Below are 57,288 nucleotides of genomic sequence, written 5' to 3'. Positions count from 1 at the left end.
CTTTGTTTCGCTTGCAACCGATCTGACATTCACTATGTGTCGCGACATGCATGGTTCGAACAGTCGTCTGGCGGGATTTCTGCCTTATCGCATGGCGATCACCTCCAACGCCGTGTCTGGCCTGATCGCCGACGACTACGGTGCGCAGTTCGGCCTCAAAATTCCCGAATGGCGGATCATGGCGGTGCTTGGCGATGCCGGACCGCTGACCCAGCGTGATCTGGTGCGCGCCACGCTGATGGACAAAGTGGCGGTAAACCGCGCGTGCAAGGCGCTCGATGACCGCGGCTTTGTCCGCCGCAGCCCCAACGCCTCTGACGGGCGGTCGCACCATCTGGAACTCACCGAAGGCGGTCGGGCGGTCTATGAACAGATCTGGCCGCAGGCCTATGCCGCCTATGAACGGATATTTACGGTGCTGACCGCCAAGGAGGCCAGCGCCTTGCGCGATCTGCTCGACAAGCTGCTGCTATCGGTCCGCCAAATCGAGGATAGCCCCGCGCGCCGCAAGCCGGGTTGACGCGATCTTACAGCTTGCGGTGCAGGAAGTTGTCGCTGATCGAGCAGGCCGCCGGGCCGATGATGACCACAAACAGCGTCGGCAGAATGAACAAGATCAGTGGCACGGTCATGATCGCCGGCAGGCGGGCGGCCTTTTCCTCGGCGCGCATCATGCGTTCGTTGCGGAATTCGGCCGACAGCACGCGCAGTGCCGATGCCAGCGGCGTGCCGTACTTTTCGGTCTGGATCATCGTCGTGGTGACGCCCTTCATCGCTTCGAGATTGACGCGATAGGCCAGGTTTTCAAAGGCATGGCGCCGTTCTGTCAGGAACGACAGCTCGATCGCGGTCAGCGCGAATTCATCACCCAGTTCGGGATAGGCGCGGCCCAGTTCGCGCGCGACGCGGCCAAATGCGGCATCGACGGTCAACCCGGCCTCGGCGCAGATCACCAGCAAGTCTAGCGCGTCGGGCAGGCCCTTGCGGATCTGGGCGGTACGCTTGCCGACCAGGTTGGAGATCCAGATGTCGGGCAACTTGTAGCCGAACACCAGCATCGCGGCAAAGGCGCCGAACCGCTTGTAATCGGGCCAGGTCGGAAAATAGTTCGCGCCATAGATCAGCAGCGCGGCCATCCCGCCCAGCGCGATCGGGCCGACCATGCGGCCCAGAATGATCGCGACGCCCCATTCCTTTTTGCGGATACCGGCCTGGGCCAGCTTGCGCTGGGCCACGGCCAACTGGCTGTCCTGCAATACGCTCAGCCGCGTCAGAAAACTGCGGATGCGATCGGTGGTTTCGTTGCGCCGGACGATGCTGGCGCGTTTGCGGCTGGCCGCGACGACGATCCCGGCCTTCAACTGTTCGCGGCGTTCGTTGAGCGCCTTGACCCGCTTGGCCATCGGGTCGCGCACGGTGATCGCGGCATAGATGGCCAGGACCATCGCCAGCGCGGCAAAACCGGTCAGCAATGTGCCGGCCCAGATGACATCGACCCCCAGCACGGTGGGATGGGCGGCGGCCGGAACGGCGGTATATGCGCTCATGATTCGCTCTCAGATCTCGAAGTTGATCATGCGGGACATGATGAAGGCCCCGAGCGACAGCCAGCAGAACGCGCCTATGCCGACCGCGATCAGGCGTTCATCGACGAAAAAGCGCCCCATGTATTTGGGATTGATCGAATAGATCAGCGCAAACACGATGAACGGCAGCGAGCCGATGATATAGGCCGAGGCTTTTGATTCCGAACTCATCGCCTTGATCTTCAGCTTCATCTGCGCGCGCTTTCGCAGCACGTCGGCCAACCCGGCCAGCGTTTCGGCCAGGTTGCCCCCGGTTTCGCGCTGGATCGCCAGGGTGATGCAGAAAAAGCTGAATTCGGCCAGATTGAGCCGTTCGGCGGTGTCCTGCAGCGAATCTTCCATCGTCCGGCCCAGCCGGATGCGATCATTCACCAGCTTGAATTCCTCGGCCACCGGGCCGGGCAACTCGTTGGCGACCACGCCCAGTGTCTCGCTGATCGGCAGACCCGAACGCAGACCGCGCACCAGCAGTTCAAGCGCGTCGGGAAAGCGGGTGATGAAACCGTTGATGCGCTTTGAGATGAACCAGTTGACCACCATGTGCGGCAGGCCCGCGCCCACCAGCACACCGGCCCCGAGAGCCAACCCGAGCGACCCGCTTTTCAGCCAGACCAGCAGGGTGATGCCGACCATCAGGCCCAGGCTGGCGGTGGTATATTGCTGAACGGTCCAGCCCTTGCCGGTGCGCACCAGCCGCAGCCGCAGCGCTTCCTTGCGCGATTGCGATCCGGCGGTCTTGTAGGCGGTGGGTTTGCGGTTGGCGATCGCCTTGCGATACTGCGCTTCGACTTTATCGACCGCATTGTCCGAATGCCGCAACTTGACTGCCTGCAACCGGCGCTGGCTTTCGCGATTGGGGTTGGGGCCGGTAAACAGGACCAGCGCCACCCCGACCAGCAAAGTCAGGCCAAAGACCAAAATCATGACGGGCATGGGCTGCATCGCGAAAACCTGTGGTTGCAGGCGAACCGTCCGACCGGGCGAGGCCGTTGCGGGCCCCGCGCCGGGTCAGGCTGGCGCGCCGGTCTTGGACTTGGGAGAAAGCAGCTTCTTGATCGAAAGATTGAACAGCGAGTTCGACCCCTTTTCGCCTGCCGCGTCATCGGTCTTTGGCGCGGCCTTGCCGGCTTTGCCTTTGGCGGCCTTGGCCGAACTTGCAGTCTCGCGCTCGCCGTCGCTGGCGATGATCGCATCGGCAATCGCACGCAGCGGCTGCACGGTCTTCGATGTGCGATTGGCGCCGACGAATGTCTGACCCAGCTTGGCGGCGTTGGCCGCGGCCTTGTGGTCGTTGTGGATGATGAAATTCAGTTTGCGCTCGATCGACGTCTCGAAATCGGCGCGGCTGATTTCCCCCACGCCCGACGGCACCTTGTTGGCGACCACCATCACAGTCGCGTGCGGGGCGTTCGATTTGAGCCATGACAGGATACGGATGCCGTCGCGCGCGCCCGCCAGCGTCAATTCGGTGACCACCACGACGACTTGCATGTTGGCGAGCAGTTGCGGAAAATTGATCAGCATGTTGCGCGGCAGGTCGACCACCGTCGCTTCGAACGCGTGGCGGAATTCCTCGACCAGTTGGATAAAGGCGGTGCCGTCGGTCAGCAGCGGCGCGCTGATCGGGGCTTCGGCCGACAGGATCGACAAGTTGTCGTTGGCGCGGATCATCGCGCGTTCGATGAACAGCCCGTCGATGCGGCTGGGATTGTCGATGGCATCGGTCAACCCGCGCCCCGGTTCGAGGTCGAGCGTCAGCGCGCCAGTGCCGAAATGGACATCCAGATCGAGCAGCGCGGTCGGCATCTTGTGATCGGCACTGAGCATCCAGGCCAGCGAGGTTGCCAGCATCGAGGCGCCGACCCCGCCGCGCGTGCCGACCACGGCCGTGGCAACATGCTTCTTGACCGCCGAGGCATCACCCCCGCGCGGCGCGGCAAAGATCGCCTGGGCCTGCACCAGCGTATCGCGCAGATGCGCAATCGACAGCGGTTTGAGCAGATAGTCCTGAATGCCCGACGCGACCAGATCGCGGTACAGCCGTACATCGTTGACCTGGCCCACCGCGATCACCACCGTGCCCGGTTCGCACACTTCGGCAAGTCCGTTGATGTCGTTGAGCGGGTCGCCGCTTTCCGACAGGTCGACCATCAGGATCGCCGGGCTGGCGGTGATCGCCAGCGACTGGATCGCGTTGCGCAGGCCGCCCTTCATCACCTTTTCGGGTGGCCAGCCCATATCGATGACCACCGAACGCAAGGTGTCGAGCGTGACGTCGTCGCACACAAAGGCGGCGAAAATGTCGCGGTTGCCGGATTTCCAAGGCGCATTCATCGCGTGCTGTCCTTTATGGCTTACTGGCCGTTTTGGGTCGAAGTCTGCTTTAGCGCCTGCGCGCCGGTTACCGGTTTGGCGCGATAGGCGTCGATCGCCTTGGCGTTGGTCAGCACTACGGTGTTGCCCGTGCCATCCTGGCCGTGGACCAGATCTTCCTTGTTGGCGACCATGGCGGCCAGGTTCGAACTGATTGCGCAACCGTAATTGCGCGAGGTGCCGTTGGTGAAGTTGGCATCCGAACGTCCCGACCAGTCCGGGCAACCCGGCACATTGGCGAACGCGCGTGAGATCACCACGCGGGCCTGGCCGGGGCGGATGACGCCTTCGGTGACGGGGGCCACGGGATCGAGGATCAGGCCGAACTTGGCCGCCAGAGCCTCAACCGCAGCGTGGGTCGCAGCCGTTTGTGCCGGGTCGTCCAGCGCGACGTGATCGCCGTATTTAAGCCCCACCGCGGTGAACCATTCGCCCAGTCGGTGCTGTTGCACCGGATCGACCCCGCCTTCGGGCTGGGTGATCATGTCGAAGGTGTAATTGGTGTGTTCGACCACCGGCTGGTGGATGTTGTCGAGCGTGCGGTTGGTCGGCATTCCGCCGCAACCGGCCAGCGCCAGCCCCAGCCCGAGCGCCAGCGCGCGGGTGGCCAGCCTGATCGTGCGGCCCTGAACGGGATCAGTCTTGGAGATCATGACGGTTTTCCCTTTCACTGGATGCTGAAGCCGGGCTGGGCGTCGGCGCTGGCCTGCTTGTCGGTCTTGCGCGGGCGATCGGCCGGGTCGGGCGAAGCGGTGCCAAGGCTTGGTGCGGCAGGTGCTGCCGAACCGATGCCGGGGCTGGCAGGCGCCGCCGAACTCGTGCCCGGAGCGGCCGGAACCGATGATTGCGTCGCGGGCTTTTCGGTCGGCTTGGGCGACACTTTGCTCTTGGGGTTGTCGGTTTCCAGATTGCCGAGCAGTTGCTGCACGGCGTCCGCGCTCTTGAACCCGTCGGTCGGCAGCTTGATCTGGTTGGCGTCAACCGGATGGACCAGGTACGGTGTGACCACGATCACCAGCTCCGTCTCGCCCTTTTGATAGGCGGTTGACCGGAACAGCGATCCCAGCACTGGAATATCCCCGGCGCCCGGCATCTTGGTGATGGTGTTGGTGCTGTTGTTGCTGAGCAACCCGGCGATCATGAAGCTTTGGCCCGAACCCAGTTCAACAGTGGTTTCGGCGCGCCGCACGGTCAGTGCGGGGATCGAAAAGCCGCTGACCGTCACCGCGCCCTGGCTCGACAGTTCCGACACTTCGGGCCGCACGCGCAGCGAAATGCGTCCGTTGGCCAGCACGGTGGGCGTATAGGACAGGCTGACGCCGTAGTTCTTGAATTCGACCGAAACCGTGCCCAGCCCCGAACTCATCGGGATGGGAAACTGCCCGCCCGCCAGGAAATCGGCGGTTTCGCCTGACAGCGCGGTCAGATTTGGTTCGGCCAGCGTGGTCACCAGGCCGATCGTTTCGCCCAGGTTGAGCGCTTCGAGAATGTTGATCCCGAACAGCTTGCCCGTCGCGGCGAGCGTGGTGCCGACCGAGGTGGCGGGCACAGAGGTGCCCTGCACGGTGGTCGTGGCCCCGGTGACCGGGTTGATATAGCTGCTGGTCACCGAACTGGTGTTGACCCCCAGCGGCTGGCCCGGTGCGTAATACGTCGAGGTGGTACCCTGGCCGATGCCGTACTGGAACCCGCTCTGGGTGCTGATGCTCGACAGGTTCGAACTGATATTGCGCGTCAGCGAGCGGCTGACTTCGGCGATCTTGACGCTGAGGTTGACCTGCAGCGGGGTCGCCATCTTCAGCCGGCTGATCACGGTGGTCTTGTCCGACACGAACGCCTTGACCAGGCGTTCAGCCTCGGCCGCATCCTCGGGCGCGGCCACGGTGCCGGTCAGCAGCACGGTGTTGTTCATCGTCGCAGTGGCAATACGCGCGTCGGGCATGGCCAGGTGCAGCATCTGGTCGATGCTGTCGAGATTGGTGCCGACCCGCACATTGGCCGACCACACGACTTCGCCGCGCGCATTGCTGGCATAGACGGTGGTTTCGCCGCCGGTCTTGCCGAACACATAGAGCTGGTTGGCCGATTTGACCTGCACATCGGCAATCGCGTCGTTGGCAACGAAGACATCTGACATGCCCGCGGGCAGGGTGACCAGCTCGCCGCGCCCGATACCGAGTGCCAGCGAGCGCGCCGGGGCGCTGACGCCCGGCGTGCCGAGCAGCGCGGGCATCACCAGGCCGACGTGGCGGTGCGGCATCGCCGAATGCTGTGGTCCGGCCTTGTGGCTGGGCTTGGCGGCGTCGAGCGGGGCGGACAGCCCCGGCAGGGCGACGATCGCCACGGCCGCCAGCGTTGATGTTACCATGCGCAGTGTCATCGTCTTGCCTTTCGCGCCTGCTGGTGCGTGCGACGGTTTGCGAGCGTCCATCTCAGAACACTCCCATCGGGCCGACCGGGATATTGGTCGGCATTGCCGGGACCGGTGCGACCGGCACTTCGACGGTTTCCTTGCCGCGGGTCACGCGCACCATCGGTCCGCGGTGCACGGTGCCGGTCGACGGCACGCCGGGCGCGGCAGGGCGGGCCGGACCCGCGCCAACCGGGGTGCTGGTGCCGTTGATCGCACTGGCCGACGGGATCGTCTTGCGCTGGAACCGCGAGACATCGCCACCGGTGACAAAGCTGTTGGCCTTGTCGCCCGCCTTGGGATCGATCGGACGGGTCATCGCGGTTTGCAGCAGCTTGTCTTCCTGCTGCTTGGTGGCGCCATGCGGCACTTTGACCTGACCCGAGGCGACCACTTGTTCAAGTTCGGCCGAATTGTCGGCGATCGAACGCAGCGACAGGCTGATCGTGCCGAGCGCTTCGGACACCGCGAGTTCTTCGGCAATCTTGGGCGTGGCCTCGACCGTCACCAGGCTGAACCCCTTGACGCGGGTGTGGCCATCGACGGTTTCCTGATCGGTCGACTGGTCGGTGGCGAGCACGCGCAGGTTCTTCAGGATGGTTTCGGTTGCGCGCAGCGGTTCGGAATCGCCTTCGCCCTTGACCGTCTGGGTCAGCAGCAGGTCGACATGGTCGCCCGGAAAGACGAACCCGGCAACGCCTTCGCGCTGGCTGACCGGAATGGTCACCGCGCGCATGCCGGGGCCGAGCGCCGCGGCCAGAAAACCGCGATCGCCCGGCGCCACCAGCGAACCGGTGGTAACTGGCTGGCCTGCGGTGATCGGGTTCTTGACCACGGTGCCCAGCAGTTTGGACATGTCGGTCTTGTCCTGCAGGAAATAGGCGTCCTGCACCAGATCCTTGGGCCAGGGCTGGAACGCGACCGCATCGGCGGTGATGATCGTGCCGACCGGCAATGCGCGCTGCGACACGAGCACTTTGGGCCCGTCGAGAATCTTGGTGGCGGCGATGGCCTGCGGCGCAGACCCTCCGGCCAGCAAGGCGCGTGCGGCAAGGCTCGTGACAATCGCCACGAGCAAGGCCCCGACCAGCAACAACAGCTTCTTCCTGTCCATGGCTCTCTATGTCCCGCCCTAATCCGAACCTGCTATCAATCGACCAAATTGGTTAAGATTGACCTCACACGGCACGCCAGTGGCGTTTTTTCCGGGTGAGGTGGAATATGTCATTTGCCGGGCACCGCAGCCGGTCCGTGGACCGTAACGGTGACGGGCGCGGTGTGGTTGAAGGCGCGGTTGGGGCCGGCCCAGGCTTTGGCATCGTGCCAGTGCGCCGCATCGGCGCTGGCAATCGTCCACAGCCCGGCCAGCGCGATCGCCACGCCATAGGGAATCTTCAGCCGTTCCTTGCGGCGGCGGGTGATATGCCACACGCCCAGGACCACGGTCAGCACGCCGCCGGCCAGCGCCATCACGATCAGCAGGCGCAAGAACAGCACTGCTGGCATCCACAAAGCCAGCGCGGTCAACAGCTTGACATCGCCACCGCCCATGGCGCGCAGCGCAAACAGCCCGGCCAGCACGGCAAACGCCCCCACCGCCAGTGCCAGTTGCAGTGCCACACCGGGCCATAGCGACAGCCCGCTTGCCCACCAGAACAGCGGCGCACCCAACGCGATTGCGGCGTTGAGCCAGTTGTCGATCTGGCGACGGCGGATATCGGTGAACGCAGCAATCAGCAGCGCGATTGCCAATGCCCCCACCAGTCCGTAAACGATGAATGGTCCCTGCATGTCCGGTCTTATGCAGGACAATCACTTACCAAACGGTAACCAACATTGACCGCAGTTTTCTAGCGATGAGGGCTGGTTTTGGCAGACATTTCCGACGCGGATGCCATGGCACCAGGCGTGGCAGACACCGCCCTTGCGCCGCGGCGCGGCATTCCCGCGCATGCCATGGAATCGTGGTGGCATGCGCCAGACCGGTTTGCCATCCGGCGCATCGACTGGGACGGGCGCCGGGATGGCGGTCGGGCGCCGCGCGGATCGTTGCTGTTTCTGCCCGGACGGGCCGATTTTTATGAAAAATACCTTGAAACGCTTGATGGTTGGCATGCCGCGGGCTGGCGCGTAACCGCGCTCGATTGGCGTTGGCAGGCCGGGTCCGGGCGCTATTACGCTGATACCAGGATCGGCGGGGTCGATAATTTTTCAACGTGGATCAATGATTTGGCCAGTTTCTGGGCGGACTGGACGGTAAGTGCGCCCGGCCCCCACGTGCTGATCGGCCATTCGATGGGCGGGCATCTGGCCTTGCGCGCCGTCGCGCAGGCCCGCGTGCACCCGACCGCGCTGGTGCTCAGTGCGCCGATGCTTGGCTTTGTCACCCCGATCCCGCCTGCGCTGCAAAGCGCGTTCGGTTGGTTGATGTGCCAGATTGGTGATCCCGATCGCCCGGCCTGGGCCGATGGCGAACGCCCTGGTGACAGCGCGCAGACGCGCGGCGCGGCGTTGACACACGACGTCGCGCGCTATGCCGATGAACTGTGGTGGCGCCAGGCCCGGCCCGAACTCGATCTGGGCCCGGCGAGCTGGCATTGGGTGCGCAAGGCCAGTGAATCGATGCGGGCGATGACCGGCGACCGTTTGCTCGAATCGGTCGATGTACCTGTGCTGACGCTCGCCGCGCGGCAGGATCTGCTGGTGTCGTGGCAGGCAATTGCCCGAGTCGCGGCGCGGTTGCGCTACGGTGAACTGATCGAGTTCGGGCCCGAGGCCGCGCACGAACTGCTGCGCGAGGCGGATCGGGTGCGCGACCGCGTGCTCGGCCATATCGATGCCTTTCTTGCCCGCACGGCACTAGCCGCCACAGTGTGACAGCCGTTTGCGTAACAGCCGTTTGAGACCCCAGCCATGACTGAACTTGCCAGTGCCACCCCGGACGATCTGACCGCGTCTTTCGACATTGCCATCATCGGCGCGGGCATGGCCGGAGCCAGCCTTGCCGCCGAATGCGCCGGGCACGCGCGCGTGCTGGTGGTCGAAGCGGAGGATACGCCGGGGTATCACACCACCGGGCGTTCCGCCGCGTTCTGGGAAGAAAGCTATGGCGGGCCAGGCGTGCTGCCGTTGACCCTGGCGTCGGGGGTCTTTCTGGGCACGCATGGCTTGCTCAGCCCGCGCGCCGGACTGACCATCGGGCGCGCGGCGGATCGCGCGCGGATCGAGGCGTTCGTCGATCGTTATGCCGCGCTGGGCGTGGATATCCGCCTGAAGGGGCGCGCCGACATGACCGCGCTGGTCCCGGGACTGCGCGAAGAATGGTGCCATGGCGCCTATGAGCCCAATGGGGCCGATATCGATGTGGCCGGGTTGCATCAGCTCTATCTGGGGCAGGCGCGGCGCAGCGCGAGCGTGCTCAAGGTGCGCGCGCGCATTGCGCAGGCCTCGCGCCAGGGGGATGAATGGCTGCTGGAATGGGCTGGCGGCACGGCTCGCGCGGCGCTGGTGGTCAATGCTGCCGGGGCTTGGGCCGACCAGGTGGCCGCGCTGTTCGGCGCCGCCCAGCTCGGCATTGCCCCGCTGCGCCGCACGATCGTCCAGGTGCGCACCGATCCGGTGCCGCCTGCCGACATGCCGTTGACGTTCGGGATCGACGAGGATTTCTATTTCAAGCCGCAAAGCGGGCGCCTGCTGGTATCACCCCATGACGAAACCCCCGATGTGGCGCACGATGTTGCACCCGAAGAGCTGGACGTGGCGATCGCCATCGATCGCATGGAACACGCGCTCGACTGGCGTATCGCCGCGCTCGAACGGCGCTGGGCCGGGTTGCGCAGCTTTTCCCCCGATCGGCTGCCGGTCTATGGCTTCGATCCGCAGGTGGACGGCCTGTTCTGGTTTGCCGGGCAGGGCGGTTTCGGCATCCAGACCGCGCCTGCGGCGGCGCGGCTGGCCGCGCAACTGGTGCTGGGCCGCCCGCGCGATGCGATGACCGAGGCGCTGGATGCCGCCCGCTATGCGCCGGGGCGGTTTATGCGGCCCTAGAGCGTCCTGTGACAAATCTGTAACACCGTGACGGAGCCGATTTTGGCCCAGTGCGAGGAGGGATGGCGCAGGAATATCGGGAATATTTCAAGCCATCTCGACGTAGCAATGGGCCAAAATCGGCCGGCCCCTTCGGGGTTGCTCTGGAAAGCCCCGTGGCAGCGTTGCGTCGCTTGCACGGGGCAACCAGCCCGCGCTGCGCGCCGCGCCTCCCCACGAGGCTTTCCAGAGCAATCACGGTGTTACAGATTTGTCGCAGGACGCTCTAGCCGCGTCGCTCGCCAGCTTGTCCACGCGTTCGTTTTCGATGTGGCCGTCGTGGCCTTTTACCCAGATCCATTCGATCTTGTGCGGGCGGGCGGCATCGACCAGCGCGCGCCACAAGTCCTCGTTCTTGACCGGTTTGTTGTCGGCGGTTTTCCAGCCCTTCTTGATCCAGCCGAACATCCATTTGGTCATGCCGTCGATAACATAGCGGCTGTCGGTGTGCAGCCGCACCGCGCAAGGTTCGCGCAGGGCCTGCAACGCGCGCAGCACGGCGGTCATTTCCATGCGGTTGTTGGTGGTCTGCGCTTCGGAACCAGACAGTTCCTTTTCAGTCGCACCGGCGCGCAACAGCACCCCCCAGCCGCCTTTGCCGGGATTGCCCTTGCACGCGCCATCGGTAAACACATCGACTGATTTCACGCAAAGATCCCCGGATTGTCGTGATAGAATTGCAGACGCCGCGCCATCGGCAGCGGGTCCTTGCGCGTCACCAGCGCATCGGCCGGGGTGTTGATCCAGTCATAGGCTCGGCTGAGCGCAAAGCGCAAGGCGGCGCCCTGTGCCAGCAGGGGCAGCGCGGCGCGTTCGGTGTCGGCCAGGCGGCGCACCGCCTCGTACCCGTCGATCAGCGCGCGCGACAGATCGGCGCGGAAGGTGCCCTGTGCGACGTCCCAGCACCACGCCAGATGGGTGATCGCCAGATCATAGGCGATCACGTCGTTGCAGGCGAAATAGAAATCGATCAGCCCGGTGATCGCATCGCCCAGCACCAGCACGTTGTCGGGAAACAGATCGGCGTGGATCACCCCGGTGGGCAGGCCGGTCGGCCAGTCGCGCGCGATCCGCGGCAGATCGCGGGCCACCGTGTCTGCCAGCCAGGGGTCGATCGTGGCCAGCCCTTCGCGGCCACACGCCGTGGCCAGTCGCTGCCATTCGGCCAGCGCCATGCCATTGGCGCGGCTGGCGGAAAAGTCGGCCGCCGCCAGATGCAGCCGCGCCAGTTGTTCGCCCACCGCGCGCGCCTGGCCCACTGTCGGCGCGCTGACCGAAACGCCGGGCAGAAACTCGATTAGCGCGACCGCCTTGTCGCCGATCCGGCGATAGAGCGCGCCCTGGCGATCATGAATGGTGCGCGGCACCGGGCAGCCGCGCGCAGCCAGATGGTCGAGCAGCGACAGGAAATAGGGCAGATCGTCGAGATCGATGCGAAACTCGTACATCGTCAGGATATAGCGCGCGCCTGCGCCATCGTGGCCGGTGGTGTCGATCAGCCAGTTGCTGTTCGACACGCCTTCGGCAATGCCTTTGGCCGACACCAGCGTGCCGACATCATAGGCCGCGATCAAATCGGCCATGTCCTCTGCGCCGAGGTGGGTATAGACAGCCATGGTCCTGCGTCTCAATCGGCCAGTTGGCGCGGCAGTTTGAACACCATGTGTTCTTCGGCAGTGGTCACCGTTTCGGTTTCGATCGTGCGCCATTCACGCAGCCGATCGATCACCTCGCGCACCAGGAATTCGGGGGCGGAGGCGCCGGCGGTGACGCCGATCGTGGTAATCTGGTCAAGCCATTCGGGCGCGATCTCGCTCGCACGCTGGATCAGCCGCGCGCGCGCACCGCTGCGTTCGGCCACTTCGACCAGCCGCACCGAATTGGAACTGTTGGGCGCGCCGATCACCAGCACCAGATCGCATTCGCCCGCGATCGCCTTGACCGATTCCTGCCGGTTCGAGGTGGCATAGCAGATGTCTTCGGCGCGCGGACCGGCAATGCCGGGAAACCGTTCGCGCAAGGCGGCGACAATCGCGGCGGTGTCGTCGACCGACAGCGTGGTCTGGGTCAGGAATGCCAGCGGGCGTTCCGGGTCTTGCGGGATTGCGGCGACATCCTCGATGGTTTCGACCAGCGTGATCGATCCTTCGGGCACCTGGCCCATCGTGCCGACCACTTCGGGATGGCCGCAATGGCCGATGAACAGGATATGGCGCCCGGCGTTGAAGTGGCGTTCGGCCTGGCGATGCACTTTGCTGACCAGCGGACACGTCGCATCGAGCCAGTCGAGCCCGCGTGAGGTGGCTTCGTCCGGCACGGTCTTGGGCACGCCATGCGCGGAAAACACCACCGGCGCGCCATCGGGCACCTGGTCCAGTTCTTCGACGAACACCGCGCCCTTGGCCTTCAGCCCTTCGACGACAAACCGGTTGTGGACGATTTCGTGGCGCACATAGACCGGCGCGCCATAGCGTTCGATGGTCCGCTCGACGATTTCGATCGCGCGATCGACTCCGGCGCAAAATCCGCGCGGCGCAGCAATCAGTACGCGCAACGCGGGGCGGTCGGTCCCGGTAGAAGGATCAGAAGCAGTCGTCATGGCTCAAACCCCTAGCAGCGTGGCGCGCAACCCACAAACCCCTGATCCGCCGGATTGCCCAAACCGGTCGGGCTGGCTAGAGAGGGGCGCCCGGTGCCGCGTGCACCGTCCTGTCTTGAAGACCAAAGCTTAAGGACCTTGCGCCGCGATGCCAGCCAATTTTCCCCGTATTGCCCGGATCGGCGCGCTTGCGAGCCTTTCGCTGCTGGCGCTTGCCGGATGTTCGAAAAACCATGGCGAACTGGTCGTCGATGACACCGTGGGGGTGACCGCGCTGCGCACGCCGTGTCCGTTGATCGACATTCCCGACATGACCGGCGATGTCACCCTGCTGGCGCCCGGACGGCTCGATTCCAATGCGATCGACACGGTCGCGGTGATCACCAACTTGCGCAAATCGTGCGACAATGGCCTGCATCTGCCGAAATTGACCGCGCGGGTCGATTTCGACGTGCTGGCGCGCCGCAACGACACGCATGGCGCGCGCCATATCGATCTGCCCTATTTCACGGTGGTCGAACGTGGCGGCGCGACGATCGTGGCCAAGCATGTCAGCACGATCGGCCTCGATTTCGCCGATGGGCAGGATCGCGCCAGCGCACACGGCACCGCCAGCGCGGTGATCGATCGCGCCGAGGCAACGCTGCCCCCCGCGATCCACGCGCGGCTGGTTCGCAAGCGCAAGCCCGGCGATACCGACGCCGCGGTCGATCCGCTGTCGCTGCCCGATGTGAAGGCTGCGCTGGCCAAGGCAACGTTCGAATTGCTGGTCGGGTTCGAACTGACCGATCAGCAACTGGCCTACAACGTCCGACGTTAGTGTCTGACCCGAAACTGGCGTTTCGGAAAGTCGGCACCGGCCCGCTCCCACCCTACCATAGTACCCTATGGGTGGTCGGGTGGGGGAGCGGGCCGGTGCCGACTTCGAAACGCGCCCTTCCGCGCGTTTCGAGTCTGACCAAACACCCTCCGTGCGCAGGCACGGAGGCTTTCCTTGTTGCACAATAATCAGCTAATGCCGGACCGATGACCGAAACCATGACCTTTTCCGCACCCCGGCCCCTGTTTGCCGAATTTGCCGCCGTGATCGATGCCGCGCTCGATGCGCTGGTCGCGGCGGGTACGCTGCCGGGCGACCTGCCGCGCCATGCGGTCACCACCGAGCCGCCGCGCGATCCCGCGCATGGCGATCTGTCGACCAACGCGGCGATGGTGCTGGCCAAGCCGGCGGGCACCAATCCGCGCGCGCTGGCCACGCTGCTGGCGGCCGAGCTGGGCCGCGATCCGCGCGTGGTGGCGACCGAGATTGCCGGGCCGGGGTTCTTGAACTTGCGTCTGACACCCGGCGCGTGGCTGGGTGAACTGCGCCTGATCGGGCAGGCCGGGGCCGATTACGGGCGCTCTGCGATGGGCGGCGGCAGTGTGGTCAATGTCGAATATGTATCGGCCAATCCGACCGGGCCGATGCATATGGGCCATTGCCGGGGCGCGGTGGTCGGCGACGCGCTGGCCACGTTGCTGGCCTTTGCCGGGCACCGGGTGATCCGCGAATATTACATCAACGATGCGGGCGGGCAGGTCGACGTGCTCGCACGGTCGGCTCACGTGCGGTACCGCGAGGCGCTGGGCGAAGCGGTCGGTGCTATTCCCGAAGGATTGTACCCCGGCGATTACCTGATCCCCGCCGGGCAGGCGCTGGCCGCTGAATTTGGCGATCGCTATGTCGCGGCGCCCGAATCCGAATGGCTGGCGTTGTTCCGCACGCGTGCGGTGGCGGCGATGATGGCGATGATCCGCGACGATCTGGCGCTGCTGGGCATTCACCACGACGTGTTCAGTTCCGAGGCCGAATTGCAGGCGACGGGCAAGCCCGCGCTGGCCGAGGCGTGGCTGCGCGCGCACGATCTGGTCTATGACGGGCTGCTTGAAGCGCCCAAGGGCAAAGTGGCCGAAGACTGGGAACCGGTCGAAATGCCGCTGTTCCGCTCGACCCGGTTTGGCGATGATCAGGACCGTCCGATCCGCAAATCCGACGGCAATTGGACCTATTTTGGTGCGGATCTGGCCTATCACTTTCAAAAGGCCGAAACCGCCGACGCGCTGGTCGATATCTGGGGCGCCGACCATGCCGGCACGGTGAAGCGCATCCGCGCCGCCGTGGCCGCGCTGACCGGTGCCGAGGGTCATCCAAAACCGTTTGAAGTCAAACTGGTGCAGATGGTCCAATTGTTGCGCGACGGCGTCCCGGTCAAGATGTCGAAGCGTGCGGGCACGTTCGTCACACTGGCCGACGTGGTGCGCGAAGTGGGCAAGGACGTGGTGCGGTTCACCATGTTGTCGCGCAAGCCCGACGCCCAGATGGATTTCGATTTCGCCAAAGTGGTCGAAGCCTCGAAAGACAACCCGGTGTTCTATGTGCAGTACTGCCACGCGCGGGTCTGTTCGACCTTGCGCAAGGCGTCCGCCGAGGGGTTTGCGCCGGGCGCCGACGCGCTTGACCGGTTGGGTGACGAGGAACTGGCGCTGGTCCGGCTGGCCGCGCAATTCCCGCGCGTGATCGAGGGCGCGGCGCAGGCGCGCGAACCGCACCGCGTGGCGTTCTATCTTTACGATCTGGCAGGGGCTTTCCATGCATATTGGAATCTTGGCAACGATCGGCCGGACAAACGGTTCATCGTCGCCGATGATCAGGCGCTGACGGCGGCGCGGCTGTTTCTGGCCGCGCAAGTCGGGCAAGTGATCCGTAACGGTCTTGCCATCCTGGGGGTGGCCGCCGCCGAGGAATTGTGACGCGGCGCAAAAATTGGGCCGAGGAATTGTGACGCGGCGCGTAAATTGGAGTGTGGGTCGATGCACGCAGACGAACATGGCGAAGACGGGCACGAATGGGGCGACCATGGCCATGGTGACGCGCACGGTGGCCATGCGCCCGCGCTCGATCTGGGCGAGGACGATCGTCTGCCCTGGCTGGAAAGCGCCGACGACATCGAACCCGAAGGCCAGGCCAGCGGGCATCACCGGCTGATCGCCTTTGCGGTGGTCGCCCTGATCGTGCTGGCGCTGCTGGTCGATGGCATCTATTGGGTCACGCATCGCGGCGGCCCGACCAAGCCAGCCGATGGCAGCGTGATCACGGCGAGCAAAGACCCCTATAAAGTCGCGCCGAGCGATCCGGGCGGCAAGAAATTTGCCGGCACCGGCGATGCCAGCTTCAAGGTGAGCCAGGGCGAACATCCCGACGCCAGCCTGGCCGGCAGCGCGGGAACCACTCCACCACCCGCCACCGCCGAACCGACGCCGGCCGCCGGCGCAACGCCGGCTGCCCAAGCTGCGCCCAAGCCTGCACCCGCGCATCCTGCTGGTGGCGGTGTGGCAGTCCAGGTCGGCGCCTATTCGAACAATGCGCTGGCCGAGGCGGCCTGGGCCAAGCTGACCGCCGCGCACGATCTGCTCAAGGGGCTGGGCCATCGCGTGGTCGAGGGCAAGGCGGATATCGGCACGGTCTATCGCCTGCAGGCGCTGGCCGCCGACGGCAGTGCCGCGACCAGCTTGTGCAGCCATCTCGAAGCCGATGGCGTGAAGTGCCAGGTCAAGCGCTGAACCTGATGCGCTGAACCGCGTTTTCCCCGGCTGGTTGCGCGCTGCGACTTGCCGGGGAGGGCACGCCTCGCCACACTCGTGCGATCATGCTTGCGGCTATTTTCGGCCTGTCCGGCCCCGTCCTTACTGCCGACGAACGCGCTTTCTTTCGCGATGCCGATCCGGCCGGCTATATCTTGTTTGGCCGCAACGTGGTCGATCGCGCGCACCTGCGCGCGCTGACCGATGACTTGCGCGCGCTGCACGGGCGCGACCGGCTGTTCATCTGCATCGATCAGGAAGGCGGCCGCGTGGCGCGGATGAAGCCGCCGGTATGGGCCGCCTATCCGCCGCAAGGGCAGTTCGACCGCCTTTATGACCTGGCCCCCGCCAGCGCGATCGAGGCCGCGCGCGCCAATGCCGAAGCGCTCGGGCTCGATCTGGCCGAGGTGGGGATCACAGTCGATTGCCTGCCGCTGCTCGATGTGCGCCAGCCCGGCGCCGACGACGTGATCGGCGATCGCGCGCTGGGCGGCGAACCGTTGCGCGTGGCCGCGCTGGGCCGCGCAGTGCTCGACGGGCTGGCACGCGCCGGGGTGACCGGGGTGGTCAAACATGTGCCCGGCCATGGCCGCGCCGGTGCGGACAGCCACAAAGCGCTGCCCACTGTCACCGCCAGCGCGGCGGAGCTTGCCACCGATCTGGCCCCGTTCCGCAGCCTTTCCCAAGCCAAAATCGCGATGACCGCGCATGTGCGCTATACCGCATGGGACGACACCGCGCCCGCCACGTTGTCGGCGCGGGTGATTGCCGACGTGGTGCGCGGCGCGATCGGGTTTGACGGGCTGTTGCTGTCGGATGATCTCGACATGGCGGCGTTGACCGGGTCGATTGCCGAACGTGCCGCGCGCGCGCAGGCGGCGGGGTGCGATCTGGCGCTCAATTGCTGGGCGCGGATGGATGACATGGTCGGCATCGCCGCCGCGCTGGCGCCAATGGGCGCGGCCACGGCAGCGCGGATCGATCGCGCGCTGGCCGACACCGACATTGCTCCGGCCCGCGCCGATGCAAGGCGATCGGACCTGACCGCGCGGCGCGATGCGCTGCTCGCGCTGCTGCCATGACCGAGGGCGCCGTGCTGTCCGACGATGATGCCGACTGGCTGCCGGTCGCATCGGCGCCGGGCGGCGACGGGGCGCTCTATCTCGAACTCGATGGCTGGGAAGGGCCGCTCGATCTGCTGCTCGATCTGGCGCGGCGGCAAAAGGTCGATCTGCGCACGATTTCGATCCTCGATCTGGTCGATCAGTACCTTGGCTATATCAACCGGGCGCAGGCGCTGCGTCTGGAACTGGCGGCGGACTATCTGGTGATGGCCGCGTGGCTGGCCTATCTCAAATCGCTGCTGCTGTTGCCGCGCGATCCCGAAATGCAGCCCAGCCCCGAAGAACTGGCGTTGCGGCTGCAATTGCGGCTGCAACGGCTGGGCGCCATGCGCGAGGCGGCGTCGCGGCTGATGGCGCGCGACCGGCTGGGGCGCGATGTGTTCACGCGCGGCGCGCCCGAAGGCATCGCCATCGATCGCAAGCTGCGCTGGACCGCCAACTTGTTCGACCTGATCCAGGCCTATGGCGTGATCAAGGCGCGCAATGCGCCGGTCGTGCATGTGGTGCGCGAACGCCCTGTGATCACGCTGGAGGCCGCGCTCGAACGCCTGTCGCGGATGCTCGGCGTCGCGCGCGACTGGATCGACTTGCGCCTGTTGCTCCCGCGTGCCGAACCCGGCGCCGATCCGCGCCTGACCCGGTCGGCCCTGGCGTCGAGCTTTGCCGCCGCGCTCGAACTGGCCAAGCAGGGCCGTGCGGAGCTGGCGCAGGATGATGTGTTCGGACCGTTGCGATTGCGCGCGCGGCCATGATCGATCCGCCCGACGATCTGCTTCGCGCGGTCGAGGCCACGCTGTTTGCCGCCGAGGCACCGTTGAGCGTGGAAGAGATCGCGCGCCATCTGGGCGGGGCGCCGGTGGCAGGGGCGCTGGCCACGCTGGTCGATCACTATGCCGGGCGCGGGGTCGAACTGGTCGAGCGTGGCGGGCGCTGGCATTTCCAGACCGCGCCCGATCTGGGCCATCTGTTGCGGCGCGAGCGCGAGGAACCGCGCCGCCTGTCGCGCGCGGCGATCGAGGCGCTGGCGATCATCGCCTATCACGAACCGGTCAGCCGTGCCGAGATCGAGGCGATCCGCGGCGTGCAGACCGCGCGCGGCACGCTCGACGTGCTGATGGAGGCGGGCTGGGTGCGCGTCGCCGGGCGCCGCGAAGTGCCGGGCCGACCCACCATCTATGCCACCACCCCGGCGTTTCTGGCGCATTTCGGGCTGGCCACGCGGCGCGATCTGCCGGGCATCGATGAATTGCGTGCGGCGGGGCTGCTCGATCCGATCGACACGGCCTATGCCGCGCTGACCGGGGGTGAATCCGACGATTGACCCTTGCCAATCGACAAGCCGCATCGATTTGTGCGTGCTAGTGGTCCGATTCTGACATTTGCTACCGCTATCGGCTAGGTGGTACGCAAATGTCAGAATCTTTTCGGACCACTAGAAGCATTTGATTCTAGTGGATTTTCTGTTTTTGACATTTGCGACCGTGCTATCCGTATGGCGGGATGCAAATGTCAAAAACAATCCACTAGTGGCTGGCGATTTGCGCGCAATGCGCCTATCTAGGCATCCAGAAGGAGATTTATGATGGGTGGCCTGTCTCTACCGCACCTGATTGTTCTGGCGCTGGTGGTCCTGATTCTGTTCGGTCGTGGCCGGATTTCCGACATGATGGGCGATTTCGGCAAAGGCATCAAAAGCTTCAAGGAAGGTATGGCGGACGAAACCAATCGCCCGGTTACGCCTCCGCCGTCGCAGATTCCGCCTGTCGCCCAGCCGACCCAGGACGCTGCGCCGCAGCCTGTGAACACCGAGAACCAATGGCCCAAGGTCTGAGCCGCGCTTCGCGCCGGTCGGGTTGAACGATGTTCGATATTGCGCCTTCCGAATTCCTGCTGATCGCGATCGTGGCCATCGTGGTCATCGGTCCAAAGGACCTGCCGCTGGCGCTGCGCACCGCCGGGCGGTGGATCGCGAAAGTGCGCCGCGTGTCCAACCATTTCCGATCGGGCATCGAGACGATGATCCGCGAGGCGGAAATGGAAGAGATGGAGCGCAAGTGGCGCGAACAGAACGCCGCGATCATGGCCGCAAACCCGGTGGCAGAGCCTGCCGCGCTGCCCGCTGGCGATCATGGCGTGGTTGATCCGGTTCCGGTCGATCCGGTCATCGCCGCCCATGCACCGACCGAACCGCTGATGACGCCGCTGAACCCGCCCGCCGCGCCCTCCGCTCCGCAGGGCGATCACCCGGCATGATCGACGATATCGACCAGACCCAGGCGCCGTTGCTCGACCACTTGCTGGAACTGCGCACGCGCCTGCTGCGCGCGATTTTCGCACTGGCGGTGGCGTTCGGCGTGTGCCTCTATTTTGCCGACCGCATTCTGGGCATCCTGATCATGCCGCTTGCGCGTGCCTTTCCGGCGGGCACCGGCCGGTTGATCTATACCAAGCTGTACGGCGCGTTCTTCGTCGAGATCAAGGTGGCGTTGTTCGCCGCCTGTCTGGTCAGTTTTCCGATCATCGCCAACCAGTTGTGGGCGTTCATCGCGCCGGGGCTCTATGCCCGCGAAAAAAAGGCCTTCCTGCCCTTTCTGATCGCCACCCCGGTGCTGTTCGCGATGGGCGCCAGCCTGGCCTATTTCGTGGTGATGCCCACCGCGTTCCGCTGGTTCATCGGGTTTCAGGGCATGCACGGCGGCCTGCAACTGGAAGCGCTGCCGGGCGTGGAAGAATACCTCAATCTGGTGATGCAGTTCATTCTGGCGTTCGGCGGCAGCTTTCTGCTGCCGGTCCTGCTGATGCTGCTCAACCGCGCAGGCATCGTCACCCGCGATCAACTCGTCCGCGCCCGCCGCTATGTGATCGTCGGCATCGTCGCGCTGGCCGCGCTGATCACCCCGCCCGACGTGGTGTCGCAACTGATGCTGGCCGTGCCCCTGCTGATCCTGTTCGAAGGCACGCTGGTCGTCATGCGCTTCGCCGAAGCCAGGGACGCGCGCGAAAAGGCTGCGGCCGCGCAGGGGTGAGGTTTCGAGGCGGTCTCGGCCTTGGGCGTGTGACCGAAATTCCCGCCGACATTGCGGACATAACTGCTGCTCAATACGCTTGTCAAAACCGACCTTTGGTCTATCGGCCCGCCCCCGCGTAAACTGTGCCCGGATTTGCGCGGCATGTTCCCCATCGTCATGCCGGACTTGATCCGGCATCCAGCGGGCGGTTAGGCGCCGGGGCCTTCAGGGGTGCAAAACCTAGCCTGTTCGGGAGGTGGTGTGCGGGGTGAACCGGCACCAATATGGCTTGGTCCGGCGCGTGACTGCATGCTGGATGCCGGATCGGGTCCGGCATGACGAACAGGCGATGCGCTTTGCTGTCGAAAGTCTCGCGTGGCGGAAGCGCCTGCCATCCGCATTTGTGGGCCCCAAAGCATACTGCGTTTAATCTGAAACGCAGTATGCTTTGGGAGTCTTTGTTTTCGCATCGTTTATTGCAAAAAAAGCAGGTGCCCACTTCTTTGCACGATGCTCTACAGCGGTCGTTCCGGCTTGTCCTTCGCTTCCCCCGCAGGCGCGTCGGCGTCCCAGGTCTTGCCGCCGCCGACCCAGGTCTGGAACACTTTGGTGTGGCGGATGGCGTCGGGGGTGGCGGTCATCGGGTCGGTGTCGATCAGGATGAAATCGGCGCGCTGGCCTGGCGCGATGCGGCCGAAGCGGGTTTCGGCAAAGCCGGCCCAGGCGGCGTTGGTGGTATAGGCGGCCAGCGCGGTTGGGCGGTCGACGCGTTCCTGGGGTTGCCAGCCGCCTGCGGGCGCGCCGGTTTTGTCCTGACGCGACAGTGCGGCGGCGATGCCGGTCCAGGGGTCGGGGCGTTCGACCGGGGTGTCCGATCCGAACGCCAGCACTGCGCCCTGCCGTTTCAGGCTGGCCCAGGCATAGGCGCCGCGCAACCGGTCGGGGCCCAGGCGCGCCTCGGCCATCACGCGGTCGGATGTCTGGTGGACCGGTTGCATCGATGCGATCAGCCCGCCTTTGGCGGCGATCGTGGCGACCAGCGGCCAGTCGGCGGGATCGACGATCTGCGCGTGCTCGATCCGCCAGCGCCGTTCGCCGCGATACGTATGGCCAAGATCGTCGATCGTGGTCAGCAGCGTGGCATTGGCCTGATCGCCGATGGCGTGGACGGCCACCTGATAGTGGTCCATCGCGGCGCGGCTCATCAGATTGCCCAGTTGCGTTTCGGTCAGCAGCGGGGTGCCATGGCTGGCGGGCTGATCGGCATAGGCCGCCTTCAGCCAGGCGCCGCGCGATCCCAGCGCGCCGTCGAGAAACAGTTTGACCCCGCCCATGTGCAGCCGGTCGGCATAGAGCCACGGCGTCGGGCCGGTGCCGCCGATCGTCGCCATCGCCTCGGTGCCCAGGGCATAGGCCATGATGCGGATATACAGCCGGTTGGCATCGCCCGCGCGGCGATAGGCCAGCCATTCGTTGATCGACGTGCCCATGTCGGCCACGGCGGTAATGCCCATTTTGGCGAAATCAGCCTCGGCCGTGGCCAACGCCAGATCGAGGTCGCGCGGGGTTGGCGTGGGCACCACGCGATCCATCAGCGCCGTGGCATGGTCGACCAGCACCCCGGCGGGCCGCCCATCGGGCAGGCGGTCGATCGCCCCGCCATCGGGGGTGGGCGTTGCGGCGGTTACCCCGGCCAGTTTCAGCGCGGCGCTGTTGGCCCATCCGGCATGGCCATCGACCCGGTCGAGCCAGACCGGGCGATCGGGCACCGCGCGATCGAGTTCGGCCGCGGTGGGAAACCGGCCCAGATGCCAGCGTTCCTGGTTCCACCCACCGCCCACGATCCATGGCCGATCGGGATGCGCCCGCGCATAGGCAGCGATCCGCGCCAGCGCCTCGTCGAGCGAGGCGGTGTCGGTCAGATCGAGCCGCAACAGCGCAAATCCGGTGTCGATGACATGGGCATGGGCATCGATCATGCCGGGCAACAGCACATGGCCCTTGCCGTCGATGCGGTATTGATAGCCCTTTTTGCCCTGGCGGGGCAGGCGCTCGCCCGTGTGATAGACCGCCGTGATCACGCCGTTGTCATCGAACATCAGCGCGATGAATGCCTGCACCGAGCCGCCGGCGGCAATCGTTTCGCCGCGGATATTGTCGACCAGCGTGTCGGCGTGGGCGGTCTGGGCGATCAGGGCGGGCTGCGTCAGGGTCAGCGCGCAGGCCGCGATCCAGTGTTTGATCACGCGTCGGTCCGCTTTGGCCCGCCGCGTTTGGGCAGGCGGCGAATCAGCGCGCTGGTATCCTGTCGCGCGCCGCCCAGCGCCTGCACATCGGCATAGAACTGGTCGACCAGCGCGGTTACCGGCACGCTGGCGCCCAGGCCCCGCGCCTCGTCGATGGCCAGTCCCAGATCCTTGCGCATCCAGTCGACGGCAAAGCCGAAATCGAATTCGTCGGCGGCCATCGTGTGGAACCGGTTGTCCATCTGCCACGATTGCGCGGCGCCGCCGCTGATCGCCTCGAACACTTTGTCGAGATCGAGGTGCGCGGTCTGGGCAAAGCGGATCGCTTCCGACAGGCCCGCGATGGTGCCCGCGATGCACATCTGGTTGGCCATCTTGGCGGTTTGCCCCGCGCCCGATTTGCCGACATGGACCACGCGTTTGGCATAGGCCGCCAGGATCGGCCGCGCCGCCTCGACCGCCGGGCCGCTGCCGCCGCACATGATCGACAGCGTGCCGGCCTCTGCCCCCGATTGCCCGCCGGTGACCGGGGCATCGACGCACAGCACTTCCTTGTCGCGCCCTTCGACCGCGATCTGGCGCGCGATCCGCGCCGAAACCGTGGTGTGATCGATGAACAGGCCGCCGCGCCGCAGCGTGGAAAACGCCCCGTTGGGGCCCAGCACGACATCGGCCAGATCATCGTCGTTGCCAACGCAGGTGATCACCGCATCGGCGCCGCTGGCCGCTTCGGCCGGGTTGGCGGCCACGCGGCTGGCCAGCCCGGGATGGGCCGCAACCCAGGCCTCGGCCCGGGCGGTGGTACGGTTATAGACGGTCAGGTGGTGGCCTGCGGCACCCAGATGACGGGCCATCTGCGACCCCATCACGCCAAGGCCGAGAAACGAAATGTTGAGCGGTTGTGTCATGGCAAGGGGGTTTAGGGTCCGGACCCATTACCAGCAAGCCCGAGGCGACAAAATGGCGAACATATCGGGCCGAGATGCGCGCCGCGAAGGCTGGTTGCCTTTGCAAGCGCATTTCGGTTCGAGATGGAAGCCATTTTGCCGTCCCTTCGGGATTTGACCCAAAAGGCCCATCGCTGCGTTGGATAGGCTTGAAATAGAACCACTATTCCTTCACCTATCCGCCTTGCGCTGGGCCTTTTGGGTCAAACCTCGGGCTTGCTGGTAATGGGTCCGGACCCCAATGCATTGCGCCCAAAGATGGGAGCCGGATAATTGCCGCCTGCACGATCGTGATTCGCGATTTCGCAAAGGCGCGCGATGCTCTAGCGGGCAGGGCATGACCATGACCCAACGATCCCCCGCACCGCGCCTGATCGCCAGCGTGCTGTTCTGGCTGGCGCTGGCCTTTGCGCTGACGATGGCGCTGTTGCCGGTGCCGCCGTCGCTGCCGATCGACGGGTTTGGCGACAAGTTCGAACATATGCTGGCATTTGGCACGCTGACGCTACTGGCCGACTTTGCCTTTCCGGCGATGCCGCGTCTGCGCATTGCCGAACGTCTGTCGTTCCTGGGCGCGTTGATCGAGGTGGCCCAGTCGATTCCCGCGCTGCACCGCGATTGCGACATCCGCGACTGGGTTGCCGATACCATCGCGATCCTGGTGGTCACCGGGCTGATCGCGCTGTGGCGGCAGACCGTTCCCAAGACGCGCAGTTTCGACTAGGGGCATTCGGATGACCGCCAGTACCCTGACCGCCAACGCCCCTGTCCTGACCCTCGACGATGTCCGCGCCGCCGCTGCGCGCATCGACGGGCATGTCGTGCGCACCCCGACGCTGTATAGCAAGACGCTGAGCGCGATGACCGGGGCGGACATCTGGCTGAAATTCGAAAACCTGCAATTCACCGCAGCCTACAAGGAACGCGGCGCGCTCAATGCGCTGTTGCTGCTGTCGGATGAACAGCGCGCGCGTGGGGTGATCGCGGCCTCGGCCGGCAACCATGCGCAGGGGCTGTCGTATCACGGCACGCGGCTGGGCGTGCCGGTAACGATCGTGATGCCGCGCACCACGCCCACGGTAAAGATCACCCAGACCGAGAGCGTGGGCGGCAAAGTCGTGCTCGAAGGCGAAACCTTCGACGAGGCCTATGCCCATGCCCGCGTGATGGAGGCGGAACTGGGGCTGACATTCGTGCATCCGTTCGACCATCCGCATGTTGCGGCGGGGCAGGGCACGGTGGCGCTGGAAATGCTTGCCGATGTGCCCGATCTCGACATGCTGGCGGTGCCGATCGGCGGCGGCGGGTTGTTGACCGGGATGGGCACGGCGGCACGCGGGATCAATCCCGCGATCGGTCTGATCGGGGTGCAGGCGCAACTGTTCCCGTCGATGTACAACCGGCTGAAACATGCCGAATTGCCCTGCGGCGGCGACACGCTGGCCGAAGGGATCGCGGTCAAGGAGCCCGGCGCGTTCACCTCGGCGACGCTGGCAGGGCTGGTCGATGATATCGTGCTGGTTGACGAGCCGCATCTGGAACAGGCTGTTTCGCTGCTGTTGCAGATCGAAAAGACCGTGGTCGAAGGCGCCGGGGCCGCCGGTCTGGCCGCGGTGATCGCCAATCGCGAGATCTTTGCCGGGCGCAAGGTCGGCATCGTGCTGTGCGGTGGCAATATCGACACGCGGCTGCTCGCCAATGTGCTGTTGCGCGATCTGGCGCGGTCGGGCCGACTGGGGCGGCTGCGCATCACGTTGCAGGATCGGCCGGGCGCGCTGTTCAAGGTGGTGGAAGAATTCAACCGCCATCAGGTCAACATTCTCGAAGTGTGGCACCAGCGCATTTTTACCTCGTTGCCGGCCAAGGGCCTGACCGCCGAGATCGAGTGCGAAGCGCGCGATCGCGAACAGATCGACCGCCTGGTCGAGGCGTTGCGCGCGCGCGGCTATGAAATCGAACAAGTCGAACTCGGCTGAGCCCGCCTGGCCTTAACCGCTTACCCTGCGCGCTGTCCTGCACCGGGACAGTGCACAGGGATTGCGTCCATGCCATGCAACAAACCCTGTCATTTGCGGAAATTCGTGGTTAACCTGCTTTAACCGCGCCGGACCCTGCGGCATTGTCGCCAGGCAGCAGCAAAGGATATAGGTCAACCCGTGAGCGCCCCGGTCCGCTTTCCCCGTTTTTTCGTCACCAGCCCGATGCCGTGCCCCTACTTGCCCGGCCGCACCGAGCGCAAGGTGTTCACCGAGCTGAAGGGCCCCAATTCCGACGAGTTGAACGACGCGCTCAGCCGCATTGGCTTTCGCCGCAGCCAGACAGTGGCCTATCGGCCCAGTTGCGTGGGGTGCACAGCCTGCGTGTCGGTGCGCGTGGTGGCGCGCGATTTCATCGCTTCGGCCAGCCAGCGGCGCACGTTGCGGCAGAACGACGATCTGATCGTGACTGTTTGCCAGCCCTGGTCAACCCCCGAACAATATGCCTTGTTGCAGTCCTATCTGGCGGTGCGCCACCCCGGTGGCGGCATGGCCGCAATGGACGAAATCGACTTTGCCGACATGGTGGAACATACCCCGGTAAAGAGCTATGTCGTTGAATATCGCGAGCCCAATGCCGATGGCACTCCCGGGCGGCTGGTCGGGGCGTGCCTGACCGACCAACAGGGGGATGGACTTTCGATGGTGTACAGTTTCTACGACCCCCATCATCCTTTGCGGACCGGGCTTGGCACGTTTATCATTCTTGATCACATCCGGTATGCAACGCGGATCGGCCTGCCCTATGTCTATCTGGGCTATTGGGTCGATGGATCGGCGTGCATGCAGTACAAAGTGCGCTTTCGCCCGATGGAGCGGCTTGGCCGCGAAGGATGGGAACGGTTTGACCCCGCCGAACAGGCCGTGGCGATCGATCGGCTGTCCACCGTGCCAGCAGCCGGGCCGCGCGCAGAGGCTGGTGCGGCTGTCGGCAATTCTGCAGCGGCTGCCGATGATGCGATGGTCATGGCCGGATCTGCCTTGTTCCACGGCTGATCGCGCACTGATGCGGATGGGCCTGGGGCTGGCCGGGCTGGTGCTGGCGCCGGTGGCTGGCCATGCGCAGGCCACACCCGATGCCCCTGCCGCACGGGCTACCGGTCCTGCTGCCAAAGCCGCAACTGCCCCGGCCAAGGCGGTGCCGGTCGATCCGGCGCTGCGCGCGCTGATCCCCGATGCGGCGCTGGCCGATCCGGTGCACTGGGCGCTCGATACCGATGCCGCGCACCAGACCCCCGATCCCGCAAGCCTGCCCGACGACACGGCGGTGACCGATGCCGCGCTGGCGGTGCTGCCGGGGCTGACCATTGCCTGGCCCGACAGTTTTACCCTGCCACCGATCACCCCGCTGACGCCCGATCCGGATATCGCCAGCCTGGCCGATGTGGTGCACGATGCGGGCGCTGCGCTCGATGTGGCGATGCCGCGCGGTGGCTGGCGCGGCCCGCTCGGCGCCGATGCGGTGGTCAATCATGTCGCGCCGGGGATCGACCTGGTGTTCCCCAAGGGCACCGTGCTGCCCGAGATGGACGATTTGACCGACCGTTTCGTGGCGTTGTCATCGCTGCGGGCGCTGGGGCGCGGCGAAGACAATCTGGCGCAACTGTCGCGCCGCGCGCACGACGACATGGCCCTGCTGGTGCAGATCCTGCGGATATATGGCTATTACGATGCCGAAGTCAGCCAGAACCTGGTCGGCCTGTCGCCGCTGGCCGATACCGTGCCGAAACCGGTGGCCAAAGGCCGAGGCGCGCCCCCGCCGCAGGCGACGGCCCGGTTCGAAGTGGTGCCGGGTCCGCGCTATCGGCTGGGCGCGCTCGATCTGGGGGGCGTGGCGACCAGCCCCGACCGCGCCGCGCTGATCAAGGCGCTGGCCTTGAAATCGGGCGATCCGGCAAACACCGAGGCCATCCTGAGCGCGCGGGCCCGCCTGTCCGACATGCTGGGGCACATCGGGTATGCCTTTGCCAAAGTGGGCGATCCGGCGCTGGCGGTCGATCACGAGGCGCTGACCGCCGATCTGGCGCTGCCGGTGGTCACCAGCGGCAAATACCAGTTCGGCACGATCACCAGTTCGCTGCCGAAATTCATCAATTCACGGCATTTGCAGCGGATGGCCCGGTTCCGGCCGGGGCAGATCTATGACCAGAAACTGATCGACGATTTCCGCCGCGAGGTGCTGGCAACCGGGATCGTCGGCGGCGCGACGATTACCCCGCGCGAAGCGATCGCGCCCACCCCGGCCGCGCCTGGTGTGGCCGATCTCGATGTAAAGCTGACCAAAGGCCCCGAACACACGATCGGCGCGCAGATCGGCGTGTCGAGCGGCGAAGGGTTCGAAGTCGACGGCAGTTGGGAAGATCGCAATCTGTTTCCACCCGAAGGCATGCTGCGGGTACGCGCCATTCTGGGCACGCGCGAACAATTGGGCGGGGTGACGTTCCGGCGCGCCAATTTCCTGAAACGCGACCAGTCGCTGACCGTCGATGCGTCGGTGCAGTACCAGACCACCGATGCCTACAACGCCTATTTCGCGTCGACCACGATCAGCCTGGACAAACAGAGCACGCTGCTGTTCCAGAAGAAATGGGCCTATTCGCTGGGTGTGCAATTGACCGCGACCAGGCAGTTGGTGGTCGGCTCGCCCGCAGACGTCCCCTATACCCCTTATGTGATTGCCTCGCTGCCTTTGAAGCTGGCCTACGACGGCAGCAACAATCTGCTCGATCCGGTCCGGGGCCAGCGCATCGCAATCACCGTGACCCCGGCGATCTCGATTCTGGACGACACGCGATCGACGTATGTCACCACGCAATTGGACGCCAGCGCCTATCAGCCGTTATCGGGGGCGCTGGTGCTGGCTGAACGGGTGCGGGTGGCCTCGATCAATGGCGCGTCGATCGACGCCCTGGCCCCGTCGCAGCATCTCTATGCCGGTGGCGGCAATTCGGTGCGCGGCTTTGGCTATCAGGATGTCGGCCCGCGCAATGCCTACAACACGCCGATCGGCGGATTGTCGGTCAGCGAGTTTTCGCTTGAGGCGCGCGTCCGCACTGGGCTGGCCGACGGGGCGTTCAGCGTGGTGCCCTTCGTCGATGCCGGTATGGTCGGGGAAACGCCCACCCCTACGATGCGCGGCGCGCGCTACGGGGTTGGCATCGGGGTGCGTTACAAGACCAATTTCGGGCCGATCCGCTTTGACATCGGCACGCCGCTCAACCGCTATCCGGGGGACAGCCGGATCGGCGTCTATGTCTCGCTGGGGCAGGCGTTCTGATGGCCGGGCGGCTGCGCGCATGGGCGATCGGCGCCATACGGTTGCTTGGGCTCTGCGCGCTGGGGCTGGCCGGGCTGGCCGCGCTGGGGTTGCTGGTGCTCGATTCGCCGCTGGGGCATCGGCTGGTGACCAACCGGATCGCCGCGCTGCGGCTGCAAAGCGGGCTGGTGATCACCATCGGGCGGATCGACGGGTCGCTGTTCGGCGCGGCGCAATTGCACAATGTCGCGCTGTCCGATCCATCCGGACGCTTCATGACGGTGCCCGAAGTCGGCCTTGACTGGCGCCCGATGCCGGTGCTGCGGCTGCTCGCCGGGCTGGGCGGCGGGCTCGATATCCGCGATCTGACCATGCGGCGGGGGCTGCTGCTGCGCGCGCCCCGGCTCAATCCGGCCGATCCCAACGCGCCGATCCTGCCGGATTTCGACATCCGTCTTGATCGTCTGGCGGTCGAAAGCCTGACGGTGGCGCCGGGGCTGGCCGGATCGCGGCGGCGCGTCGATCTGATCGCGCATGCGCATGTCCACGACGGGCGGGTGCTGCTGTCCTGCGACGGGCGGCTGGGCGGGCATGACAAGCTGTCGCTGCATCTCGACAGCGAGCCTGATCGGGATCGCTTTGCGCTGGGCCTGGATTATCGCGCCCCGCGCGATGGTCTGCTTGCCGCGCTGACCGGGGTGCATCGTACCGTGCTGGCACGGATCGGCGGTGCAGGGCATTTTGCGCAATGGCACGGCTGGGTGCTGGCCGAGGCCGACGGACACCGGCTGGCGGGCGGGTTGATCGACAACCGGGGCGGGCATTACCGGCTGTCGGCGCTGTTGCGCCCGGCCACGGTGACCAGCGGGCTGGCGGCGGACTTTGGCGGTGACCGGCTGGGCGTGGTCTATGCCGGGACGTTTGCGGGCGGGCGGCTCGACGGACATCTGCATCTGGCCAATGCGCTGGGGCGGGTCGATGGCATGGGCGCCGTCGATCTGGTCGCCAATCGCGCGCAGGGCGTAACGCTGACCGCACAAGTGCAACGCCCCGAAGCGCTGCCGGTGGCGTGGCGCGATACGCTGCACCCCGGTACGGCGCGGATGACCGCGCAGATCGACGGGCGTTTTGCCGATCTGGCGATCCGCCACACGCTGCTGGTGTCGCGGCTGGCGCCCGGTTCGATGCGGTTTGACACTGTGCAGACGGCGGGCGTGGCGCACTGGCACGGCGGGCGGCTCGACGTACCGCTGGCGGTGTCGATGGCGCGTGCCGATACCGGCACGCCGTGGCTCGACGGGCGGCTGGCGGGGGCGCGACTGACCGGTATGCTGCGCTTCGATGGTCGCGCGCTGACCGGTGAGGGCTGGCATGTCACTGCGCAAGGCGCCACCGCTGCGCTGGTGCTGCGTGGCGATGTGAGGCGCGGCGCCTATGCGCTGGCCGGACGGATCGATACCCATGCGCTCGCCGTGCCGCGCATCGGGACGGTCGATGCCACGGGCAAAGGGGTGCTCGCCTTTGGGCGCGGCGTGCCGTGGACCCTGGCGGTCAACTATGCGGGCACGGCCGGCCATTTTACCACCGCCGGGCTGACCACGCTGGCGGGCGATACGGCGCATGTGTCGGGCAGCCTGCACTGGGGCGCGGGGCGTGCGCTGCAATTGCCCGGTGTGCAGGTGTCCGCGCAAAAGCTGACCCTGACGGGCAGTGCGACGATTGCGCCGGGTGCAGGGCTGACACTGGCGGGCGAAGGGCATCACGCAGTCTATGGCGCGTTCGATGCGCAGGCTGCGATCGAACATGGTGCCACGCATGCCGAGGCGCATCTGGCCGGGCCCTTGCCGGGCGGGATCAAGACGGTGGCGCTGGCGCTCGACAGCACGACGGGCGGCTATCGGCTGGTCGCCAGCGGCACCTCGCAGATCGGTCCGCTGGGCGCGACAGTCGATTTTGCGGTACCCGCCGCAGATCCGGTGCGGATGACGCTGACCGATGTGCACTTTGCCCAGACTCGCCTGACCGGCATGCTGGCGCTGCGCGATGCGGGCCTAGATGGTGATCTGGCGCTGGCGGGCGGGGGGCTCGACGGGGTGATCCACCTGGCCGGACGCGATGGGGGGCAGGCGGTCGAGGCCGCGATCAATGCCCGGGCGGCGCATTTCGGCAGTGATCGGCCGATCGCCATCGGTCTTGCCAATCTGACCTTCAAGGGCCTGTTCGGCCACGATAGTTCCAGCCTGAACGGATCGCTCAAGGCGCAAGGGGTGGCGGTCGGCGGGCTGTTCATCGGGCGCCTGCTGGCCGATGCGACGGTCACCAACGGGGCGGGAACGGTGACCGCGTCGCTGGCCGGGCGACGCGGCACGCGGTTCACGCTGCAAGGCACGGCGACGGTCTCGCCCGATCGCGTGGTGGCCTATCTGGCGGGCGATTATGCCGGCAATGCGATTACCATGCCGCGCCGGGCGGTGCTGACGCGCAGCGAAGATGGCTGGCAGCTTGCGCCAAGCCAGATAAGTTTCGGCAGCGGCGCGGTGATCGCCAGCGGGAGGCTGGGGGCAGGCGCGACCGAACTGCATCTGGCGGTGTCGCGCATGCCCTTGTCGGCGCTCGATATTGCCTATGCCGATCTGGGGCTGGGGGGCTATGCCTCGGGCCTGATCGATTACCGCAACGATCACACCGGCGTGCCCGAAGGCCATGCCGCACTGACCGTGCTGGGGATGACGCGATCGGGGCTGGTGCTGACCTCGCGCCCGCTCGATCTGGCATTGGTCGGGCAGCTTGACGCGCGCGCCCTGCAAGTGCGCGCGGTGGCGCGCGAAGGTACCGTGCCGCGCATGCGGTTGCAGGCGCTGGTCGACGATCTGCCGCGCGGGGGTGCGATGATCGATCGCCTGCGCGCGGCCAAATTGCATGGGCAATTGCGCTTTGCCGGCCCGGCCGATGCGCTATGGCGGTTGGCGGCGATCGATGCCTTCGACCTGACCGGGCCGGTCGGGGTGGCCGCCGATATCGGCGGTTCGCTCGATGCCCCGGTGCTGACCGGCGCGGTGGTCAGCCATGCCTTGCGTGCGCAAAGCGCGATCAGCGGTTCGGATGTGCAGTCGATCGAGCTGCTGGGCAGTTTCAATGGCACGCATCTGTCGCTGGTACATTTTTCTGGCGTGACCAAGGGCGGCGGCCGTGTCGCGGGCAGCGGTTCGATCGATTTCACCGATGTGGCGACCGAGCGGCCCAAGATCGATTTGCGGCTGGGCGCCACCAATGCCGAACTGGTCAACCGGCCCGATATGGCGGCGACGATCACCGGACCGGTGCGGATCCTTTCGGATGGCCATGCGGGGACGATCGCCGGGCGGCTGCACATTGATCGCGCGCGTTGGGTGCTGGGCCATGCCAGCGCGACGCAAATCCTGCCCTCGATCGCGGTGACCGAACGCAACACCCCGCTCGATGTTGCGCCAATGCCCGCGCGCGGGCCGCCGTGGACATTGCTGATCGATGCCTCCAGTGCCAGCCGCATCGATGTGAACGGTATGGGCCTGGCCAGCGAATGGCAGACCGATCTGCGTGTGCGCGGCGACACCAACACCCCACAGATTTTCGGCACGGCAGAGCTGTTGCGCGGCACCTATGATTTTGCGGGCAAACGGTTCGACCTGACACGCGGGCGCATCCGTTTCAACGGCGAAACCCCGATCGATCCCCAGCTCGATATCGTCGCCACCGGCGATGCCAACGACATCTCTGCCACGATCAGCATTGGCGGAAGTGCACAGCGCCCGCAGATCAGCTTTGCCTCGACACCCGCCCTGCCCGAAGAGGAATTGTTGAGCCGCATTCTGTTCGGCAGCTCGATTTCGCAGATTTCCGCGCCGGAGGCGGTGCAACTCGCCTCGGCCCTGGCGGCGCTGCGCGGCGGCGGCGGGCTCGATCCGATCAACAAGCTGCGCGGGGCGATCGGGCTCGACCGATTGCGCGTGCTCAGCGCCGATCCGACCATCGGGCGCGGCACCGCGCTGGCAGTGGGCAAATATCTGGGCCGCAAATTCTATGTCGAGCTGGTCAGCGACGGGCATGGCTATAACGCCACCTCGATCGAGTTTCGCCTGACTCGCTGGCTGTCGCTGCTGGGGACGGTTTCGACGCTCTATGACGAATCGATCAGCCTCAAATTCACAAAGGACTATTGATGCGTGCTTGCATCGCGCGTCGATCTGCGATTTTTGTGGTGGGGGGCTGGTGGGGCGACCGGGGCGCAGACCTGGAACCGGTCTGGCGATGCCGCGCATGCTGAAATTTGGGGGCTGACACGAAAAATTACATTTCGCGGGGTCACACGGTCATGGGGATGTCATAGCGTGCGGGTTGTAATGTCATGGTGATTGCAATCGACTCTGGCCGCCCCATTTGCGACCTCACGCAGAGCTATGCCCCCGTCGGCGGCGGTGGCATCGGCACCTATTTGCGCCAGAAACGCGACTATGTGCTCGCTCACAGCGACCATCGCCTGCTGCAGATCGTGCCGGGGCCGGTCGATCGGGTGGTCGAGCGCGGGCGGCACATCTGGGTCGAGATCGGCGCCGAACAAGTGCGGGGCAGCCCCAATTACCGGTTCATCACGCGAACCTCTGCGGTGCGCGAAGTGCTCGAACAATACCGCCCGCAGATCATCGAATCGCAATGCCCGTGGGTGCTGCCGTGGACGGCGATCAACTATCGCCGGGCGAATCCCGATACCGCGCTGGTCGCGGGCTATCACACCGATTTTCCCAACACCCATGTCTATCGCGTCGGTGCTTCGCTGTTCGGCGATTTTGTTGCGCGCGGGCTGCGGCGGCTGTCGGCGGGCTATGCCACCACCACGTATCGCGAATTCGACCGCGTCTATACGCTGGGGCAGGATATGCGCGGCGTGCTGGTCGGCTATGGCGTGGAACATGTCGATGTGCTGTCGCTGGGCGTCGATGCCGAAACCTTCCACCCCGGTCGCCGCGATCCTGCCTTGCGCGCCGAACTTGGCCTGCCCGCGACCGGCCCGGTGCTGACTTATGCCGGCCGGCTCGACAACGAAAAACGCGCCGACCGGCTGATTTCGATGTTCCGCGAATTGCCGCGCGAGATGAACGCGTCGATGATCCTGATCGGCGAAGGCAAATTGCGCGACTGCCTGGCCGAACAGACGCGCGGGCTGCCGGTGGTGCTGCCCGGCTATTGCGCAGATCGCGGCCAGTTGGCGCGTTATCTGGCCTCCAGCGATATCTATGTCTCGGCGATGGCCGACGAAACGTTCGGCCTGTCGGTGCTCGAAGCACAGGCCTGTGGTCTGCCGGTGGTCGGCTTTGCCTCGGGCGCGATGGTGCAGCGGGTGCAGCCGGGGCTGGGTGAACTGGTCGCGCTTGATGATGTCGAAGCGATGGCGCGCGCGGTCGAGGCGGTGTGGCACGGGGATCATGTCGCCATGGGTCGCCGCGCCCGCGCCCATGTAACCGAACGTTTTTCGTGGGACCAGACGTTCGAAAACCTGTTTGGTGATGTCTATCCCCGCGCCATGGTCGCCGCCTGGCGCCGCCAGCGCAAGGCGGGCTGGTTTCGCCGCGCCCCGGTCAACCCGGTGCTGGCGAGCCAGCGCGCGGGCTGAAACCGGCCGGAACGACGGGCGCGGATCAACGTTGCGGCGCTGGCCCTATGGTCGCGTTCAGACCACCAGCAGTGTGATCCCGGCGGCCAGCAGGACTACAGCCGTGACCCCGTGAATTCCGAAGGCGGCCGCACGGGTTCCGCCGTTGCGCAGGACAATCAGGCCATCGCCCACCGGGATGAGGCTGGCGGCCACCATGAATGCGCCCAGCAGATGGGGCACATGGTTGACCAGCAAGATCCACATGAAGATGCCCGAGGCAATGTCCCGCACCCCCTTGGTATAGTGCCAGGGATAAGCGTTGCGCGCCTGCGCAGGGCCAGGCGCAGGAATCCCGAAGCCGGCGGCGGCGGTGTCGGGCGCAATCAGGAAACGTGTGCCCAGAAAGATGATTCCGGCCCCGATGAGGCCTGCCGTGGTGCAGGCGATGGTCGTCAACATGGCGTGTTCTCCTGTTTCGATGGCAGAAAATATATCAGTGCTAGATTTAGTGTCAACGATTTTATCTAGCGTTGACATTTTTCCGATCGAGCATAGGAAAGGGACATGTCGATCACCGAACGCCGCCACCGCGAACGTGCCCAGCGCCATGACCTGATCATCGCTGCTGCGCGCAACCTTGCCGAAGCCGAAGGATGGGATGCGGTAACCACGCGCCGTCTGGCCGAGATTGTCGAATACAGTCAGCCGGTCCTCTACAGCCATTTCGATGGCAAGGATGCGATCGTGCGCGCCGTCGCGATCGAAGGCTTTGTCGAACTTGCCGCGGCCATGCAGCATGCACGATCACAAGGTGGTGCGCCCGCTGCGGCGCTGCGGGCCGTCTGCGGCGCCTATATTGCCTTTGCGGCGGCGCGCCCGGCGCTCTATCAGGCGATGTTTGCGCTGCCGGTCGACGTGAAGTTCGCCAGTGCGGAAACGCCGCCGCCGTTACAGGCCGCGTTCGCCGAACTGGTCGGCGTACTGCGGCCGTTCGATGCGCAGCCGGACCAACTGGCCGAAGTCACCTGGGCTGCATTGCACGGTCTGGCAGTGCTGTGCCGGGGGGGACGCATTCCGCCACAAGGCGAGGATGCCCGCATTGACCTGCTCGTCAACCGGATCATCGTGGGCGGCACCGGCGCCGGGCGGTAGCCGCGCCTGCGGCACGCTGTGCGACAATGCGAACACGGACCACGCGCGGGGCGCGGGCCGTGTTCGCACGCGTGTCGGTCAGACGATTGCGGCAGACGGGGCGCGGGTGGTCGCCGCGATCAGACCGGCCTGGGCCAGCGCGCCGCTGATGGCTGCGTTACGGGCTTCCTCGCCGCGGCCAAGCCCTTCGGCGACGATGAATTCGGGGTCGGCGATGCCGATGAAGCTGAAGATCGATCGCAGCAGGGTTTCGGCATGTTCGTACGCCGCAAAGGGCGATCCTTCGCCATAGATGTTGCCCCGTGCCAGGGCGACGATCACGCGTTTGCCGGCGGCAAGGCCTTTCGGGCCGTTCTCGTCATACGAAAAGGTCTTGCCGCGCACGGCAATGCGATCGAGCCACGCCTTCAACTGGCTGGGGATCGAGAAATTGTAAAATCCCGCGCCGATCACGACGACATCGGCCGCAAGAAATTCCCGCACGTCCTCGCCTGCATCCAGCTTCAGGAAAATGTCGAGCGTCAGGTGCGGCAGCGGTTCCGCCGCCAGATCGCGATAGGTGACTTCGACGTCGGTCTGCCCCTGCGCCAGGCGCCCCTCTTTCAGATGGTTTACGACTGCGGCAGAGATTTCCCGGCTCGCCGAATTGTCGCCCATGATGCTGGAATCGATATGAAGTATCTTCACGGTGTGTCTCCGGTCTGGAATTGTGACCAGGATCAGGTATGTGACCTATGGCAAACTGCCAAGAACGCATATTTTTAGGACCAGGTCACATGGATATGCCTGCCTCGCCCGGCGTGAGCGACCAGTGCCGCAAAATGAGCGGCATCCTGACGATCATCGGCGACAAATGGACCGTGATGATCGTCATGGTGCTGATCGAGCGCCCGCGCCGTTTCAACGATATCAAACGGACGATCGGCGGGATCTCGCAGCAAATGCTGACCCGCACGCTCAAGGCGCTCGAACGCGACGGCATGGTCAGCCGCAAGGTCTATCCCACGGTGCCGCCGCAAGTCGAATATGCCCTGACGGACCTGGGACATTCGCTGTCGGTGCCTTTGCGCGCGTTGGGGGGCTGGGCCCGCGCCCATCTCGAACAGATCGAAGGCAACCGGCACCATTACGATGTGGGCCGACATGCGGTCGTCGAACGCGAAGTCCACGGCATGCGTTGATCCGGCACCAGCCAGCCGAACGCCGGGGTCCATCATCGCAGCGCTTCAGCGGGTCCGAAGAATTCGAAATGGCGGCGACCGGACGGCACGCCGATTTGCGCAAGCGCGCGGTTCATGAACACCATGAAGGGCTTGGGGCCAAGGAAATAGGCATCTGCTTCGGCCGGCACCCACTCGCGCAGATGGTCGACCGTCGGGCGGCCCGAAAGCCGGGCCTCACGCCCGCCCTGTTCATAGACGACATGCGCGGCAAAGCGCGGGTGATCGCTGGCCCAGGCGTCGATGGTGCGGCCAAAGGCGTGGACATCGCCATTGCGGGCATAGTGGATGAAGATCACATCGCGGTCCCCTTGTGCCAGCGCGGCCTCGGCCATGGCAAGCGTGGGGGTAATGCCGACGCCGCCACTGATCAGCGCCAGCGGCGCGGTTCCGGGGCGCAGCACGAATTCACCGGCGGGCGGAAACACGTCCAGCATGGCACCGGCGTGGACATCGTCATGCAGATGGTTCGACGCCACGCCGCCCGCCTCGCGCTTTATGCTGATGCGCAAGTTCCGGCCATTGGCAGCCCGGGACAGCGAGTAATTGCGGCGCACCTCCTGCCCGCCGATCACCAGCTTCAGCCCCAGATATTGGCCGGGTTGATAGGCCACCACCGCGCCGCCATCGACCGGTTCGAGGTGGAACGAGGTAATCTCGGCGCTTTCCACCACTTTGTCGGCCACGCGAAACGACCGGGCACCGCGCCAGCCCCCCGGCGCGGCGGCAAGGCGTTCATATTCGGCGGCTTCGGCACCGATCAGGATATGGGCCAGTTGCCAATAGGCTTCGCCCCACGCGGCAATCACCGCTTCGGTGGCGATCTCGTCGCCCAGCACTTCGCGGATGGCGCGCAGCAGGCAAGTGCCGACAATGGGGTAGTGCTCGGGCATGATTTGGAGCGCGACATGCTTCTGGATGATCTGCGCGGGCAGGTTGCCCAGGGCGTCCGGAGCATCGATATGCCGGGCATATTGCAGCACCGCATTGGCCAGTGCGCGCGGCTGGGTGCCATGGGCCTGATGTGCCTGGTTGAACAACGGCCGCACCTCGGCATAGTCACGCAGCATGATCGTGTAGAAATGCGACGTCAGCGCCTCACCGCCGGTTTCGAGCAGCGGCACGGTGGCTTTGACGATCATCGTCTGTTCGGGGGTCAGCATCGGCAATGTCCTTGCAAGGGAGTTCAATCATGGGGTTTGGCATGATCATTCCACCGGTTGGGACCGCATCCCAGCGCGTGTGGCCATCGTTCCGACTCGTAATCATGCATCTAAAATGCTACATATAAGTCATACGATAATGATGCAAATAAAATGCATCTTTAAGGACCCGATTGATGCGCCTCACCCGATTTTCCGACTATGCCGTGCGCGTGATGCTCTATCTTGCCGCGCACACCGACCGGTTGTGCTCGATCGGTGAAATCGCAAAGGCCTATGAAATATCGCAAAATCACCTGATGAAGGTGGTCAGCGATCTGGCCGCCAATGGCTATGTCGAGGCGTTGCGTGGCCGCAATGGCGGCCTGCGCCTTGCCCGCGTCGCCGCCGACATCAACATCGGGCGCCTGATCCGCCATACCGAAGGCGACATCGATCTGGCGGGCTGCGCCGAGTGCAAGCTGTTCGGCGCCTGTCGCCTGCCCGATCCGCTCGATCAGGCGCTGAATGCCTTTTTCGCCGTGCTGGAACACTATTCGCTGGCCGACGTGCTGGGCGATCGTGGCGAACGCCTGCTGTCCCGGCTGGTGCCGGCGGAGGACCCATCCGGACCGTAAGTGTGATTTCGCCTGAAATCGCACATTTCACGGCTTTGAACCGCAAGTCAGGGAAACCGGATCAGGCCCTCGATCCGGTTGCTGTTGACCGACATCCTGCCGCCGATCTTGCCCGGTGGGTTGCCCTCAGTCCGCGTCAGCCGACGAATGCGGCCCGCCAAAGCTGTAGCGCATGCCGCCAACGAACGCGCGTCCGGGGGCCGGGGTGCGGAACTGTTCGTCGTTGCCGTTGAAGATGTTGCTGCCCATCACCCCGAACGTGGCATAGTGCACGTCGAACAAGTTGGTCACCGTGCCGAACAGTTCGACATGGCGGACCGGCGTGATGTGGACATCGAGATTGACGAGCGTGTAGCCGGGCACGGCAGTGTCGATATTCGCTTCGTCACCATGGGCATACTGGCTCGACACCGTGATCAGCGTGGCGCCCAGCAGCACCGCGCGGGTCGGCTGAAACGTGCCGCGCAGCTTGAACGACTGTGCCGGGATGCCGGTGATGTGGCTGCCCGGCGCGACCGTGTCGCCATCGGCATCGATAAAGCTGTCGCGATAGGTCGCCGCGACATAGCCATAGCTGGCGGCCAGATGGACGTGCCGCAGATCGGCATTGAGGCCCAGTTCGAAACCCTTGCGCTCGGTCCTGCCCAGATTGGCGAAATAGCCGAGACCCGACGGATCATAGATGAACTGGATATCGTTATCGACCATGGTGCGATAGATCGCCGCGTTCCAGCCAAGGCGCTTGCCGACGGTCCCGCGCGCGCCCAGTTCGAGGCTGTGCGCGACCACCGCCTTCAAGTCGGGATCGCCGTTGAACCCGGTGGGCAGCGAACAGGGCGTCGACGGATCGGCACAGGCCAGTTCGATCGCGGTCGGCGCGCGCATCGCCTCGCTGTAGCTGGCGAACAATCCCACTTCGCTGCGCGGGTTCCACGCCAGCCCGATCGAGGGGTTGAGCCGGTGGTAGGTGTGCGCGCCATCGACCGGATCGATTTCCGGCCCGGCCACGCCACCCTGCGGCACCGTGGCCGTGGCGAGCGATCCGGTCGCCTCATTCCAAGAGCTGGCGCCGATATAGGCCGGGTTGTACCAGGTGTTCCCGTCGTTCCCGGTCCAGGTGTAGGCGCCGCCGGGATCGAGGAAGGTGCTGTTGGTACCCGCCAACGACACACGGGTGAACGTATAGCCCAGGGCCGCGGTCAGGCTGAGCCTGGGCGTCAATTTGATGATATCGCGCGCGAACACGTCGAACGAGGCATTGCGCGAGGTGATCGCCACGCTGTTGACCAGCGGATTGCCCTGAAAACCCGTATCGCTGCCATAGAGAAAGTTCCACGGCATCAGCACGGTCTGATAGTTCACCAGATAGGCCATATCGGTGTTCTGCGTATAGCGGATCGAAGAGGTTTCAAAGCTGCCGCCCACGTTCACATCGTTGGTCAGCGGCCCCAGCGGCGCATCGAGATCGAGCAGCAGGTTGCCGCCAAAGGTGTGCTGATAGACATCGGACAAGACCAGCGTGGTGTTGATCCCGCTGGTATAGTCATGGATTGGCAGAGTGCCGGTATAGGGCGCATAGGCCGCATTGGCTGCCGTTCCGGCCATGAACGGGTTGCTGGTGTTGAGATCGACTGCCGTTCCGCCGGGCGCCAGCGCGCTGCAATCATACGTCACGCCGTCGCAATGGTCGCCCAGGCCGGCGTTGCTGTTGCTCGAATGGCTGTCCGATCGGCGGTAATAGAGATTGCCGCTTAGCTTCAGCGCAGGCGACAGCCGGGTGTCGGCCTTAAGATTGATCACCACCTGGGTGTTCGACACATTGTCGGGCCAGGTATAGGCCATTTGCGGCGTGCCCAGCATCGACAGCGGCAGGCCCTGCGTGCCGTTGAGCGAACTGTCGGCCCAGATCACCCCCAGTTCGGCATTGCTGGCGATTCCGTGCCAGCGCAGTTTGCCATAAGCCTGGCTGACGCGGGTGTGGGTATACCAGCGATATCCGGCCTGATCGTCATAGTTGCCGGCCACGAACCAGTCGAGCGTCCTGCCCGCCAGCGTGCCGCCCGCTTCGGCCTGCGCGCCCCGGCGGGAAAACGATCCGCCCTGGGCCATCACGCTGAACCCGCGGTTGTCGGCACCGTTCTTGGTGGTCAGCACCAGCGCGCCGCCCAGCGTGTTGAGCCCGAACACCGGGTTTGATCCGGGCAGGACCTCAACCGCGCTGATTGCGGAGATCGGGATCAGGTCCCAATTGACGATCGAGCCGAACGGTTCGTTCATGCGCACCCCGTCGAGCCAGACCGACAGCCCGGTGGGCGATCCCAGCAACGAGGTCGCCGCAAATCCGCGATAGGATACATCGCTCTGGTAGGGGCTGCCGGTGCCGTTGCTGAGCGTCACCGAGCCGAGATTGGCGTTGAGCAGGTCGGCCAGATTGGCATGATCCTGATGGGTCAGGGCATCGCCCGACAGCACTTGCGCATTGACCGGGGTGTCAGCCAGCAGTGCATTGTCGTCGGCAATTGGCGCTGTAACCACGATCTGCGCCGGGGCGGTGTCTTCGGCATGGGCCGGTACAGCGCCCGCATACAACGCAACCCCCAACAGCAATGCGGTCTTTCGCACGTCAGCTCCCCCGGTTCCCGATCGTCCATGCCGTTGCGACGACATTGGAAAACCCCCGTTAGCAGGCGCGCGCGGTGAAATCCTGAAGTCCGCTTCAGGTCGACCCAAGGTACAATAAGGACAAACTGGATGCCTGCGCCCAATCGCCCGCACGCGGGTGCGTCTCCCACGCGGCGCCGCAAAACGGGGCGCGCGGTTGCGCGCCCCGTTGGGGATCATCGCGCCGTCAGGCGTTGACGATGGTTTTCACTTCCATGAAGTCTTTCAGGCCGTGGCGACCGCCTTCGCGGCCATTGCCCGACTGCTTGTAGCCGCCAAAGGCGCCGCCTTTCACGCCGCCCCACTGGTTTACCGCGACAAGCCCCGCGCGCAGTTTGCCGACCACGCTCTTGGCCGCTTCGGGATCGCCGGTTATCGTGGCCGACAGGCCATAGCTGGTGCGGTTGGCCAGTTCGATGGCGTCTTCGATGTCGGTATAGGTGGTGATCGTGGCGACCGGGCCGAAGGTTTCCTCGTGGAAAATGGTCATGTCGGGGGTCACGTCGGAAAACACCGTCGGGCGGATATAGTATCCACGGTTGACGCTGTCGGGCAGGCCGGGGCCGCCTTGCAGCAGGCTGGCGCCTTCTTCGATCGATTTCTCGATCAGGCCCTGGATCTTGGTCCACTGGGCCTTGTTCACCACTGGGCCGATATGGCCGCCTTCTTCGGCTGGGCTGGCGACTTTGACCGCGGCGAAATAGTCGCGGACAAAGGTTTCGGCTTCGGCCTTGCGCGCGGCCGGCACCAGGATGCGGGTCGGCGCGATGCAGCTTTGGCCGGTGTTGGCGATCACGCCCGACAGCGTGCCGGGCAGCGTGGCGGCAAAGTCGGCGTCTTCAAGCACCAGGTTCGGCGACTTGCCGCCCAGTTCCTGATGCACGCGCTTGACCGTGTCGGCAGCGTTCTTGGCAATCTGGATGCCCGCGCGGGTCGATCCGGTAAAGCTGACCATATCGACATCGACATGCTTGGTCAGTGCCACGCCGACGCCCAGACCATCGCCCTGCACCAGGTTGAACACACCCGGTGGCACGCCCGCGGCATCCAGCACTTCGGCAAAGATCACCGCGTTCGACGGGCATTCTTCCGAAGGTTTCAGGATCACGGTGTTGCCGGCCAGGATGCACGGCGCCACTTTGGCGCAGATCTGGTTCAGCGGCCAGTTCCACGGGGTGATCGCCGCGACCACGCCGATCGGTTCATAAACGATGCGGGCATTGGCGCCGGGCACCGCTTCTTCCCAATGGAAACCGTCGAGCGCTTCGAGCGAGCCTGCCAGATAGCCGATGCCCGCGCCGGTCTGCGCGGTGCCGGCAAAGCTGATCGGGGCGCCCATTTCCTCACTGATCACCACCGCGAAATCGGGGATGCGTTTTTTGTATTCGGCGATGATCCGGGTCAGCAGTGCGGCGCGTTCTTCCAGCGTGGTCTGGCTGAAGCTGGCAAAGGCGCGCTTGGCGGCGGCGACCGCCTTGTCAACGTCGGCCTCGGTGCCCAGCGTGATCGCGGTGCAGGCTTCCTCGGTCGCGGGATTGATCACTTCGTAGCGGCGGCCGCCTTCGCTGGCGACCCACTGCCCGTCGATATAATGTTTGAGATGTTCGCGCATGTTACCTCCGACGGCTGCGAGTCTGGTCGCGCCGTTCGCCGCGCACTCTGGCGGTCCCGCCGCAAAATGCAAGATGGGTAGCAGGGGGCAACTGGTCTTGCCCGAAAATTGACCGGATCGGCGCAGATTCCATCGGGTTAGGCAGCATCGGCGCTAACGATATGTAAGCAAAGCTGCATTAACGCTGCATGTTATGGTGCTCGCCGCAGCCAGGCGTTACGACGCAGAGCGACAGATCGCGACCGGGCTTCGCACCGGATGGATTGCCCTTGCCACTTTCCTTGGCCTGATTGCGCTGGCTTCGGCGCAAGTGCTGGCGCTGCAACATGCGATCCGGGCCGCCGACGAACTGTCGCGCGAGGATGAACGCCAACTGGTGCAGCGGTTCCTTCATCGCACGATGGAGGCCGACGTGGCGGCCCAATTGGGCATCATCAACTGGGACGAAGCGATCGGCCATGTCGATCATGCCAGTCGTTCGAGCACCGACATGGCGTGGCTCGATCGGGAATTCGGCGCCTATGCCTATGGCACGTATAACGCCGATCAGGCGTTTCTCATCCATGCCGATGGCACGCTGTTGCGCGCCTGGCAGGACGGGCATGCGGTGGATGGCGGTGCCATCGCGACGTTGCGCCAACCCGCGGCGGCCTTGATCGCGCAGAGCCGTACGCCGGGGCAAACGCTGGGCACACCCGCCGGGCAGATCCGGTTGAGCGACGGGTCGTCGTGGGCGGTCGATCACACCGGGATGCCGTTGCCGCGCTGGGCGGGCGGGATGGTGCGCGTGGGCGAACGCGTCGAGATCATGACCGTCGGATCGGTGGTGCCCGACCGTGCGGCCGGGCTGTTCAACCACGCACCAACCTATTTCGTGTCGTTGCGGCCGCTCGATCAGGCCGCGACCCGGGTGATGCGGCGCGATCTGTTGCTGCCCGATATCGCACTGACACTGTCACCAAACCTGGCGGCGCAGGACAACACGATCGCGCTCGACAGCGTCGATGGCACCCGTCTGGGCTGGCTGCGGTGGACCGCGAAAAGCCCCGGCCCCACCATCATGCACCGTGCCGCACCGATGCTGTGGGGCTGGATCGCGCTGTTCATCGGGGTGCTGATCGGCGGCAGCGTGGTGCTGCGGCGCAGTTGGCGGATCTCGCGCGAATTGCTCGCCAGCGAGGCGCAGGCGCGGCACAACGCGCTGCACGACGCCATGTCCGGGCTGCCCAACCGGGTGCATTACATGCAACGGCTGCGCCACGATCTGGCCGCGTGTATCGCGGGCGAGCTGCGTGGCGATGTGTTTGTCGCCTATATCGATCTCGACGGGTTCAAGGTCGTCAACGACACGCTGGGCCACCATGTCGGCGATGAACTGGTGCGCCAGGTCGCGCTGCGATTGCGCCGCACTTTGCCTGCCAGCGATTTCATCGCGCGGTTTGGCGGCGACGAATTCGTGGTGCTGCGCCGGGGCGAGGGCGGACGGGCGATGGCCGACCTGCTGGGCGGGCAGATCATGGCACTGCTGCGCGAGGCCTTTGTGATTTCGGGCAATACCATCGATGTGACATGTTCATGCGGCATAAGCTGGGGGCCGGCGCAAAGCGAAGACCCGGGCGAACTGTTGCGCCGCGCCGATATCGCGCTCTATCGCGCCAAACAGCGGGGCCGGTCACGCTATCGCCGGTTTACCCGCGACATGGATGCCAGCGTAAAACTGCGGCTGGAGCTGGAGATGGAATTGCGCCGGGCGATCGTGCGCAACGAACTGTCGATGGCCTATCAGCCGATCGTGACCACCGGCACGGGCGAGATTGTCGGGGTGGAGGCGCTGATGCGCTGGCAACACCCCGAACGTGGCGCGATCCGGCCCGACCTGTTTGTGCCGATTGCCGAACAGGGCGGGTTGATGATCACGCTGGGCACGTGGATGTTGCGTGAGGTCTTTGCCGAATGCGGCAACTGGCCCGCGTGCGACATTTCGGTCAACTTGTCGCCGATCCAGATCATGGCCAGCAATTTCCTTGCCACGATGGCGGGAATTGTCGCCGAAACCCGCATCGATCCGACCCGGGTGGTGCTGGAAATCACCGAAGGGGTGATGCTCGACCGGTCGGATCACGTGCTGGGCGTGCTGCGCGATCTGGGTCGCATGGGTTTTCGCATCGCGCTCGACGATTTCGGCAATGGCTATTCCAGCCTTAGCTATCTGCGGATGTTCCAGTTTGAACGGATCAAGATCGACCGCTCGTTTGTGTCCAACATCGAAAGCGATGTCGACGCCAACGCCATTTTGTGCACGATCGCCGCGCTCGGCCACAGCCTGCGCATGAAAGTGGTGGCCGAAGGGGTGGAAACCGAAACGCAGCGGCAACTGGTGCAGGCCGCAGGCTGCGAAATGGTCCAGGGCTTTTTGTTCTGGAAGCCGATGTCGGCCAACGAAGTTCGGCCGCTGTTGAACCGGCGCGGTCAAAACCGGCAGTTGCGTCTCGCCTGACTCAGCCGGCGTCTTTGTCGGTGTCGGCGCTGGCGGTTTCAGTCGAAGGGTAGATAAATCCGAACGCGGGCGAGGGGCGCAGGCCCAGCGAATTGGTGTGGGCATACCACACGCGCACTTGCGACCAGTCACCGGCATCCGACACGTCGACCGCCATCACACCGCGTTCGACCATGCCCGGCCGCGACCAGTTGGCATGGTTGATCAGCACGTGGCGGGCATCGATGACTTTGCTGACGACCGCGACATGGCCCATCGGCATCGCGTGGGTGGCACGAAAGGCCAGGACCGCACCGGCGCGCGGAGCGCTGCCCCGGGTATAGACGCCTTCTGCATGGCCCCACCAGTCGCGCGCATTGCCCGACAGTTGTACCGCCGAAGCCTGCCGCGCATAAGCCACGCACTGGAGGCGGGCCTGGGCGGCGACGGGAACCGCAACTGCGCTGGCAAGAGCGAGAAGACCGGCGGCGGTGCGAAGAAGCGATGAACCCTGCATGAGCACCGGGATAGGTACATTCCGCAGATTCGCGAAGCCCGGGACGGTTCGTTTCATCGCGATCGCCCAACCGTTCATCCCGCATCGCCGCGCCCTGTGGAAATCTGTGTGCGCTGCAACGAAAAGGGCGCCCGGACGGTGTCGTCCGGGCGCCCCGATCAGGTCTGGCAGCGGGTGTTACGCGCTGTAGTACATGTCGAACTCGACCGCGGACGGGGTCGTTTCCCAACGGTACACTTCGGGCCACTTCAGTTCGATATATGCATCGATCTGGTCCTTGGTGAAGACGCCGCCTTCCAACAGGAATTCATAATCGGCCTCGAGCGCACCCAGCGCTTCGCGCAGCGACGCGCACACGGTCGGCACCAGCGACAGCTCTTCGGGCGGCAGGTCGTACAGGTTCTTGTCCATCGCCTCGCCGGGATGGATCTTGTTCTTGATCCCGTCGAGACCGGCCTGCAACAGCGCGGCATAGGCGAGGTAGGGGTTGGCCATCGCGTCGGGGAACCGGAATTCCACGCGCTTTGCCTTGGCGCCCGCGCCATAGGGAATGCGGCACGAAGCCGAACGGTTGCGCGCCGAATAGGCCAGCAGCACCGGTGCTTCAAAGCCCGGCACCAGCCGCTTGTAGCTGTTGGTGGTCGGGTTGGTGAAGGCGTTCAGCGCCTTGGCATGCTTGATCACGCCGCCGATGAAATAGAGGCAGGTGTCCGACAGACCGGCATAGCCGTTGCCCGCAAACAGCGGCTTGCCGTTTTCCCAGATCGAGATGTGGGTGTGCATGCCCGATCCGTTGTCCTGCTTGATCGGCTTGGGCATGAACGTGGCGGTCTTGCCATAGGCGGCAGCGACCTGGTGCACGACATACTTGTAGATCTGCATGCGGTCGGCGGTCTGCACCAGCGTGCCGAAGGTTAGGCCCAGTTCGTGCTGCGCTGCGGCGACTTCGTGGTGATGCTTGTCGCAGGGCAGGCCCATGTCGAGCATCGTGCGAACCATTTCGGCGCGGATGTCGACCAGGCTGTCGACCGGCGCAACCGGGAAATAGCCGCCCTTGGCGCGCGGACGGTGGCCCAGGTTGCCCGCTTCATACGTGCGGTTGGTGTTGGTCGGCAGTTCGATATCGTCGATGCGGAAACCGTTGCCGTCATAGCCGTCATAGAACTTCACGTCGTCGAACACGAAGAATTCGGCTTCGGGGCCGACATAGACGGTGTCGCCGATGCCGGTCGATTTCAGATAGGCTTCGGCGCGCTTGGCGGTCGAACGCGGGTCGCGCGAATAGAGCTCGCCCGTCGAAGGTTCGACGATGTCGCAGTTGATGATCAGCATCGGCGAGGCCGAGAACGGATCGACATAGACCGAATCGAGATCCGGCTTGAGGATCATGTCCGACTCGTTGATGGCCTTCCAGCCTTCGATCGACGAACCGTCGAACATCAGGCCGTTTTCCAGTTCATCTTCGCCAAGCACCGACGCCACCATGGTCAGGTGCTGCCACTTGCCCTTGGGATCGGTAAACCGCAGATCGACCCATTCGATCTCCTCTTCGGTGATCCGGGCGACAATGTCCTTAGCTGTTGCCATCGCTGGTCCTTCTGGTTGCCCGCTGGAGTGGGGCTGAATGATGCGGGGTGTTGTTTGCGCTCGCTGTTCCGGATGGCCGGCCCCCGCCCTGCCACCGGTTCGGCCATTCCCGCCCCGCCTGGCCCGCCAGGGGCCGACACGGGGCAGGGGGATCAGATCGCGTCGTCGTCGCGTTCGCCGGTGCGGATGCGCAGCGCGCTTTCGACGGGAATGACAAAGATCTTGCCGTCGCCGATCCGGCCGGTCTGCGCGGCCTGGGCAATCGCTTCGACCACGCGGTCGACCAGCGCGTCGGCAACGACGACTTCCAGTTTCACCTTGGGCAGAAAATCGACGACATATTCGGCGCCGCGGTACAATTCGGTGTGGCCTTTTTGCCGCCCGAAACCCTTGGCTTCGGTCACGGTGATGCCCGAGGCACCGACTTCGTGCAGCGCTTCCTTCACTTCATCGAGCTTGAAGGGTTTGATGATCGCTTCGATCTTTTTCACTCGATCTGACCCCTGTGAGCCGATCCGCTGGCGCCATACGCCAGCGATCCCGGCAGTTTTCCATTCACACGCTGCCACAACGGCCGCCCTCGGCCATCATAGCAAGAATCATGTCACACCCAAGTCATGGTTCCTAGGCCATCAACCGCATTCGCGAAAGCCGCAAAATGCACCGTGTTGGCAAGATTAGAACGGAACGCGGGCGTTGGACATTGCGCAAATTGCGTGAACTTATCCGAATAGTGCGTAAAATTTGCGCAGTGACGTGCCTAATTATTGGGCAGGGGCCAGTCAGGCATAAGGCGGGCAGTGCCGGCCGAGCGGGCTTTCGGTAAAGATCTCGCAGCCGGTTTCGGTAATGCCGACAGAGTGTTCGAACTGTGCCGACAGCGACCTGTCGCGCGTCACCGCCGTCCATCCGTCATCGAGGATCTTCACCGCCGGCTTGCCCAGATTGATCATCGGTTCGATCGTGAAGATCATGCCGGGTTTCAACTCGGGCCCGGTTCCCGCGCGCCCGGCGTGGACCACTTCGGGGGAATCATGAAACAGCCGCCCGACCCCGTGGCCGCAGAAATCGCGCACCACGCCATAGCGCTGGCGTTCGGCATGGGCCTGGATTGCCGCGCCGATATCGCCCAGGTGTCCGCCAGGCCGCGCGGCGGCGATGCCGATCATCAGGCATTCATAGGTCACTTCGACCAGCCGCCGGGCCTTGAGCGGCACATCGCCAACCAGATACATCCGGCTGGAATCGCCGTGCCAGCCATCGAGCAGCGGGGTCACGTCGATATTGACGATATCGCCGTCGCGCAGCGTGCGGTCCGACGGGATGCCGTGGCACACCACATGGTTGATCGAGATGCAGCACGAATGGGTATAGCCGCGATAGCCCAGCGTGGCCGGAATGGCGCCCGCCGCCAGGCCCATATCGCGCACCACCGCATCCAGATCGGCGGTGACCGCGCCCGGCACCACCAGCGGCGCCAGCGCGTCGAGAATTTCGGCGGCCAGTCGCCCGGCCTTGCGCATGCCCGCAAATCCGGCAGGGCCATGCAGTTTGATAGTGCCGTCACGCGGCTGGATATCGGTTTCGTCGGCGATCACATAGTCGGTCATGCCGTACAATGTAGCGATCCCTGCACGATCTGGCGAGAGGGGGAGATTGCACATTGCGCATGGATGGGGCTAGGCGGCGTGGACAAATTCCGCAGCGCCACGGCTGGAGGCCAAAGCCGCCAGTGCGAGGAGGCGAGGTGAAGGAATATCGGCTATATTGCGAACCGAGCCGACGCTGCAATGGCGGCTTTGGGTCCAGCCCCTTTGGGGTTGCCCTGTAAAAGGCCCCGGCGGCGTCGCTCAGCCTTGATGGAGGCCCACTCCACCTGCGGCTTCGCTCCCCCTTGTCGCACTTGGGCCGGGGCCTTTTACAGGGCAACCGTGGCGTTGCGGAATTTGTCCACGCCGCCTAGACCGGCATGATGAGCGACATCCATGCATTGATCCAGCCCGATCGCGGGCAAAAGGCGATCCCGATCCACCTGGTCGACAAAGGTGGCTTCGATGCGCTGCTACGCGCGCTGGGCGAAGTCCAGCGCGCGACAATCGCCGCGCACAAGTTCGAGGCGGCGGCGGGCGAAGTCGTGATCGTGCCCGAGGGGCAGGGCTGGTTCGCGCTGGCCGGGATCGAACCGCGCGAGGTGTTGACCACCTGGTGCCTGGCGCGGCTGGCCGAAGTCTTGCCGGGCGGGACGTATCGCATCGTGCCGCATCCCGCGCAGACCGCCATCCCCCGCATGGGCCCGGCGCTGGTCGGCTGGGTGGCGGCGCAATACCGGTTTGACCGGTACAAGACCGACGGTGCCAGTGCCGATCCGCGCGTGCTGGTATCGCAAGAGGTGCGCGCGATCGACCCTGCGCTGGCCGAGGCGAGCGCGATCGCGCTGGTGCGCGACCTCGTCAACACGCCTGCCGAAGACATGGGCCCGGCCGGGCTGGAGGCCGAGGCGCGCGCGCTGGCCAGGACATTCGGCGGGGAAATCCATGTCGTTTCGGGCGACGCGCTCGAACGCGATTATCCGATGGTGCATGCGGTCGGCCGTGCCGCATCGCGGCACCACGCGCCGCGCCTGATCGAGCTGGAATGGGGCGATGCCCGCCATCCGCGCGTGGCCATTGTGGGCAAAGGGGTGTCGTTCGACACCGGCGGGCTGAACCTGAAACCGGGATCGGGCATGGCGCTGATGAAAAAGGACATGGGCGGCGCCGCCCATGCGCTGGCGCTGGCACGGCTGGTGATGGAGGCAAAGTTGCCGGTACGGTTGCATCTGCTGGTTCCGGCGGTGGAAAACGCGGTGGCGGGCAATGCCATGCGACCCGGCGATGTGTTGCGTTCGCGCGAAGGGCTGTCGATCGAGATCACCAACACCGATGCCGAAGGGCGGCTGATCCTGGGCGATGCGTTGACCCGCGCAAGCGAGGGCGAGCCCGATCTGCTGATCGATTTCGCCACGTTGACCGGCGCCGCGCGCGTGGCGCTGGGGCCCGATCTGCCCGCCGTGTTCGCCCGCAACGATGCGACTGCAGAGGCGCTGGCCAGTGCCGGGCGCGATCGCGATGATCCGGTGTGGCGCCTGCCGCTCCACGATGGCTATCGCGAATACCTCAAATCGGATGTGGCCGATCTGGTCAACAGCCACGCCAACGGTTTTGCCGGGGCCAGCGTGGCGGCGCTGTTCCTCGACCGGTTTGTCGGCGAAGGGATCGACTGGGTGCATTACGACACGTTTGCCTGGCGCCCGGTGGCCAAGCCCGGACGGCCCAAAGGGGGCGAGGCACTGGGCCTGCGCGCTGCATGGGGCCTGTTGCAGGCGCGCTATGGCGGCGTTTGACTTGAACGCATCGGGCAATTCCCCTAGGCGCCCGGCTTTGCTTTTGCCGGACGATGGACCCTTGCGCGCTGATCTTTTGCCTTCCGATGTGCCCACAGACCTGACCGAGCGGGATTTTCCGCTTGCCCGTCCGTCAGAGGCGCTCGATCCGCTGCGCCGTCCGGTGCGCGGCGATCTGGCGCATATCCGCTGTGCCGGGCGTATTTTCGTGCCGCACTACGCCGTGCCGATGCCGCATCGGCTGACCGATACGGCCACGCTGGTGCGTGCCGCGCGGGCCGAGGCAGAGGCGCTGGCCGAACTGGCGCAAGGAACGCTGTTCAACGTGCTCGATATCGCCGGGGGCTGGGCCTGGGGGCAAGTGGATGAGGACGGACTGGTGGGCTATCTGCCGATGACCGCGCTGGTGGCGTTGTGACGACGGGTGTTTTCATCGATGGCGCGGCGGGCACCACCGGGCTGGAGATTGCCGCGCGGCTGGCGGGACGCAGCGAATTTTCGCTGATCACGCTGCCCGACGATCGGCGCAAGGATGCACGCGCGCGGGCCGAGGCGCTCAACGATGCCGATGTGGTGATCCTGTGTCTGCCCGACGATGCCGCGCGCGAAGCGGTCGGCCTGATCGCCAACGACCGCACGCGGGTGATCGATGCTTCGACCGCGCATCGCGTGGCCGAAGGGTGGACTTACGGCTTTCCCGAAGTGATCGGGCGCGATGCGGTGGCGGCGGCGCGGCGCATCGCCAATCCCGGCTGCTATCCCACCGGGTTTATCGGCCTGTTGGCGCCGCTGGTGCGCGCCGGGCTGCTGCCGGTGGCCTGGCCCTATAGCTGCAACGCCGTTTCGGGCTATTCGGGCGGGGGCAAGGCGCTGATCGAACGCTTTGCGCAAGAACCCGATATCGCCTGGCGCGGCTATGCGCTGGAATTCGGGCACAAGCATGTGCCCGAAATGCAGGTCTATGCGCACCTCGCGATTGCGCCGCTGTTTTCGCCCGCGGTGGTCGCCGCCTATCGCGGCATGGTCGTCGAAGTGCCGCTGGCGCTGTCGATCATCCCCGGCGCGCCCAGCCCGGCCACTCTGCGCCAGGCGCTGGCGACATTCTATGCCGGATCGCCGGTGGTCACCGTGGCGGCCGAAGGCGCGGCGGGCGGCGAAATCCTGATGCGCGAACACGCCCCGGCATGGGACGGGCTGCGCCTGCACGTGATCGCCAGCCCCGACGGCAGCCAGGCGCGCCTGGTCGCCGAACTCGACAATCTGGGCAAGGGCGCCAGCGGCGCGGCGGTGCAATGCCTCAACCTGATCAGCGGCCTGCCCGAAACGGCGGGGCTGGCGCTGTAGGGCACGGCCTCACCGCAATGCCTTGAAGGCGCGGGGCAACCCGTTTCGCGAGAAGACGGATTAAGCCAATAATATCAGCAAGATCCGCTCACCCTGAGCGAGAATCTTTCTATTTCATAATCTTAGGGGCATTTCGCCCCCGCCGCCACCGCGCGATGGTCACGGCTGCACGGGCAGGGGCGGCTTTTCCGCCTCAGGCAAGGTGGCGCCCATCACTTTGGCCAGCGTCGGGGCGATCGCGCGCATGTCGATTTCGCCCAGATCGCGGCCCTTGGCGATGCCGGGGCCCGCGATCAGGAATGTTGAGCGCATTTCGGGCGCGGCGGGGAAATAGCCGTGCATGCCTTTGTAGGTGCCCGATGGCAGCACCAGCGGCAGGCTGCTGCCCAGGAACGGGGCGGCCGCCGCGCCGATCTTCAGGTTGACATAGAATGCCGCGCGCGGATTGCCGCCCGCCGTGGCAATCGCGGGTTCGGTGATCACCTGGGCAATACGTGTGGCCGGATCGGCCGCCAGCCGGTTGAGCAGCGCGGCGACTTTGGCGCGCAACGCGGCATCTTCGGGATGGGCCAGCACGATCGCGAACGATCCGCCAGTGGCCCACGGTGTGGCCTGCCAGCCATTGATCTTGCCCGCCGGGTCGATCGTCACCAGCCCGGCATCGATGAACGCGCGATAGAGGTTGATCGCGGTGTCGACCGGGGCAAAGCCGTGATCGCTGACCACTGCCACCACCGCATCGGGGTGGAACTGGTGTTCCAGCGCCATGATATCGCCAACCAGTTTGTCGATCGCTTCCAGTGTCTTGTTCGCTTCGGCCGATCCGGGCCCGGTCATGTGCTCCTGATGGTCGAGCGCGGCGAGATAGACGGTCAGGAATCCCGGCTGGTGATGGCGGATCAGCGATTGGGCAAACCCGGCACGCAAGGTATCGCCCGCCAGCGTTTCATCCTTGCCATCGGCATAGCCTTCGCGTCGCGCCGCCTCCAGTTCGGCAACCAGGCCGGGCGTCGCCAGCGCGCGCACCAGCTTGCGATCGTCGGGATGCCCGGTGCGCCAGATCTGCGGCAGGTTCCACGTGATGTGGCGCGCGCCGACCGACACTGGCCAGTGCACGTTGCCGGTGGTCAGCCGCGCCAGAAACGCCGCGTCCCACAGCGTCTGCGCCTTGTCATCTTCGGCATACCAGTACCAGCCGCCGTCGTTGATGTGCAGCGGATCGAAGGTTTCGTTGGCGACGATGCCGTGCCGGGCGGGCGACACCCCGGTGATCAGCGTGGTGTGGCTGGGGTAGGTCAGTGTGGGCAGGACCCCGACCACGCCGCGCGCATAGCTGCCATTGGTCAGAAACGCCGTCAGGTTGGGCAGGGTCAGTCCGCGCCGCTGGGCATCGATCACATCGGCTGGGCGCAGGCCATCGATCGAGATCAGCAGCACCGGCCGCGCCAGCGCGGGCAGCGGCACCAGGACAAGTAGCGCGAGCATTGCACGGACAATCCAACGGGCAAGCGGCATCGCGAGTCTCTCCTCAACTTTGGTATCGGGTGCATCCAGCAAAAAGGCCCGCCTGCCAAGGGGGCAAGCGGGCCATTGCAATGTCACGAGTGCGGCCGCTGGCCGAACCGGTCAATCTTCGGGCGCGATGGTCACTTTCAGGCCGTCGAGCGCATCGGTGATGGGCAACTGGCATGACAGGCGCGAGGCTTCGTTGCGGTATTCCGAACTGTCGAGCAGGTCGTTTTCGTCTTCGCTGAGCGGCGCCAGCTTGTCGGCAAACGCCGGATCGACAAACACGTGGCAAGTGGCGCACGAACAGCACCCGCCGCACAGCGCCAGCAACTCGTCAAAGCCGTTGTCGCGGATGGCTTCCATCACCGTGGTGCCGGTGGTGGCTTCGATGGTCTTTTCCTCGCCCGCGCGATTCACGACAGTCAGCTTTGGCATGGCTTGTCTCCGTAATGTGCGCACGCTGCCTTGGGCAAATCGCCTGCCTGGGTCGCGCGTGGCTGTCCCTCTTTGGCCCGGGCTGCTATCGCCCGCGTGCGACTTTGGCAAGGGTGCCCGGTGTGCGACGGCAAAAGGATGGCCGAATGCGATCAGAAACGGTGCGGGTGCGACCATGGGCCTGACGGCGGAACAGATCCGCGCCGGGCTCGACCATGTCGGGCGCACCAGCCCGGCGCTGGCCGATGCGATTGCCCGCCTGGGCTATCCGCAACCGCGCATCCGCGCGCGCGGCTGGCAGACCCTGTTGCGCACGATCGTCGGCCAACAGGTCAGCGTGGCCGCCGCCGCCTCGGTCTGGACAAAGCTCGAGGCCTTGCTGGGCGAGGGGATGATGCCGCGCGACGTGCTGAACGCCTCGTTCGACGATCTGCGCGCTTGTGGCCTGTCGCGGCAGAAACAGGGCTATGCGCGGTCGTTGTGCGAACTGGTGGACGATGGCGCGATCGCGTTCGACGCTCTGCCCGACGATGACGAGGCGGCGATCGCGCAACTGACGCAGATCAAGGGGATCGGCCGCTGGTCGGCGGAAATCTATCTGCTGTTTGCCGAAGGGCGCCCCGATATCTGGCCTGCGGGCGATCTGGCGGTGCAAGTGGGGCTGGGCAAGCTGCTGGCGTTGGGTGCCCGCCCCGATGAACGCACCACGCGCGATCTGGCGCAAGACTGGCGCCCGCATCGCGGCGCGGTGGCGATATTCACCTGGCATTGCTACAACAATCCGGCGCTTTGATTGCACCCGGCGCTGTGCCACATTGCCCGTCATAACAAACAGGCGGGATGGGACACGATGGGCACGATCAGGGCGATTTTCATCAGCGGCGGCGGTTCGGGCATTGGCCGCGCGGTGGCGCAGAAGTTCGCTGCCGAAGGCTGGTTCGTCGGGCTGGGCGATATCAGCGAAGACGGCATGGCGGGCACCCGCGCGCTGCTCGATCCGGCGCGCTGTTTCAGCGTGCAGCTCGATGTGCGCGATCGTGGGCAATGGGATGATGCGCTGGCGGCCTTTGCCGAAGTGGCGGGCGGGATCGACGTGCTGTTCAACAACGCCGGCATTCCCATCGGCGGCGCACTGGTCGATTGCACCCCCGAAGAGATCGAGCGCACGCTCGACATCAATCTGAAGGGCGTGATCTTCGGCGCGCAGGCCGCCTATCCCTGGTTGCGCGCGCGGGCACCGGGATCGTGCCTGCTCAACACCGCCAGCGCGGCGGGGATCTATGGCGTGCCGGGCGGATCGGTCTATTCCGCCACCAAGTTCGGCGTGCGCTCGATCACCGAATCGCTCGATGGCGAATGGGCCGCCGACGGCATCGCGGTGCGCGACCTGATGCCCGGCTTTATCGAAACCCCGCTGCTCGACATCGCCCCCAACCGCAAAAGCAACGACGCCATCCGCAACCGCGTCCACCAGGCCGGCCTGGAAATCACCCCCGTGTCCGCCGTCGCCGAAGCCGCCTGGGCCGCCGTCCACGGCCAACGCCTGCACACCCTGGTCGGCAAAACCGCCCACTCCGCCCAATTCGCCGCCCGCTTCCTGCCGGGCCTGATGCGCAAGCGGAACCGCGCATCGGGGCGGCCTTTGGGGTGAGGGGGTCGGATGGGGACTGTCCGGACGGATTGCCTGTGGGATATGCTGTATCAAGTTACCGCTCGCTCACGAGTGCCGGAGCGTCGCATCTGTCGGGGCAAATGAGTATACTGTCCCCGGAACTCCGAGAGTCGGATATGGAATATCGTAAGCTAAATTGGGCATTGTCAGCAAGTAAATTTGTGACAATATTTCTGCTTATCGCAGAGATCTGGAATCTATATGATTTCGAAGCCTCTCCAGATAGTGTGTCCAAGCCGTGGACGATTTATTTTTACCCAATATTATTTTCACTTTTCCTTACATTTCATTTTTTGAAATTAAATAAGTTAAAGATATTATTGATTATTTATATTCAATTATTGATATTAGCTATGATATTCATCGAGCTAAATAATTCTGTTAGTGATCTGGTGTCATTCTTTTCTCAAATAAAAACGAGCTATATATATCAGATTAACTCAATGATCATCATGGCTTATTTGGTATGGGTAATATATTTTGCTGCCATTTTGTTGGTATCGACGAAGAAATTGCGCTAATAAATTAAAAATTACCGCTGACGAGTCCCCCCAATAAGAAAGATCCGCCGGATTACGGTGGGATTACGGTGACGGAATTGGAGTGCACCCCGTCAGTGAGACACAGTTGAGTTCCGGGGACAGTGAGTTCCGGGGACAGGGTGAGTTCCGGGGACAGTATACCTATTATGCGAGGTTAGCGGGCGCCTTCGGCTTTGGGCCGGGTCGTTGCGGGCTCATGATGCGGCCTATCCGGGCTTCGTGATTGGCAATCCATTCGGGTGTTGCCAGGGGGCGTCCTGTGTTGAGTCGCGATTTAATCGTCTGCGCAACGTCCTCTCCCGCTGCGGTCAATTCGCCCGCCTCGAGGCCATGGCGCAACATCGCGCGCCAATTGGGAACGTGCCGAGACAGCGCCGCCACATCGGTCAACGGGTCATCGCTCGCGCGTTGGTTGGCGATATGGCTGCGCGCGCTTGACCAACGCCAGTCGGCAGCATCATCTACCACCCCGGCGGCA

Annotated in this window: 51 protein-coding genes; 27 read left to right on the top strand and 24 right to left on the bottom strand. The window is 65.0% G+C overall.

Features of this window, described 5'->3' with window-relative positions; genetic code table 11:
• Positions 1-34 precede the first annotated feature (34 nt).
• A complete protein-coding gene (locus AQZ49_RS19750) occupies positions 35-520 on the top strand; it encodes a MarR family winged helix-turn-helix transcriptional regulator (protein WP_067620020.1) in 486 nt (161 codons plus the stop codon).
• A gap of 7 nt (positions 521-527) precedes the next feature.
• Here the strand turns inward: AQZ49_RS19750 and AQZ49_RS19745 are convergent, their stop codons facing one another.
• From AQZ49_RS19745 to AQZ49_RS19715, 7 genes are all read right to left on the bottom strand, one after another.
• Entirely contained in the window at positions 528-1,547 is a 1,020-nt protein-coding gene (locus AQZ49_RS19745) for a type II secretion system F family protein (RefSeq protein WP_067620016.1), read from the bottom strand.
• 9 nt (positions 1,548-1,556) lie between these two features.
• Entirely contained in the window at positions 1,557-2,510 is a 954-nt protein-coding gene (locus AQZ49_RS19740) for a type II secretion system F family protein (RefSeq protein ID WP_369819160.1), read from the bottom strand.
• Between the two features lie 84 nt (positions 2,511-2,594).
• Complete coding sequence (locus tag AQZ49_RS19735; RefSeq protein WP_067620010.1) at positions 2,595-3,920, bottom strand: pilus assembly protein CpaE; 1,326 nt, start codon at positions 3,918-3,920, stop codon at positions 2,595-2,597.
• A 20-nt stretch (positions 3,921-3,940) separates the two neighbouring features.
• Positions 3,941-4,612 carry a CpaD family pilus assembly protein gene (locus tag AQZ49_RS19730; RefSeq protein ID WP_067620007.1) on the bottom strand — a complete coding sequence of 224 codons (672 nt, stop codon included), beginning with the start codon at positions 4,610-4,612 and terminating at the stop codon, positions 3,941-3,943.
• A 14-nt stretch (positions 4,613-4,626) separates the two neighbouring features.
• Entirely contained in the window at positions 4,627-6,339 is a 1,713-nt protein-coding gene (locus AQZ49_RS19725; RefSeq protein ID WP_369819159.1) for a pilus assembly protein N-terminal domain-containing protein, read from the bottom strand.
• Between the two features lie 52 nt (positions 6,340-6,391).
• A complete protein-coding gene (cpaB, locus tag AQZ49_RS19720) occupies positions 6,392-7,483 on the bottom strand; it encodes a Flp pilus assembly protein CpaB (RefSeq protein WP_067620001.1) in 1,092 nt (363 codons plus the stop codon).
• 110 nt (positions 7,484-7,593) lie between these two features.
• Complete coding sequence (locus tag AQZ49_RS19715) at positions 7,594-8,160, bottom strand: A24 family peptidase (protein WP_082701926.1); 567 nt, start codon at positions 8,158-8,160, stop codon at positions 7,594-7,596.
• Positions 8,161-8,277: 117 nt separating this feature from the next.
• Here AQZ49_RS19715 and AQZ49_RS19710 point away from each other — a divergent pair, with 117 nt between their 5' ends.
• Together AQZ49_RS19710 and AQZ49_RS19705 are read left to right on the top strand one after the other, a co-directional pair.
• Complete coding sequence (locus AQZ49_RS19710; RefSeq protein ID WP_369819158.1) at positions 8,278-9,246, top strand: alpha/beta fold hydrolase; 969 nt, start codon at positions 8,278-8,280, stop codon at positions 9,244-9,246.
• A 36-nt stretch (positions 9,247-9,282) separates the two neighbouring features.
• The gene (locus tag AQZ49_RS19705) at positions 9,283-10,416 is read left to right on the top strand and encodes an NAD(P)/FAD-dependent oxidoreductase (protein ID WP_067619995.1); all 1,134 of its coding nucleotides are present in this window, start codon (positions 9,283-9,285) and stop codon (positions 10,414-10,416) included.
• A 234-nt stretch (positions 10,417-10,650) separates the two neighbouring features.
• Here the strand turns inward: AQZ49_RS19705 and rnhA are convergent, their stop codons facing one another.
• Genes rnhA through ispH form a run of 3 tightly spaced genes read right to left on the bottom strand, consistent with a single transcriptional unit; the run spans position 10,651 to position 13,054 of the window.
• Complete coding sequence (gene rnhA, locus AQZ49_RS19700) at positions 10,651-11,103, bottom strand: ribonuclease HI (RefSeq protein WP_067619992.1); 453 nt, start codon at positions 11,101-11,103, stop codon at positions 10,651-10,653.
• Positions 11,100-12,071, bottom strand: coding sequence for a homoserine kinase (gene thrB, locus AQZ49_RS19695; protein ID WP_067619990.1), 972 nt, complete (start codon positions 12,069-12,071; stop codon positions 11,100-11,102). The genes rnhA and thrB overlap by 4 nt, the downstream gene beginning before the upstream one ends.
• 11 nt (positions 12,072-12,082) lie before the next feature.
• Positions 12,083-13,054 carry a 4-hydroxy-3-methylbut-2-enyl diphosphate reductase gene (ispH, locus tag AQZ49_RS19690; protein WP_067619987.1) on the bottom strand — a complete coding sequence of 324 codons (972 nt, stop codon included), beginning with the start codon at positions 13,052-13,054 and terminating at the stop codon, positions 12,083-12,085.
• A gap of 148 nt (positions 13,055-13,202) precedes the next feature.
• On the opposite strand from ispH, the gene AQZ49_RS19685 reads away from it, so the two are divergent.
• The 9 genes from AQZ49_RS19685 to tatC all read left to right on the top strand — a co-directional run bounded on the left by AQZ49_RS19685 (position 13,203) and on the right by tatC (position 20,825).
• Positions 13,203-13,874 carry a hypothetical protein gene (locus tag AQZ49_RS19685; protein WP_067619984.1) on the top strand — a complete coding sequence of 224 codons (672 nt, stop codon included), beginning with the start codon at positions 13,203-13,205 and terminating at the stop codon, positions 13,872-13,874.
• 206 nt (positions 13,875-14,080) lie between these two features.
• A complete protein-coding gene (gene argS, locus AQZ49_RS19680) occupies positions 14,081-15,844 on the top strand; it encodes an arginine--tRNA ligase (protein ID WP_067619982.1) in 1,764 nt (587 codons plus the stop codon).
• A 60-nt stretch (positions 15,845-15,904) separates the two neighbouring features.
• A complete protein-coding gene (locus AQZ49_RS19675; RefSeq protein WP_067619978.1) occupies positions 15,905-16,654 on the top strand; it encodes an SPOR domain-containing protein in 750 nt (249 codons plus the stop codon).
• 86 nt (positions 16,655-16,740) lie between these two features.
• A complete protein-coding gene (nagZ, locus tag AQZ49_RS19670; RefSeq protein WP_067619975.1) occupies positions 16,741-17,757 on the top strand; it encodes a beta-N-acetylhexosaminidase in 1,017 nt (338 codons plus the stop codon).
• Positions 17,754-18,551 carry a segregation and condensation protein A gene (locus tag AQZ49_RS19665; RefSeq protein ID WP_067619972.1) on the top strand — a complete coding sequence of 266 codons (798 nt, stop codon included), beginning with the start codon at positions 17,754-17,756 and terminating at the stop codon, positions 18,549-18,551. The genes nagZ and AQZ49_RS19665 overlap by 4 nt, the downstream gene beginning before the upstream one ends.
• The gene (gene scpB / locus AQZ49_RS19660) at positions 18,548-19,120 is read left to right on the top strand and encodes an SMC-Scp complex subunit ScpB (RefSeq protein ID WP_067619969.1); all 573 of its coding nucleotides are present in this window, start codon (positions 18,548-18,550) and stop codon (positions 19,118-19,120) included. Before AQZ49_RS19665 ends, scpB begins: the two co-directional genes overlap by 4 nt.
• 261 nt (positions 19,121-19,381) lie before the next feature.
• Positions 19,382-19,630: a twin-arginine translocase TatA/TatE family subunit gene (locus tag AQZ49_RS19655; protein ID WP_067620114.1), complete on the top strand. Its 249-nt coding sequence runs from the start codon at positions 19,382-19,384 to the stop codon at positions 19,628-19,630.
• A gap of 29 nt (positions 19,631-19,659) precedes the next feature.
• Complete coding sequence (tatB, locus tag AQZ49_RS19650; protein ID WP_067619964.1) at positions 19,660-20,052, top strand: Sec-independent protein translocase protein TatB; 393 nt, start codon at positions 19,660-19,662, stop codon at positions 20,050-20,052.
• A complete protein-coding gene (gene tatC / locus AQZ49_RS19645) occupies positions 20,049-20,825 on the top strand; it encodes a twin-arginine translocase subunit TatC (RefSeq protein WP_067619961.1) in 777 nt (258 codons plus the stop codon). Before tatB ends, tatC begins: the two co-directional genes overlap by 4 nt.
• 497 nt (positions 20,826-21,322) lie before the next feature.
• Here tatC and AQZ49_RS19640 read toward each other — a convergent pair whose 3' ends face one another.
• A complete protein-coding gene (locus AQZ49_RS19640) occupies positions 21,323-23,050 on the bottom strand; it encodes an amidohydrolase (RefSeq protein ID WP_082701934.1) in 1,728 nt (575 codons plus the stop codon).
• The gene (locus tag AQZ49_RS19635; RefSeq protein ID WP_067619958.1) at positions 23,050-23,961 is read right to left on the bottom strand and encodes an NAD(P)-dependent oxidoreductase; all 912 of its coding nucleotides are present in this window, start codon (positions 23,959-23,961) and stop codon (positions 23,050-23,052) included. The genes AQZ49_RS19640 and AQZ49_RS19635 overlap by 1 nt, the downstream gene beginning before the upstream one ends.
• A gap of 382 nt (positions 23,962-24,343) precedes the next feature.
• On the opposite strand from AQZ49_RS19635, the gene AQZ49_RS19630 reads away from it, so the two are divergent.
• From AQZ49_RS19630 to AQZ49_RS19605, 6 genes are all read left to right on the top strand, one after another.
• Positions 24,344-24,724: a VanZ family protein gene (locus tag AQZ49_RS19630; protein ID WP_231739333.1), complete on the top strand. Its 381-nt coding sequence runs from the start codon at positions 24,344-24,346 to the stop codon at positions 24,722-24,724.
• Positions 24,725-24,734: 10 nt separating this feature from the next.
• Entirely contained in the window at positions 24,735-25,976 is a 1,242-nt protein-coding gene (locus AQZ49_RS19625; RefSeq protein WP_067619952.1) for a threonine ammonia-lyase, read from the top strand.
• Positions 25,977-26,156: 180 nt separating this feature from the next.
• Entirely contained in the window at positions 26,157-27,032 is an 876-nt protein-coding gene (locus tag AQZ49_RS19620; RefSeq protein WP_067619949.1) for an arginyltransferase, read from the top strand.
• A gap of 10 nt (positions 27,033-27,042) precedes the next feature.
• Positions 27,043-29,313, top strand: a complete 2,271-nt coding sequence (locus AQZ49_RS19615; RefSeq protein WP_231739332.1) for an autotransporter assembly complex protein TamA — start codon at positions 27,043-27,045, stop codon at positions 29,311-29,313.
• Positions 29,313-33,491 carry a translocation/assembly module TamB gene (locus AQZ49_RS19610; RefSeq protein ID WP_067619946.1) on the top strand — a complete coding sequence of 1,393 codons (4,179 nt, stop codon included), beginning with the start codon at positions 29,313-29,315 and terminating at the stop codon, positions 33,489-33,491. Before AQZ49_RS19615 ends, AQZ49_RS19610 begins: the two co-directional genes overlap by 1 nt.
• Positions 33,492-33,676: 185 nt before the next feature.
• Positions 33,677-34,939 carry a glycosyltransferase gene (locus tag AQZ49_RS19605; protein WP_067619943.1) on the top strand — a complete coding sequence of 421 codons (1,263 nt, stop codon included), beginning with the start codon at positions 33,677-33,679 and terminating at the stop codon, positions 34,937-34,939.
• Between the two features lie 57 nt (positions 34,940-34,996).
• On the opposite strand, the gene AQZ49_RS19600 is transcribed toward AQZ49_RS19605, so the two are convergent.
• The gene (locus AQZ49_RS19600; protein WP_067619940.1) at positions 34,997-35,380 is read right to left on the bottom strand and encodes a DUF4267 domain-containing protein; all 384 of its coding nucleotides are present in this window, start codon (positions 35,378-35,380) and stop codon (positions 34,997-34,999) included.
• A gap of 105 nt (positions 35,381-35,485) precedes the next feature.
• On the opposite strand from AQZ49_RS19600, the gene AQZ49_RS19595 reads away from it, so the two are divergent.
• Positions 35,486-36,073 (top strand): TetR/AcrR family transcriptional regulator, encoded by a 588-nt coding sequence (locus tag AQZ49_RS19595; RefSeq protein WP_067619937.1) that lies wholly within the window; start codon positions 35,486-35,488, stop codon positions 36,071-36,073.
• Between the two features lie 78 nt (positions 36,074-36,151).
• Here the strand turns inward: AQZ49_RS19595 and AQZ49_RS19590 are convergent, their stop codons facing one another.
• Positions 36,152-36,760, bottom strand: coding sequence for an FMN-dependent NADH-azoreductase (locus tag AQZ49_RS19590; RefSeq protein ID WP_067619933.1), 609 nt, complete (start codon positions 36,758-36,760; stop codon positions 36,152-36,154).
• 89 nt (positions 36,761-36,849) lie between these two features.
• Between AQZ49_RS19590 and AQZ49_RS19585 the strand changes: the two genes are divergently transcribed.
• Positions 36,850-37,254, top strand: a complete 405-nt coding sequence (locus AQZ49_RS19585) for a winged helix-turn-helix transcriptional regulator (protein WP_067619930.1) — start codon at positions 36,850-36,852, stop codon at positions 37,252-37,254.
• A 32-nt stretch (positions 37,255-37,286) separates the two neighbouring features.
• Here AQZ49_RS19585 and hmpA read toward each other — a convergent pair whose 3' ends face one another.
• Positions 37,287-38,456 (bottom strand): NO-inducible flavohemoprotein, encoded by a 1,170-nt coding sequence (gene hmpA, locus AQZ49_RS19580; RefSeq protein ID WP_067619928.1) that lies wholly within the window; start codon positions 38,454-38,456, stop codon positions 37,287-37,289.
• 176 nt (positions 38,457-38,632) lie between these two features.
• Here hmpA and AQZ49_RS19575 point away from each other — a divergent pair, with 176 nt between their 5' ends.
• Entirely contained in the window at positions 38,633-39,073 is a 441-nt protein-coding gene (locus AQZ49_RS19575) for an RrF2 family transcriptional regulator (protein ID WP_067619925.1), read from the top strand.
• 126 nt (positions 39,074-39,199) lie between these two features.
• Here the strand turns inward: AQZ49_RS19575 and AQZ49_RS19570 are convergent, their stop codons facing one another.
• The gene (locus AQZ49_RS19570; protein ID WP_231739331.1) at positions 39,200-41,695 is read right to left on the bottom strand and encodes a TonB-dependent receptor; all 2,496 of its coding nucleotides are present in this window, start codon (positions 41,693-41,695) and stop codon (positions 39,200-39,202) included.
• Positions 41,696-41,921: 226 nt separating this feature from the next.
• On the bottom strand, positions 41,922-43,346 hold the full coding sequence (locus tag AQZ49_RS19565) for an aldehyde dehydrogenase family protein (protein WP_067619919.1): 1,425 nt from the start codon (positions 43,344-43,346) through the stop codon (positions 41,922-41,924).
• Between the two features lie 193 nt (positions 43,347-43,539).
• Here AQZ49_RS19565 and AQZ49_RS19560 point away from each other — a divergent pair, with 193 nt between their 5' ends.
• Positions 43,540-45,843 carry a putative bifunctional diguanylate cyclase/phosphodiesterase gene (locus tag AQZ49_RS19560; RefSeq protein WP_067619916.1) on the top strand — a complete coding sequence of 768 codons (2,304 nt, stop codon included), beginning with the start codon at positions 43,540-43,542 and terminating at the stop codon, positions 45,841-45,843.
• A 1-nt stretch (position 45,844) separates the two neighbouring features.
• Here the strand turns inward: AQZ49_RS19560 and AQZ49_RS19555 are convergent, their stop codons facing one another.
• The 4 genes from AQZ49_RS19555 to map form a co-directional block, all read right to left on the bottom strand.
• Positions 45,845-46,243: a CHAP domain-containing protein gene (locus tag AQZ49_RS19555; protein ID WP_231739330.1), complete on the bottom strand. Its 399-nt coding sequence runs from the start codon at positions 46,241-46,243 to the stop codon at positions 45,845-45,847.
• Positions 46,244-46,516: 273 nt separating this feature from the next.
• Positions 46,517-47,926, bottom strand: coding sequence for a type I glutamate--ammonia ligase (glnA, locus tag AQZ49_RS19550; protein WP_067619913.1), 1,410 nt, complete (start codon positions 47,924-47,926; stop codon positions 46,517-46,519).
• A gap of 152 nt (positions 47,927-48,078) precedes the next feature.
• Positions 48,079-48,417 (bottom strand): P-II family nitrogen regulator, encoded by a 339-nt coding sequence (locus AQZ49_RS19545; protein ID WP_067619910.1) that lies wholly within the window; start codon positions 48,415-48,417, stop codon positions 48,079-48,081.
• 291 nt (positions 48,418-48,708) lie between these two features.
• Positions 48,709-49,536 (bottom strand): type I methionyl aminopeptidase, encoded by an 828-nt coding sequence (gene map, locus AQZ49_RS19540; protein WP_067619907.1) that lies wholly within the window; start codon positions 49,534-49,536, stop codon positions 48,709-48,711.
• A 362-nt stretch (positions 49,537-49,898) separates the two neighbouring features.
• Here map and AQZ49_RS19535 point away from each other — a divergent pair, with 362 nt between their 5' ends.
• From AQZ49_RS19535 to argC, 3 genes are all read left to right on the top strand, one after another.
• On the top strand, positions 49,899-51,308 hold the full coding sequence (locus tag AQZ49_RS19535) for a leucyl aminopeptidase family protein (RefSeq protein ID WP_067619904.1): 1,410 nt from the start codon (positions 49,899-49,901) through the stop codon (positions 51,306-51,308).
• A 61-nt stretch (positions 51,309-51,369) separates the two neighbouring features.
• Positions 51,370-51,726, top strand: coding sequence for a hypothetical protein (locus tag AQZ49_RS19530; protein ID WP_067619901.1), 357 nt, complete (start codon positions 51,370-51,372; stop codon positions 51,724-51,726).
• Entirely contained in the window at positions 51,723-52,652 is a 930-nt protein-coding gene (gene argC, locus AQZ49_RS19525) for an N-acetyl-gamma-glutamyl-phosphate reductase (RefSeq protein WP_067619898.1), read from the top strand. Before AQZ49_RS19530 ends, argC begins: the two co-directional genes overlap by 4 nt.
• Positions 52,653-52,811: 159 nt before the next feature.
• On the opposite strand, the gene AQZ49_RS19520 is transcribed toward argC, so the two are convergent.
• Complete coding sequence (locus AQZ49_RS19520; RefSeq protein WP_231739329.1) at positions 52,812-54,137, bottom strand: alkaline phosphatase family protein; 1,326 nt, start codon at positions 54,135-54,137, stop codon at positions 52,812-52,814.
• A gap of 141 nt (positions 54,138-54,278) precedes the next feature.
• Complete coding sequence (locus tag AQZ49_RS19515; RefSeq protein WP_067619892.1) at positions 54,279-54,596, bottom strand: 2Fe-2S iron-sulfur cluster-binding protein; 318 nt, start codon at positions 54,594-54,596, stop codon at positions 54,279-54,281.
• Between the two features lie 175 nt (positions 54,597-54,771).
• On the opposite strand from AQZ49_RS19515, the gene AQZ49_RS19510 reads away from it, so the two are divergent.
• On the top strand, positions 54,772-55,389 hold the full coding sequence (locus AQZ49_RS19510) for a DNA-3-methyladenine glycosylase family protein (protein WP_067619889.1): 618 nt from the start codon (positions 54,772-54,774) through the stop codon (positions 55,387-55,389).
• Positions 55,390-55,446: 57 nt separating this feature from the next.
• Positions 55,447-56,247 carry an SDR family oxidoreductase gene (locus tag AQZ49_RS19505; protein ID WP_067619886.1) on the top strand — a complete coding sequence of 267 codons (801 nt, stop codon included), beginning with the start codon at positions 55,447-55,449 and terminating at the stop codon, positions 56,245-56,247.
• Positions 56,248-56,954: 707 nt separating this feature from the next.
• Here the strand turns inward: AQZ49_RS19505 and AQZ49_RS22885 are convergent.
• The coding region (locus AQZ49_RS22885) for a hypothetical protein (protein WP_231739328.1) at positions 56,955-57,288 on the bottom strand (334 nt) is incomplete at its 5' end.

Source organism: Novosphingobium sp. FSW06-99 (genome assembly GCF_001519065.1).
GTDB lineage: Bacteria > Pseudomonadota > Alphaproteobacteria > Sphingomonadales > Sphingomonadaceae > Novosphingobium.
This window is presented reverse-complemented; position numbering and strand designations above follow the sequence as displayed.

What these genes read in the sequence shown, in the direction of transcription:
- AQZ49_RS19750 (WP_067620020.1), top strand. Translation starts at nt 35, where the DNA reads ATGTGTCGCGACATGCATGGTTCGAACAGTCGTCTGGCGGGATTTCTG.
- AQZ49_RS19745 (WP_067620016.1), bottom strand. Translation starts at nt 1,547, where the DNA reads ATGAGCGCATATACCGCCGTTCCGGCCGCCGCCCATCCCACCGTGCTG.
- AQZ49_RS19740 (WP_369819160.1), bottom strand. Translation starts at nt 2,510, where the DNA reads ATGATTTTGGTCTTTGGCCTGACTTTGCTGGTCGGGGTGGCGCTGGTC.
- AQZ49_RS19735 (WP_067620010.1), bottom strand. Translation starts at nt 3,920, where the DNA reads ATGAATGCGCCTTGGAAATCCGGCAACCGCGACATTTTCGCCGCCTTT.
- AQZ49_RS19730 (WP_067620007.1), bottom strand. Translation starts at nt 4,612, where the DNA reads ATGATCTCCAAGACTGATCCCGTTCAGGGCCGCACGATCAGGCTGGCC.
- AQZ49_RS19725 (WP_369819159.1), bottom strand. Translation starts at nt 6,339, where the DNA reads ATGACACTGCGCATGGTAACATCAACGCTGGCGGCCGTGGCGATCGTC.
- cpaB (WP_067620001.1), bottom strand. Translation starts at nt 7,483, where the DNA reads ATGGACAGGAAGAAGCTGTTGTTGCTGGTCGGGGCCTTGCTCGTGGCG.
- AQZ49_RS19715 (WP_082701926.1), bottom strand. Translation starts at nt 8,160, where the DNA reads ATGCAGGGACCATTCATCGTTTACGGACTGGTGGGGGCATTGGCAATC.
- AQZ49_RS19705 (WP_067619995.1), top strand. Translation starts at nt 9,283, where the DNA reads ATGACTGAACTTGCCAGTGCCACCCCGGACGATCTGACCGCGTCTTTC.
- thrB (WP_067619990.1), bottom strand. Translation starts at nt 12,071, where the DNA reads ATGGCTGTCTATACCCACCTCGGCGCAGAGGACATGGCCGATTTGATC.
- ispH (WP_067619987.1), bottom strand. Translation starts at nt 13,054, where the DNA reads ATGACGACTGCTTCTGATCCTTCTACCGGGACCGACCGCCCCGCGTTG.
- AQZ49_RS19685 (WP_067619984.1), top strand. Translation starts at nt 13,203, where the DNA reads ATGCCAGCCAATTTTCCCCGTATTGCCCGGATCGGCGCGCTTGCGAGC.
- argS (WP_067619982.1), top strand. Translation starts at nt 14,081, where the DNA reads ATGACCGAAACCATGACCTTTTCCGCACCCCGGCCCCTGTTTGCCGAA.
- AQZ49_RS19675 (WP_067619978.1), top strand. Translation starts at nt 15,905, where the DNA reads ATGCACGCAGACGAACATGGCGAAGACGGGCACGAATGGGGCGACCAT.
- nagZ (WP_067619975.1), top strand. Translation starts at nt 16,741, where the DNA reads ATGCTTGCGGCTATTTTCGGCCTGTCCGGCCCCGTCCTTACTGCCGAC.
- AQZ49_RS19665 (WP_067619972.1), top strand. Translation starts at nt 17,754, where the DNA reads ATGACCGAGGGCGCCGTGCTGTCCGACGATGATGCCGACTGGCTGCCG.
- scpB (WP_067619969.1), top strand. Translation starts at nt 18,548, where the DNA reads ATGATCGATCCGCCCGACGATCTGCTTCGCGCGGTCGAGGCCACGCTG.
- AQZ49_RS19655 (WP_067620114.1), top strand. Translation starts at nt 19,382, where the DNA reads ATGGGTGGCCTGTCTCTACCGCACCTGATTGTTCTGGCGCTGGTGGTC.
- tatB (WP_067619964.1), top strand. Translation starts at nt 19,660, where the DNA reads ATGTTCGATATTGCGCCTTCCGAATTCCTGCTGATCGCGATCGTGGCC.
- tatC (WP_067619961.1), top strand. Translation starts at nt 20,049, where the DNA reads ATGATCGACGATATCGACCAGACCCAGGCGCCGTTGCTCGACCACTTG.
- AQZ49_RS19635 (WP_067619958.1), bottom strand. Translation starts at nt 23,961, where the DNA reads ATGACACAACCGCTCAACATTTCGTTTCTCGGCCTTGGCGTGATGGGG.
- AQZ49_RS19630 (WP_231739333.1), top strand. Translation starts at nt 24,344, where the DNA reads ATGACCCAACGATCCCCCGCACCGCGCCTGATCGCCAGCGTGCTGTTC.
- AQZ49_RS19625 (WP_067619952.1), top strand. Translation starts at nt 24,735, where the DNA reads ATGACCGCCAGTACCCTGACCGCCAACGCCCCTGTCCTGACCCTCGAC.
- AQZ49_RS19615 (WP_231739332.1), top strand. Translation starts at nt 27,043, where the DNA reads ATGCGGATGGGCCTGGGGCTGGCCGGGCTGGTGCTGGCGCCGGTGGCT.
- AQZ49_RS19610 (WP_067619946.1), top strand. Translation starts at nt 29,313, where the DNA reads ATGGCCGGGCGGCTGCGCGCATGGGCGATCGGCGCCATACGGTTGCTT.
- AQZ49_RS19605 (WP_067619943.1), top strand. Translation starts at nt 33,677, where the DNA reads ATGGTGATTGCAATCGACTCTGGCCGCCCCATTTGCGACCTCACGCAG.
- AQZ49_RS19600 (WP_067619940.1), bottom strand. Translation starts at nt 35,380, where the DNA reads ATGTTGACGACCATCGCCTGCACCACGGCAGGCCTCATCGGGGCCGGA.
- AQZ49_RS19595 (WP_067619937.1), top strand. Translation starts at nt 35,486, where the DNA reads ATGTCGATCACCGAACGCCGCCACCGCGAACGTGCCCAGCGCCATGAC.
- AQZ49_RS19585 (WP_067619930.1), top strand. Translation starts at nt 36,850, where the DNA reads ATGGATATGCCTGCCTCGCCCGGCGTGAGCGACCAGTGCCGCAAAATG.
- hmpA (WP_067619928.1), bottom strand. Translation starts at nt 38,456, where the DNA reads ATGCTGACCCCCGAACAGACGATGATCGTCAAAGCCACCGTGCCGCTG.
- AQZ49_RS19575 (WP_067619925.1), top strand. Translation starts at nt 38,633, where the DNA reads ATGCGCCTCACCCGATTTTCCGACTATGCCGTGCGCGTGATGCTCTAT.
- AQZ49_RS19565 (WP_067619919.1), bottom strand. Translation starts at nt 43,346, where the DNA reads ATGCGCGAACATCTCAAACATTATATCGACGGGCAGTGGGTCGCCAGC.
- AQZ49_RS19560 (WP_067619916.1), top strand. Translation starts at nt 43,540, where the DNA reads ATGGTGCTCGCCGCAGCCAGGCGTTACGACGCAGAGCGACAGATCGCG.
- glnA (WP_067619913.1), bottom strand. Translation starts at nt 47,926, where the DNA reads ATGGCAACAGCTAAGGACATTGTCGCCCGGATCACCGAAGAGGAGATC.
- map (WP_067619907.1), bottom strand. Translation starts at nt 49,536, where the DNA reads ATGACCGACTATGTGATCGCCGACGAAACCGATATCCAGCCGCGTGAC.
- AQZ49_RS19535 (WP_067619904.1), top strand. Translation starts at nt 49,899, where the DNA reads ATGAGCGACATCCATGCATTGATCCAGCCCGATCGCGGGCAAAAGGCG.
- AQZ49_RS19520 (WP_231739329.1), bottom strand. Translation starts at nt 54,137, where the DNA reads ATGCTCGCGCTACTTGTCCTGGTGCCGCTGCCCGCGCTGGCGCGGCCG.
- AQZ49_RS19515 (WP_067619892.1), bottom strand. Translation starts at nt 54,596, where the DNA reads ATGCCAAAGCTGACTGTCGTGAATCGCGCGGGCGAGGAAAAGACCATC.
- AQZ49_RS19510 (WP_067619889.1), top strand. Translation starts at nt 54,772, where the DNA reads ATGGGCCTGACGGCGGAACAGATCCGCGCCGGGCTCGACCATGTCGGG.
- AQZ49_RS19505 (WP_067619886.1), top strand. Translation starts at nt 55,447, where the DNA reads ATGGGCACGATCAGGGCGATTTTCATCAGCGGCGGCGGTTCGGGCATT.